Below are 46,922 nucleotides of genomic sequence, written 5' to 3' on the forward strand. Positions count from 1 at the left end.
ACAATAATACCGGCCACCGTGACCATGATAATGGGTTCATGATACGGAATCGCATCAAGAGTTAGTTTTCCGAACATCGTCTTATCCCTCGGCGCCTTGGTGCGAGGCGTGCTCGCTCATGTTCATGTTGTCACCGTGTTGCATGCCATCTTGTTCCGTTTCACTTCCCGCATGGTGATGCGCAGGCGCGCCGCCACTTTGCGTGAATTTGTGAATCAGGTTTTCAAACAGCTCAGGTTGCACGCTGGAGAAGTACTCTACCGGGTGGAATTCGCTGGGTTTTGCCAGAGCATTGAATTCTTCGGTGCTGTTTAGCGTTTTGCTGGACGCGCGCACGGTGGCAACCCACTGATCGAATTCCTGCTGGCTTGGCGTAGCGATGGCGGTAAACTTCATGCCAGAGAAGCCTTTCCCGCTATAACCACCGGAAATACCATCGTATTTACCCGGCTCATTGGCGATAAGATGCAGTTTGGTTTGCATACCGGCCATGGCGTAAATCTGCCCACCCAGACGCGGGATGAAGAAGGAGTTCATCACCGTATCGGAGGTGATCTTGAAGTTCACCGGTACATTGGCAGGGAACGCTAGCTCATTGACCGTGGCGATACCCAATTCCGGGTATACAAACAGCCACTTCCAGTCGAGGGAAATCACTTCGACGGTAATCGGCTTGGCCTCGGAGGCCAACGGCTTATACGGATCGAGCGAATGGGTGGTTTTCCAGGTAATAGTACCCAGAATAAGAATGATGATGATGGGAACTGTCCATACCACCGCTTCAATCTTGTTGGAGTGTGACCAGTTCGGGGTATATTTTGCCTTGGTGTTGGAAGCGCGGAACTTCCAGGCAAAAGCGATGGTCATCACGATTACCGGAATAACCACGATCAACATCAACCCGATTGCCGTCAGAATCAACGACCGTTGCTCCAACCCGACCTGTCCTTTGGGGTTAATCAATGCCATATCGCAACCGCCCAGTAGTGCTGCGGTTGCGAATAAAGACAACATCCCAAAAATTTTATTGTATTTCCTGAGTCTCATCTAGCGACCTCAATAACAAGGGCTCTATTGTCATTTCATGCGAGCGGGTATTTTACGGTAAGGTTACTGCACTGTAAACATGATTAAGGTTATGTCAGCGCTTTGTTGCTGATTTTTGCCCTGAATGTCACAATTATCTTGTCGTCAGGAAAAATTTATTAAAAACAGTGAATTAAATTTGTCCCGTAGAGAAGTATGGATGGATAAAAAAATTACAACCCGCTTGATGGGTAATTTTCCATCGAATGAACTTCGTTTGCTCTCGCACTTTTTCCTGACAATAAAATAGCCAGGAAAAAGTGAGCCAACGCGAAAAATAACGTAATAATACGATGGAGTGATAACTACGCTGGTTTAGCGCTATTTTCACGCATCAGTCGAGGGTGAATTTCGTAAGGATAAATAGTCGAGCAAACTACCAAAAAGCGCGCCGAAAATGACAAGAATACCCCATATCATCAGAAGGTTATCATTGATTTTATCAACTGCATTGGCACCCAGCGCGTGGGCTATCGTTAGGGTCAACCAGATGAATAACAGCGCACATCCTGCTGCTAACACCTGCAGTGCGAGGCGATAATAGCGGGGGTAGGTGGTGCGCGGCATAAAGGTGTCGGTGCGTTGGGTATATTCCAGGGGTTGTCGGCATACCAGCAGTAAAATCAATCCCGGAACAGAGATTGTGATGGTAAATAAATGGTAAATAAATAGAACCAGGCTCAATCGTAGGTTTCGACTAACCAGCCAGCGATGGGGCCAACGTAGACGCGCCCTACGGCAGAGAGGGCGGAAAGCAGCGCGAACTGTGTGGCGGAAAACGACTTGTTGCACAAGGTCATCAGTAACGCAACGAACGCAGCGGTACCCATCCCGCCACACAGGTTTTCCAGAAAGATGACGCCTGCCATGGTCACCAGATTTTTGGCGGTGATCGCCAGCAGCCAGTAGCCCGCATTGGAGATAGCCTGCAAGATACCGAATATCAGCAGGGCACGGAACAACGTGAGGCGCTGCATCAATAGCCCGCCATACAAGGCACCCACGATGGTGGCAAAGAGCCCCAGCGTTTTGTTGACCAGCCCAACGTCGCCCGCATTGAAACCCACGCCACGAATCAGGAAGGGTGTACTGAGGCTCATTGCGAACGCATCGCCTAATTTATACAGCACGATCAGCAATAAAATCAGCCAGGCGTTATTGCGTGAAAAAAAGTCGCGCAGCGGGGCAAACATCGCTTGCTCAAGGGTGCGCGGTGCCGGGGCATCTAACACTGGCTCTGGCGCCCGCAAGGTGGCGATAATGCCCGGCAGCAGTAACAGCGCCATCAGCACATAGGTGGCGTGCCAACCGAGATAGCGATCGGCCAGCCACAGCGCCAGTCCACCGGAAACCAGCATGGCTAGATGGTAGCCCAGCACCAGCACTGAAATGGCCGCACCCGTGCCGCGTTGATCTGCAGGTAATAGATCCGTTTTGTAGGCGTCAAAAACGATATCCTGCGAGGCGGAGCAAAATGCCACCAAAACGGCAATCACGGCTAACCACCACAGGTGTTTGCCGGGTTCAAGCAGTGCCATGGCGGCAATCAAACCCACCAGCAGCACCTGGCTTATCAGCAGCCAGCCGCGGCGTCGGCCGAGAAAGGGTGGGGTGTAGCGGTCCATCATCGGTGCCCACATAAACTTGAAAACATAGGCTTGTCCCACCAGGGAGAAGAAACCGATGGTTTTCAAATCGACGTTGGCAACGGTCATCCATGCCTTCAACGCGCCGGAGGTCAGCGCCAGCGGCAGCCCGGAAGCGAAGCCCAGCACCAGGAGTGACAGTGAATAAGGTTGACGAGCAAGGGTAAAAAAACGATGTAGCATGGCAGATCCTTTCCTCTATCCCACCGGACAGGATAGAGGAAAACAGCGTGGGAAATTATCGGGCGTTAGCCTTAATGAAGCTGCTGACAGTAGTGTCTTGCGCCATATCATTGATGACATCGCCCAATACTGTATTGACGGCGTTGGTGATTTTTTCGTTGGTCGCGGTCAGGGCGCCCTGGATATTATAGGTAGAACGGTAATTCTTGACCTGTTTGTTGCCGTTGGCTGCCTGAGAGATGATCGAAATATCCGCGCGTGCGGTGATGTTATGGCGCAGGTTGCCTTCCGCGACGTCAGCATACAGTTGGTTAACGACGATTTGCAGAGCAACCGGGCCACCAGTGCCGATCATGTAACCGCGTGCAGCCATCTGTTTTTCCAGCGCTTCTTGCAGCAGGAAACGCAGATCGCGCGAAGGTGTCAGAACAATCAGTTGCCCGTCACGGTTAACTTTGGCTAAGGCCTGATCGGCACGCTGATCGGCCCCATTGATGCTGGCGGTAATGCCCATCAGGGTCGGATCTTGCGCTGGCACGTTAATTTTAGGAGAGACATCAAGCGTATTGCTTTGATTGGCGCATCCGGCGAGCATCAGCACGGCCAATACGGGAAAAAACAGTTTTTTTAACATTGTGCATTTTCTCAGTAATGATTAGGGTGGTTCGCTGGTAAAAAATTCCCGTTATCATACCATCGCCGCCAGTGGGGGAAAGGGCGAATTCAGGGGAAATACTCTGGAAATGGCCATTTTTTCGACGCGATGCGAAGAGATATCACAACGCCAGGCCATCTGGCGGTGAGGTAAGTACATTCTCCTGCCAGTGGAATATACTGTTTGGCAAGGTTAACAAGCTCAAAGGTAATAATAATGATGCATGCCACCATTGAGGCGAAATTGCGAGCCGCCTTCGCGCCTACGCATCTGGATGTGATCAATGAAAGCCATCAACACCGCGTGCCTGCAGGCTCGCAAAGCCATTTCAAGGTGGTGCTGGTGAGCGATCAATTTATCGGACAACGCACCATTGGCCGCCATCGCGCTGTCTATGGCGTACTGGCGGCGGAATTAGAGAATGGCCTGCATGCGTTGGAGCTACATATGTTTACCCCGCAAGAGTGGGTTGATGCGCAAGGGCAAGCGCCCAAATCGCCAGCGTGCGGCGGTGCGGGCATCGATGCCTGAACCGTGTTGAATGCGTGCAAAAACGTATCAATTAGAGGTGACCGACATCAAAGCGCGCTTATCTTGTCATAATAGTCTGCGCGCTGTTCTCGACTCACTCCCTCTATGCCGCTATAATGCCGCGTCTTATTTTCCGGAAATGTCATCGGGACGCTTCTGACGACAAGGAACAGGGTTCAGATACCAGCTGTTGCTGTCCCGGTTCTGTGGGGTTATGTCCAAACCGACACCCATGCGTATATGGTTTTGGAGCTGATCGAGCACTGTGATTTTTTGAGGTAACAAGATGCAAGTTTCAGTTGAAACCACCCAAGGCCTTGGTCGCCGCGTAACAATTACCGTCACTGCAGATAGCATTGAAGAAGCGGTAAAAAAAGAGCTGGTTAATGTCGCTAAAAAAGCGCGCGTTGACGGTTTTCGTAAAGGCAAAGTGCCTATGAACATCATCGCTCAGCGTTATGGCGCCTCTGTGCGTCAAGACGTATTGGGCGATCTGATGCAGCGTCATTTCGTTGACGCCATCATTAAAGAAAAAATCAACCCCATTGGTGCGCCGAATTATGTGCCGGGCGAATACAAACTGGATGCAGATTTCACCTACGCAGTAGAGTTTGAAGTCTATCCGGAAGTAGAGCTGAAAGGCCTGGATACCATCGAAGTAGAAAAACCGCTGGTTGACGTGGTTGATGCTGATGTTGATGCCATGCTGGAAACGCTGCGCAAGCAACAAGCCACCTGGAAAGAAACCGATGCAGCAGCGGGTGCAGAAGATCGCGTAACCGTTGATTTTACTGGCACCATCGACGGCGAAGTGTTTGATGGCGGTAAAGCGTCTGATTTCGTTCTGGCCATGGGCCAGGGCCGCATGATCCCGGGTTTTGAAGAAGGTCTGGTTGGTCACAAAGCCGGTGAAGAATTCACCATCGACGTCACCTTCCCAGAAGACTATCACGCTGAAAACCTGAAAGGGAAAGCGGCTCAGTTCGCTATCGTCCTGAAGAAAGTTGAAGAGCGTGAACTGCCGGAACTGACCGCAGATTTCATCGCACGTTTCGGCGTGGCTGATGGTTCTGTTGAAGGCCTGCGCGCTGAAGTGCGTAAAAACATGGAGCGTGAGCTGAAAGGCGCTGTGCGTAACCGTATCAAGTCTCAGGTGATCGACGGTCTGGTGAAAGCCAACGACATCGATGTTCCTGCTGCACTGATCGATGGTGAAATTGACGTTCTGTGTCAGCAAGCGGCACAGCGTTTTGGTGGCAACGCCAAGCAAGCTGCCGAACTGCCGCGTGAGCTGTTCGAAGAACAAGCCAAACGTCGCGTTGTCGTCGGCTTGCTGCTGGGCGAAGTGATCAGCACCAATGAACTGAAGGCGGATGACGCCCGCGTTAACGCGCTGATCGAAGAGATGGCTTCTGCCTACGAAGAACCGCAAGAAGTGGTTGCTTACTACAGCAAAAACAAAGAGCTGATGAACAACATGCGTAACGTTGCTCTGGAAGAGCAAGCGGTTGAAGTGGTGTTGTCCAAAGCGAAAGTGGTAGAGAAAGCCGTCAGCTTCAACGATCTGATGAACCAACCTGCCACGGCGTAATTCGCTGTCTGGCTACTGTCGGTTATCTTTTTCCAAAAAAGCCCGCGCCTCTGGCGTGGGCTTTTTGTTATCTCTGATTCTCGTTCGACAAACCCTATCCGCCACGGTTACGTCAGATTGCACTATGATAAGTGTATCTGTGCGCGGCATTTAAACGTTTCGTGAGTGGTAAAATCCGTTTTGTCTCTCAATCGTGCAACATCTTATTTTTTTATGCAAAGCGCGGTTTGATATGCAAGGCATTGTAAACGGGGTGGGCACGATAACCCTTTAATCTAAAATAAGAGATAGTGTAAGCTTGAAATAGCGCGCAATGCCCCAACTAGAAGAAACAGAGGCGCGTGGTCATGGATTTTGGCGAGTCGGTGTCGTTCTCAAGAGGAATGCGGCGCAGGCCTGAGATGGTCAACCCGTGTTATCTCAAGTAGAATCTGATACATGGCACCAAAAGCATTTTATCGAGGAGAGGTGAATGTTATACAGTGGCGAACAAGAAAAATTAGCACCCCAGATGGCTCTGGTGCCGATGGTGGTGGAACAGACTTCGCGCGGGGAACGCTCTTACGATATTTTTTCCCGACTGCTCAAGGAACGTATTATCTTCCTGACGGGGCAGGTGGAAGATCACATGGCCAACCTGATCGTTGCCCAGATGCTTTTTCTGGAAGCGGAAAATCCGGAAAAAGATATTTATCTGTATATCAACTCTCCGGGTGGCGTGATTACAGCAGGGATGTCGATTTACGACACCATGAAATTTATCAAACCGGATGTCAGCACTATCTGCATGGGGCAGGCCTGTTCTATGGGCGCTTTCCTGCTCACCGCCGGTGCCAAGGGCAAACGCTTCTGCCTGCCGAATTCACGTGTGATGATTCACCAACCGCTGGGCGGCTTCCAGGGGCAGGCAACGGATATCGAAATCCATGCGCGTGAAATACTGAAAGTGAAGCAACGTATGAACGAGCTGATGGCTGAACATACTGGCAAACCTCTCGAAGTAATAGAGAGTGACACTGAGCGTGACCGTTTCCTCTCTGCGCATGAAGCAGTAGAGTATGGATTGGTTGACGCCGTGATAACACACCGCGAATAGCGCCGCCAGCCATAACGTGCCTGTGGTACACGAATGCGCCTTAGCGCGTAATTCGGGCTGTAGTGATATCACTGTTGGGCCTGCGGGCAAGAGACAAAAGAAGAGGTTTACTGATGACAGATAAGCGCAAAGACGGTTCAGGAAAGTTGCTGTACTGTTCTTTCTGCGGCAAAAGCCAGCATGAGGTCCGTAAGCTGATTGCCGGGCCGTCAGTGTATATCTGCGATGAATGTGTCGATCTGTGCAATGACATCATTCGCGAAGAGATCAAAGAAGTGGCTCCGCATCGTGAACGCAGTGCGTTACCGACGCCCCATGAAATTCGCCGTCACCTGGATGATTATGTTATCGGCCAGGAGCAGGCGAAAAAGGTTCTGGCAGTAGCGGTATACAATCACTACAAGCGTTTGCGTAATGGCGACAGCAGCAACGGCATTGAACTGGGCAAGAGTAACATTCTGCTGATTGGCCCGACTGGGAGCGGTAAAACCCTGTTGGCTGAAACGCTGGCCCGTTTCCTGGATGTGCCTTTCACGATGGCGGATGCCACCACGCTGACCGAAGCGGGTTACGTGGGTGAAGATGTGGAAAATATCATTCAGAAGCTGCTGCAAAAATGCGATTACGACGTACAGAAAGCACAGCGCGGTATCGTGTATATCGATGAAATCGACAAGATTTCGCGCAAGTCTGATAACCCCTCCATCACCCGTGATGTGTCAGGTGAAGGTGTGCAGCAGGCGTTGCTGAAATTGATTGAAGGCACCATTGCTGCGGTGCCGCCGCAAGGTGGGCGCAAGCATCCGCAGCAGGAGTTTTTGCAGGTTGATACTTCCAAGATCCTGTTTATCTGCGGCGGTGCGTTTGCTGGCCTGGATAAAGTGATCGAGTGGCGTGTTGATACCGGTCGTGGTATCGGCTTTGCGGCAACGGTGAAAGGCAGTGCGCAAAAGGCAACCGAAGGCGAGCTGCTGAGCCAGGTAGAACCGGGCGATTTGATCAAGTTTGGTCTGATTCCTGAGTTTATCGGCCGTTTACCCGTGGTTGCGACGTTGAGAGAGCTGAGCGAAGATGCGCTGATTCAGATCCTGCGTGAACCGAAAAATGCGCTGACCAAGCAGTATCAGGCGCTGTTCAATCTTGAAGGGGTTGAGCTGGAGTTCCGCGAAGAGGCATTGACAGCGATTGCCAAGAAAGCCATGGCGCGTAAAACCGGCGCACGCGGTTTGCGCTCTATCGTGGAAGCGGCGTTGCTGGACACCATGTACGATCTACCCTCCATGGAGAGCGTCGATAAAGTGGTGATTGATGAATCGGTGATTGCCGGTCAATCTGAGCCCTTGCTGATCTACGGCAAACCCGAAGCACAGCAGGCATCTGGCGAATAAATCGTCAATTCATTGCGCAACGGAAGTTAAAAATGGGAGATTTTATCTCCCATTTTTTTTGCACGTTCTGGTCGTTGAATGTCTGATGTCTATCCCCATATACTCCAATACTTGTTGGCGAAACCCGTGACATCCGCGTTTCACGAGATTCCTTTAACCTGGCGGAAACGAAACTAAGAGAGAGCTCTATGAACCCTGAGCGTTCCGAACGCATTGAAATCCCCGTATTGCCGTTGCGCGATGTGGTGGTTTATCCGCACATGGTCATTCCGTTGTTTGTTGGCCGGGAGAAATCGATTTGTTGCCTTGAAGCCGCGATGGATCACGATAAAAAGATCATGTTGGTGGCACAAAAAGAGGCTTCAACGGATGAACCCAGTATTAACGATCTTTTCTCGGTAGGGACGGTCGCCTCTATTCTGCAAATGCTGAAACTGCCGGACGGCACGGTCAAGGTGCTGGTGGAAGGGTTGCAACGCGCGCGTATCACCACGCTGTCTGATGGTGGCGAACATTTTGCTGCCCAGGCGGAATACCTGACCTCGCCAGCGATTGATGAGCGCGAGCAGGAAGTTCTGATGCGCACGGCGGTCAATCAATTCGAGGGATACATCAAGCTGAACAAGAAAATCCCGCCGGAAGTGTTGACCTCGCTGAACAGCATTGAAATTGAAGATGCAGCACGTCTGGCGGATACCATTGCCGCCCACATGCCGCTGAAACTGGCTGACAAACAGTCCGTGCTGGAAATGTCTGATATCACGGAGCGTCTCGAATATCTGATGGCGATGATGGAGTCGGAAATCGACCTGTTGCAGGTGGAAAAACGTATCCGTAGTCGCGTGAAAAAGCAGATGGAGAAAAGTCAGCGCGAGTACTATCTCAACGAGCAAATGAAAGCGATTCAAAAAGAGCTCGGTGAGATGGATGACGCGCCGGATGAACACGAAGCGCTGAAACGCAAGATTGAAGCGGCCAAGATGCCGAAAGAGGCGCGGGAAAAGGCGGAAGCCGAGCTGCAAAAGCTGAAGATGATGTCGCCGATGTCGGCTGAGGCCACCGTGGTGCGCAGCTACATCGACTGGATGGTTCAGGTGCCATGGAATGCGCGCAGCAAGGTGAAAAAAGACCTGGTTAAGGCGCAGGAAACCTTGGATACCGACCACTACGGTCTGGATCGCGTTAAAGAGCGTATTCTTGAATATCTTGCGGTACAAAGTCGTGTCAGCAAAATCAAGGGACCGATTCTGTGCCTGGTCGGGCCGCCGGGGGTGGGGAAAACCTCTCTGGGGCAGTCCATCGCCAAGGCAACAGGGCGTGAATACGTGCGTATGGCGCTCGGTGGCGTGCGTGATGAAGCGGAAATTCGCGGGCACCGTCGTACCTATATTGGCTCATTGCCGGGCAAATTGATCCAGAAAATGGCCAAGGTTGGGGTAAAAAACCCACTGTTCCTGTTGGATGAGATCGACAAGATGTCGTCTGATATGCGTGGCGATCCGGCCTCTGCGTTGCTCGAAGTGCTGGATCCGGAGCAGAACGTCACGTTTAATGACCACTATCTCGAAGTGGACTACGATCTGTCCGATGTGATGTTTGTTGCTACCTCTAACTCGATGAACATTCCTGCGCCGTTGCTGGACCGTATGGAAGTGATCCGCCTGTCCGGATACACCGAGGATGAGAAGCTTAATATTGCCAAACGCCATTTGCTGCCGAAGCAGATTGAACGCAACGCGTTGAAGAAAGGCGAGTTGACCGTTGATGACAGCGCCATCTCCGGTATTATCCGTTACTACACGCGTGAAGCGGGCGTGCGTAGTCTGGAGCGTGAAATCTCCAAACTGTGTCGTAAGGCAGTAAAAACGCTGTTGATGGATAAAACTGTTAAGCGTATTGAGATTACGGGCGATAACCTTAAAGATTTTCTTGGTGTTCAGCGCTTTGACTATGGTCGCGCGGATGAAGAGAACCGCGTTGGGCAGGTCACTGGGTTGGCCTGGACAGAAGTTGGCGGTGATTTGCTGACCATTGAAACCGCCTGCGTGCCGGGCAAGGGCAAATTGACGTATACCGGTTCGCTTGGGGAAGTCATGCAGGAATCCATCCAAGCGGCGCTCACCGTGGTGCGTGCGCGTGCTGAACGGCTGGGTATCAATGCGGATTTCCATGAAAAACGTGATATCCACGTGCATGTGCCGGAAGGGGCTACGCCCAAAGATGGCCCGAGCGCCGGGATTGCCATGTGTACCGCACAGGTTTCCTGTCTGACGGGCAATCCGGTGCGTGCCGATGTGGCGATGACCGGGGAAATCACGCTGCGAGGTTTGGTATTGCCAATCGGGGGCTTGAAAGAGAAGCTGTTGGCTGCTCATCGCGGTGGCATTAAGACGGTGTTGATTCCTGATGAGAACAAACGCGATCTGGAAGAAATCCCGCAAAATGTGATTGCCGATCTGGATATTCACCCGGTCAAACGTATCGAGGAAGTGCTTGCGTTAGCGTTACAAAATCCGCCGGACGGTATGCAGCCCGAGCCCGTAAAGGCCAAACGGGCATCTGCCAAGGCGAAAGCGGTGCCCGCAAAGGCCGCGAAAGAGTGACCTATCGCAAAAACCCTTGAGAAAAATCACTCTGGCAGCAGAAATGGCGCTTGCCAGCGTTTTTTTGTACCGCTAAGTTATGGCACTGTTAGTCTTAGCCAGTACGCTGTGCTAAGGTTTGGCAGGATTGAAAAAAGCTACGTGTCGCGTTTTGGGATATTCAGCGTGACAACAGGATTTCAGAGGGGATGAGAGAGTGAACAAGTCACAATTGATCGACAAAATTGCCGCAGATGCTGATATTTCCAAAGCGGCAGCAGGGCGTGTGTTAGATGCAATTATTGGTTCTGTTACTGATTCTCTGAAAGCAGGGGATGACGTTGCACTGGTAGGATTTGGTACGTTCTCCGTGCGTGAGCGTGCTGCACGCACTGGGCGCAATCCGCAAACGGGCAAGGAAATCAGTATTCCAGCAGCAAAAGTACCAGGCTTCCGTGCCGGTAAATCGCTGAAAGACGCCGTTAACTGATTATCTCGTCACAGGTTTGTGCTGTAATCCGAGTACGTTACCAAACATTACCTGACGCCACGGTGTCGGTAAGTAAGGGGCGCATCATTTTATGATGTGCCTTTTTTATGACGGGCGAACGCTGCCCATCACCCTGCGGGGCGTCGCGTTGCAGCGTAAAGTCTTTCCCGCTCCTCTCTCTGGCATTTCATGCCAGACACTGGCATTCTGGCATCATGCTTCGCCAGAAGCGCAGGGAAGCGTGGTTTTGGCCAGCGCAGGGCGTGTTATCCATACTACAGCGGAGAGTTGTCACATTATGATGGACAATTTACGCGCGGCCGCTAATAACGTCGTGCTGAAAATTATTCTGGGCTTGATCGTCGCCTCCTTCGTGTTGACGGGCGTGGGTGATTACCTTATCGGTGGTTCCAATGATTACGCCGCCAAAGTCAATGGGCAGGAAATTGGCCGTGCGCAGTTTGAGCAAGTAGTGCAAAACGAGCGTAGCCGCATGCAGGAACAGTTGGGAGAAAACTTTTCCGTGCTCGCGGGCAATGACGGCTACATGCAGCAGATGCTCTCGCAGCTGATCGATGAGGCGCTGATTGATCAATATGCCCGTAAACTTGGGCTGAATATCAGCGATGCGCAGATTAAACAGGCGATTTTTGCCGTTCCCGCTTTCCAAACCAATAACCAGTTCGATAACGAAAAGTACCTGGATCAGGTACGTCGTTTGGGCCTGACGCCGGATCGCTACGCAGAATTGCTGCGTAAGCAACTGGTCACGCAGCAACTGATTCAGGGGCTGGGTGCAACACAATTCTCTCTGCCAAAAGAGATCGACAGTCTGGTGGCGCAGGCTGCACAGGATCGTATAGTGAGAACGGCCACGATTGACGTGGCGGCGATTGCCAAAACGCTGAACGTGACGGATGAAGAGATCAAGGGCTATTACGACAGCAACAAGAGTCGTTTTATCGATCCGGAGGCCTTCAAGGCCAGTTACCTGCTGTTGGATGCGGCACGCGTTATGGACAGTGTGAAAATCACTGATGCCGATATCGCGGCGTTTTACCAGAAAAACCAGCAAGAGTTTACCCAGCCTGAGCGCAAGCGTTTTAGCGTTATTCAGCTCAAAACCGAAGCGGACGCTCGTGCTGTGCTGGATGAACTGAAGAACGGTGCTGATTTTGCTGCGCTGGCAAAAGAGAAATCTCAGGATGTCGTATCGCGTCGTAACGGCGGCGATCTAGGCTGGATGGATGCCAACGCGACGATTGATGAGTTGCAGCAGGCAAAACTGACAGAAAAAGGCCAGATCTCTGAGCCGGTGAAATCCTCTGTGGGCTACTTGATTGTACGTCTGGATGACATTCAGGCGGCTCAGGTTAAACCGTTGAGTGCGGTTCGCGATGACATTGCTGTCAGAGCAAAACGTGAAAAGGCGCTGGATGAGTTCTTTACCGTGCAACGCAAAGTCAGCGAGGCGGCAAGCAACGACAATGAGTCGCTGGCATCAGCGGAAGAGGCTGCAGGTCAGAAAGCCACTGAAACGGCGTGGTTTAGCCACGATCAGGTACCGGCTGAACTGAATTTCCCTCAGGTCACGCAGGCCATTTTTGGCGGCACCCTGTTAGGGGATAACAGCGCGCCGGGCAGTAACTCCGATGTTATCAGCGTCGATGGCGATCGCGCGATAGTGCTGCGTATCACCGACCACCGCGCTGAGACGCCACGTCCTCTGGATCAGGTGCGTGATGAGATTGTGCAGGTGCTGAAAGTGCAGAAAGCGCAGCAGCAGGCAAACCTACAGGCTGAAAAAATTCTGGTTGACCTGAAACAGGGCAAAGATGATTCGCTGAAAGCGGCAAACCTCAGCTTTGGCGAGCCAGAAACCCTGTCATCTGTTGCACAGGGCAATGTGTTGGCGGAAAGCGTTTTTGCCTTGCCTGTACCGCAGAAGGATAAGGTCAGTTACGGTATTGCACGCGATCAGGCCGGCAATGTGGTGATTGTTGCGCTGGACAGCGTGAAACCCCACGCCATTACTGATGAGCAGAAAGCGCAGTTTGCCAGCCAGGTTGAGCAGAGCGCAGTGACAACACTGTTTGATACCTTGGTTTCCAGCTTGCGCAGCGAAGCGACTATCAAATTAGGTGCTGCTGCTCAGGAGCAGCAACCGCAGTAAGCCATGCATTAATTTGCAATCCGCTGTAACAAGAAAAGGTCGCTTTCGCGGCCTTTTCTAAATTTGAACGCTGTGGTTTGTGCGATTTCCTTTGTTTCGGCACGCTGTATCTCCAGTTAATCAATAGGGAGATGCTGTATGAAAAAGAAGGGAATGTCAGCGCTGTGTTTGTGCCTTGCCATGAGCTTGTCCGCCTTTACCGGTGGCGTTCTGGCGCAAACGGGAGATGCGGCAGCAAACAGCAGTGCGTCGTCGGCACAGTCGCAGACAGCAGGTACGGAGCAGGGAACGGTCAATATCAATACAGACACCGCGCAGCAGTTGACCCAGCTACAAGGGATAGGAGCGCGCAGAGCGGAGGCAATTGTTCAATTCCGCGATGAAAACGGCCCTTTTACCGATATTGAGCAGTTGCAGGAAGTGCCTGGCATCGGACCGACTCTGGTTGAGAATAATCGCGCACGTCTGGTGCTGTAAGTGGTTGATTCGCATCTGTAGTGTCTCTGATGTCATGCCTACGCGGCAGTGGGGTTATTTGCTGCCGCTATTTTCTGCTAACCTTACTTACAGGTCCAACCAGTTGGTGGCGTTAATCTGTTTAGGAGTCATTACGTGGTACACACCTTTATTCCCGTTCTTGGCTTTCATATCGATGTTTATCAGCATGTTAATAACGCTCGCTATCTGGAGTTCATGGAAGAGGCTCGCTGGCAATGGCTGGAGAATTTGCCCGCTTTCCATTGGATGCAACAGCAAGGCATTGCGTTCGTGGTGGTCAATATCAATTATCGCACCCCGGCAGTATTGGGGGATGTGCTACGCATAGAAAGCGAGCTGCTACACCTGAATGCCAAAAGTGGGGTGATCAGCCAAAAGATGGTGCGCACGGCTGATGAGGTTCCAATTGTCGATGCAACCTTGACCTTTGTGTGTATTGATTTGTCGACGCAAAAGGCATTGCCGCTGGAAGGGGAACTGTTGGCGCATTTGGAAGCATTTATGCAGCCTCCATCGTCCCATGATGCCCAGGTGGCATAACGAAAAAGGGGCGGAAGATGAAGCCCCACTTTCGGGTTAAATTACTGCAACCCCGTCTTACGTTTCATCGCTGCCATGACCCCGGCCGGATCCTGCTGATACTGCGCTAAGCCATTTGCACGCAAATGACATGCCGCACAGTGACCGCAACCGTCGCCCTGAATCCCGTTGTAGCAGGTCAACGTTTCATTGCGTACCGTATCCAAATGTTGGTAATGGTCAGCCAATGCCCAGGTTTCCGCTTTGTTCAGCCACATAAGCGGCGTCACAAACTGAATGTCGCGAGCGATGCCGAGTACGATAGCCTGATTCAATGCTTTGACAAACTCATCGCGGCAGTCAGGATAGCCTGAAAAATCCGTTTCACATACGCCGGTGATCACCGCTTCAGCACCGACCTGATAGGCGTAAATGGCGGCCAGCGTAAGAAACAGGATATTACGTCCTGGCACAAACGTGCTCGGGATACCGGATGCAGAAGCGTCGTAATCAGGAACGGCGATATTGTCGCGCGTCAGACTGCTGACAGCCAGTTCGTTAAGCAACCCGACATCCAGCACTTTGTGTGCTTTGACACCCAGTTGGTTTGCCAGCGTGCGTGCAATATCGATTTCCGCCCGGTGGCGCTGACCGTAATCGAACGTCACGCAGTGCACTTCATCATAGAGGCTGAGTGCCTGAATCAGGCAGGTGGTGGAATCCTGACCGCCGCTGAAAACGACCACTGCATGTTTTGTCATCGCTGTACCTGTTCGCTCTAAAGGGCGATTTGCCCTGTGTTTCTTAAAAGTACATGCTATAGCAAAACGGCGTGGTTTTCAGCGTTAACGCAGTATCAGGCCAAAATCAGTTCTGGATGACTCTGCGGTAGTCCGGCGTTAAGCTGCGCCAGATATGGGTTGATATCGCCGATATTTTGCGCTATCCACTCGGCGTTGTAATAGGTATCCAGATAACGTTCCCCGCTGTCACACAGCAGGGTGACAATCGCCCCTTGTTTGCCCTGTGCACGCATGCGGTTAGCCAGTTGCAACATGTCCCAGACATTAGTGCCGGTAGATGCGCCCACCTTGAGTCCTAAAATGCGCTCCAGCCAATACAGGGTGGCGATGCTGGCCGCATCCGGCACCTGCATCATGCTGTCGATGACGTCAGGTATAAAGGACGGTTCTGCACGTGGGCGGCCAATCCCCTCGATTTTACTGCCACAGTGCCCCGTCAGGGCGCGATCGCGCTGGTGGTAGTAATCAAAAAATACCGAGTTCTCTGGATCAACCACCATGAGTTGTGAGTCGATGCCTTGATGACGGATGTAACGTCCCAACGTTGCGGAGGTGCCGCCGGTGCCAGCACTCATCACGATGTAATCGGGGATGGGATAGGGCTCGCGCGCCATCTGGCGGAAAATACTTTCAGCAATATTGTTATTGCCGCGCCAGTCAGTTGCACGCTCAGTATAGGTGAACTGATCCATATAGTGGCCGTTCAGTTCGCGGGCCAATTGCTCCGATGCAGCATAGATCTGGCTTGACTGATCAACGAAGTAGCATTGGCCGCCATAGAAGGTTATTTGCTGCACTTTGCGTTTTGCAGTACGGGTGGGCATAACGGCAATGAAGGGCAGGCCCAACAGACGGGCAAAATAGGCTTCCGAGATAGCGGTGCTGCCGGAGGAGGCTTCAATAATGGGCGTGCCTTCCTTTATCCAGCCGTTGCATAAGCCATAAAGAAAGGGAGCGTGCCAGCCGATGCTTTAGACTGCCGCTTGGGTGCGTGCTCTCACCTTTCAGATAGAAATAAATCCCGGGATAGTGCGGTAGTGTTAAGAGAATCAGATGGGTATCGGCTGAACGCTGAAAATCTGCTTCGATAGCGCTAATGGCCTGTTTCACCCACGCGTTGGTCATGATGTTGCTCTCTTTGCCTGCTTTGCATTTATAAGGCGTAGCCTATCCAGTTTTGCAGAAAAAAGGATTGTTTTTTTGAACTTTGATTGATTGTTTTGTGGTGTTTTTATTCTTCACTTTTTAGTTATTAGGGGAAATTTTTCTCCTTTATATGGTTTTTGTAAGAATCAATGTGTTATCACGGCTCTAGCGTACTGTGATAAGGGGAAAAAAGAGCGGGTTTTCCCGCGCCGCGGTTGCCTTTTCATGCTGTTGCGCGTGAAATAGGAGAAAAATGATTCTGGAATGCCGCTATGCTGGACAAAATCGATCGCACGCTGCTTAACCTGCTGCAACATGACTGCACCTTGTCGTTGCAAACGCTGGCTGATGCGGTGCATCTGACATCGACTCCCTGCTGGAAACGTTTGAAGCGTCTGGAAGAGGAGGGATATATCCGCGCGCGTTGCGCTGCTGGATAATGAACGTCTGGAACTGGGGTTGACCGCTTTTGTGTTATTGAAAACGCAACAGCACAATAGCGCCTGGTATGAAAAATTTTCTCAGGTAGTGTCGGATATGCCAGAGGTGTTGTCGTTTTATCGTATGGCCGGCGAATATGATTACCTGATGCAGGTTCAGGTCGCTGATATGAAAAGCTATGATAATTTTTACAAACGTTTGGTCAGCGGCATTCCTGGCCTGATCGATGTGACCTTCAGCTTTGCCATGGAACGGATAAAGCACACTACTGCACTCCCGATTGTGCCATGACAAATTGCGCCATGAATATATCCGTCATACTTCAAGCTGCAGATGCGTTGGCTGCGCGCGTTCACCCGAATCACTTACTTGAGTAAGCTCATCGGGATTCACTCACTTGCCACCTTCCTGCAACTCGAATTATTTAGGGTATAGATAATGGTGCGCATAAGCTTTCTGTATAATGGGCCGGTGATATTTCGCAGCCCTATCTGGAAAATGGAATAACAACAGCGTGCGACTTTTTGCTCAATTGGCCTGGTATTTTCGCCGAGAATGGCGGCGTTACCTTGGGGCCGTGGTTCTTCTTATCATTATCGCCATCTTGCAACTGCTGCCGCCTAAACTGGTCGGCGTGATTGTGGATGGCGTCACGCGTGATGCCATGCCTGCGGCGACGGTGATGAAATGGATCGGCGCGATGCCGCTGATCGCGGTCATGGTTTATCTGCTGCGTTACGTGTGGCGTATTTTTTTGTTTGGTGCCGTCTACCAGTTAGCCGTGGAACTGCGGGAAGATTTTTACCGCCAACTGAGCCGCCAGCATCCTGCATTTTATCAGCGTCATCGCACCGGCGATCTGATCGCCCGCGCGACCAACGATGTTGATCGCGTCGTGTTTGCCGCCGGAGAAGGGGTGTTGACGCTGGTGGATTCCATGGTGATGGGGTGTGCAGTGTTGGTAGTAATGAGCACCCAAATCAGCTGGCAGCTTACTCTGCTGGTGCTGCTGCCAATGCCCATCATGGCACTGGTGATTAAACATTATGGCACGCAGTTGCATCAACGCTTCAAGGGCGCGCAGGCGGCGTTTTCTTCGCTTAACGATCAGGCGCAGGAAAGCCTGACCAGTATTCGCATGATCAAGGCATTTGGGTTGGAGGATTACCAGTCGCGCCGGTTTGCCGCGGTTGCTGACGACGCAAGACGCAAAAACATGCATGTGGCGCGGGTGGATGCGCGCTTCGATCCGACGATTTACATTGCTGTCGGTTTCTCGCATCTGCTGGCCGTCGGGGGCGGCAGTTGGATAATTCTCCAGGGGACGTTGACGTTAGGGCAACTGACCAGTTTTGTGATGTATTTAGGCCTGATGATTTGGCCGATGCTGGCGCTGGCGTGGATGTTCAATATTGTGGAGCGCGGAAGCGCGGCTTACGGTCGCATTCGTCAACTGCTGAATGAAGTGCCGGTGGTGGCAGACGGTGATGCGCTGCTGCCGCAAGGACGCGGTGCGTTGGACGTCGATATTCGTGCCTTTCATTATCCGCAGCAGTCGCGCCCGGTACTTGAACAGGTGGCCTTTAGATTACCGCCGGGCAATATGCTGGGGCTGTGCGGCCCTACCGGTTCAGGTAAAAGCACGCTGTTGGCCTTGATCCTGCGCCATTTCGATCTGGATGACGGTAAGATTCACTTTCACGATCGGCCTCTTGCGACATTGAATCTGGATAGCCTGCGCCAGCGTCCATGATGACATTGCCCGCTTACCACAAGGCTATAAAACGCAAGTGGGTGAACGTGGCGTGATGCTTTCCGGTGGACAAAAACAGCGTATTGCCATCGCGCGCGCGCTGTTGCTGGATGCCGAGATACTGGTCCTTGATGATGCACTCTCGGCCGTTGATGGGCGTACCGAACACCAAATTCTGCACAATCTGAAACGCTGGGGGGAGAAACGTACCCTGATCATCGGCGCCCACCGCCTTTCCGCCCTCACCGAGGCCGACGAGATCTTGGTTTTACATCAGGGCAGCGTTGCGCAGCGGGGAAGCCATGGCGCGTTAGCATCACAAGTCGGATGGTATCGCGATATGTTCCGCTATCAACAGTTAGAGGCGGCGCTGGATGAAGATTCGGTCAAGGGAGAAATGACAATTGACTAACGCAAAACAGTTATGGCCGACGTTGAAGCGACTGTTGGCGTACGGTTCTCCTTGGCGGAAATCCCTGATTTTGGGTGTTGTGATGCTCTGGGTAGCAGCGGCGGCTGAAGTTGCTGGGCCTGCGCTGGTGAGCTATTTCATCGATCACCTGGTTGCAAAAGGCAATATTCCTTTGGCCTTGGCAGGCGGATTGGCAGCGGTTTATATCTTGCTGCAACTGTTTGCTGCGCTACTTCACATCTTTACCCTTTCCTTTTACTTCTCCAGGCGGGTTTCACGTTATTTCCCTGCGCAATTACTGCTTCGTTTCATTTGTGGCACAGCCTTTGCTTTATACCTGTCGTGAAGGTTATTCGAAATGGTGGCGGGCGTAAGTCTGAACTTAATTGGTAAGGGGAAGATAATGAAACTGGTTACTGTGGTGATAAAACCATTCAAGCTGGAAGATGTGCGTGAAGCCTTATCTTCTGTCGGCATCCAGGGGCTCACCGTCACTGAGGTGAAAGGATTTGGACGCCAGAAAGGCCATGCTGAGTTGTATCGCGGTGCTGAATATAGCGTCAACTTTTTGCCGAAAGTGAAAATTGATATTGCCATTGCTGACGATCAGGTTGATGAAGTCGTTGATGTGATCAGTAAAGCGGCTTACACCGGGAAAATTGGCGACGGTAAAATTTTTGTTGCTGAACTGCAACGCGTTATCCGTATTCGTACGGGCGAAACTGACGACGCCGCACTGTAATGCCTGGCTGACGAAAAATTGGGATGGATGAAAATGAAAATACGAGTCTCTTCATTATTAGGCCTTGCCGCCGCAGCGTTACTTCCGTCGCTGGCAATGGCTGCTGATACACCAGCAATCGATAAAGCGGATAACGCTTTTATGATGATTTGTACTGCGCTGGTCCTGTTTATGACACTGCCTGGCATTGCTCTGTTCTACGGCGGCCTGATTCGTTCCAAAAACGTGCTGTCCATGTTGACGCAGGTTACCGTGACCTTTGCCATGGTGTGCGTGCTGTGGGTCATTTACGATTACAGCATGGCCTTTGCGACCGGTAATGCTTTCTTTGGCGGTCTGGACATGTTCATGCTCAAAGGCATTGAGCTGACATCACAGTCCGGTACCATTTACCAACTGATCCACGTTGCGTTCCGGGCCTCCTTTGCCTGCATCACCGTTGCGCTGGTGGTCGGGGCGATTGCTGAACGTATTCGTTTTTCTGCGGTACTGATTTTCGTCGCTATCTGGCTGACATTCTCCTACCTGCCGCTGACGCACATGGTATGGGGCAGCGGTTTCCTGGCGGCTGATGGCGCGCTGGACTTCTCTGGCGGTACTGTGGTGCATATTAACGCCGCTGTTGCTGGTTTGACGGGGGCTTACCTGCTGGGTAAACGTGCAGGTTTCGGCAAAGAAGCGTTTAAACCGTATAACCTGCCGATGGTGTTTACCGGTACGGCTATCCCGTATATCGGCTGGTTCGGTTTTAACGCCGGTTCCGCTGCTGCTAACGAAATTGCCGGTCTGGCTTTCCTGAACACCGTAGTGGCTACTGCGGGTGCGATTCTGGCGTGGGTTATTGGCGAGTGGATGGCGCGTGGTAAGCCTTCTCTGCTGGGTGCCTGTTCCGGTTGTATCGCAGGCCTGGTTGCAATCACGCCTGCTGCGGGTACTGTCGGTGTGGGTGGCGCGCTGATTATTGGTCTGGTAGGAGGTTTTGCAGGCCTGTGGGGCGTGACCGTGCTGAAAAGATGGCTGCGCGTTGATGACCCGTGTGCTGTGTTCGGTGTGCGCGGGATCGTCGGTTGTATCCTGACTGGGGTATTCACCTCTGCTTCTCTGGGCGGCACGGGCTACGCAGAAGGCGTTACCATGGCGCATCAAGTCTGGGTACAGCTGTTTAGCGTGATTATCGCTTTCATCTGGTCTGGCGTTGCGGCATTCATCGCGTTCAAAGTTGCAGACCTGGCCGTTGGCCTGCGTATGCTGGAAGAACAAGAGCGTGAAGGCCTGGATGTTAACAGCCACGGCGAAAACGCTTACAACCAGTAATATCTACGCGCTGTGAAAAACGCGGGCCTTGGCCCGCGTTTTTTTCATTATGTTTTTAATCTCTGTGCAAGTCGTCTTGTTTCAAGACGCATCACGACGTCGCATAACGTCTTCCTGCACCGTGGAAGCAACGAGCACACCTTCTCTGGTATAAAACTGCCCACGAACAAATCCATGGGCGCCGGAAGCCGATGTGCTTTCCACAGTGTAGAGTAGCCAATCATCAAGACGGAAGGGGCGGTGGAACCACATGGAGTGGTCGATAGTGGCGACTTGCATACCCGGTTCAAGAAACCCTACGCCGTGCGGTTGCAGCGCCGTAAGCAGGAAATTGCAATCCGACGTATAACCCAGCAGGTATTTATGAATGCGCTCATCATCGGGTATGGTGCCGTTCGCACGGCACCATACGTGACGCACCGGTTCATCCACCTGGCCTTTAAGCGGGTTGTGAAATTTTACCGGGCGCATTTCTATGGCACGCTGTTGCAGAAATTTGTCGCGAAACTGTTCAGGCAGCAAATGCACCATGCTTTGCGCAATTTCCTGCTCAGAAGGTAACGACTCAGGCTCAGGAACCACTGGCATGGTGTTTTGATGTTCAAAACCGCTCTCGTGACGTTGAAAGGAGGCGGTCATGAAAAATATGGGTTTACCATTCTGGATGGCGCTTACGCGCCGCGCGCTAAAACTGTTGCCATCCCGCAGGTTCTGCACATCATAGATAATGGGTTTGCTGCTGTCTCCCGGCAACAAAAAGTAGCTGTGGAATGAGTGCAACCCTCGACCGGCCTCGACGGTCTGCTTGGCCGCAAACAGCGCCTGGCCGACGACTTGTCCGCCGAAGACCTGGCGTAACCCTAAATCTTCACTTTGCCCACGGAAGAGCCCTTCCTCAATTTTTTCCAGTTTCAGAAGTTCGAGAAGGTGCTGTAGTGCCTGACTCATAGATGCTCTCCCTTGGTGGCAATTTATTTTAGCTAATACAGAAAGATAAATGATAACGCTTGTCGTTGTAACCGACATGGCCCAGCACATGTGTTTGCGAAAAATGATAAATTCAGAATATTGAACACTGCCAAATGGCCGATGTAGGCCATACTTTCATTATCACGTTGGTGTGAGCTTGTCGCACCGCAACCTGTGTTGCACGTTGTTGCCCACACTGACGTCGTTACAGACAATAACGAAAGGAGACTGGCCAATGAAATTATGGCATATCTTAGGTGGTATCACGTTATCTGTCGTGTTGAGTGGCGCGGCGGTAGCAGCGACGGCGGTCACCGATTCACCGACCGTTTCGCAAAATCAGCTTGCCATGCCTGCTGTCAGCGGCACCATCAACCTGCATCAGCGTATTGCTCTGCCGCCTAATGCAGCCCTGACGGTCACCGTTTCTGATGCCACCGTGCCCGATGTACCGTCTTGCGTGCTGGCACAAAAAGTAGCGTGGACGGATGGGAAACAGGCACCTTTTACTTTCACCCTGCCGTATAACCCGGCAGACGTTCAACCGAATGCGCGTATATTGCTCAGCGCAGCGGTAACCATTGATAACCGTGTTGTGATGGCTACGCAGGTATTCCCGCCGTGATCACCAACGGAGTAACCCGTGCTGACTTGCTGTTGATTCCGGTAGAATCGGTTGCATTGCCAACCCATGCGCAGGGCGGGTTGCTGTCACCCAGCGCGCCAGCCCCATAGTTGAACTCTGCGGGATAACGCTTCATGGCTTTCAGGGCGTTTCGCCCTGCCAGCCATAGCGGACAAGATCGATTTTTCCCTGACGTGTAAAAGTTATCCCCTCGGCCCTGAGCGCTTCGCGCTGGCGAATGTAATCCGGGCCTGAAAGTGAAATTTCACCATGACGATTTATCACCTGATGCCAGGGAAGCGAGCTGCCTTCGGGCAGCTTTTTTAATACTCCGCCTACCTGCCGGGCAGCGCGTGCAGAACCCGCAAGGCGGGCCACCTCGCCGTAGGTGGTGACTTTGCCCCAGGGGATTGCCGCCACAATATGAAAAACACGTTGGCGAAAATTATCCTGTTCCATGCCTTCCTCGGTTACCTGCTACGACGAATCAACATAGTGGCACAGGTGGGTGCGCTTGCAAACGTACCCTTCGGTCACTTAGAGGGAAAATCGAATAAGAAAACAACGGTCGGCCGCCGCCAACTTGCAATTGACGGGCGCATACCCGATAATGTCCACGCTCTGTACCACGCAGAGCAAACGAATCAATGGAGGCCCTGTCGGTTCTCCCGCAACATTACCCTGTGGACTCGGTCAGGTCCGGAAGGAAGCAGCCGCAGCAGGAGACGTGTGTGCCGGGATGTAGCTGGCAGGGCCTCCACCCTTTATGTTCCCTTCATTATTTTTAATTTTCGCGCTTTTTACTGCCATTCTTTTCATTCTGTTTTCTGTATTCAATGTGTTTATTAATTGCACCGTGTTGCTAATGACTTCCTCGGTTTGACATTAAAGAGAAAGTAGATAAGTGTGCACTACCATTGATTATCTAAAAAAACAGCATGATGAGGAGAATGGCAAGATTTTGTTGTTTTTAGGATAAGCAGAAAAATTCTACTGTGATGGAATCGGATTGCACCAAAAAAAGGCAATGAGACATGCCTAATATTGAGATCAATGTATGTGATTTACAATTGTGATATTTACGTAAGCGAATGGCTTAGAGAGAGTGAAACGCCAGCAATCAAGCTGGCGTAAGATATTCACCTTATGTCATTCCGGTATAAACGTATGGGTTAGCGTACGTATTTCCAGACTGCAGTGGGAACCTTGTCGTAAAGCTTGTTCATCGTGAGCTCAGCTAAACGATGATCGGCAGCTGAATAAAACATTTCCAACTCATCGCTAGAAAGCTCATACTTGTTCTTCTCGATAACACGTTCAAGCGTGTCGATCGTCGTACACTTGCGTAAACGCATCAAATAATCAATTTTTTTCATGAAGACCTTTATCAAAACAATACCAGCACCTGGTGGTTAATTAATATAAAAGCATCTATTGCTTAAGATTTAGCAGATGAACAGACGTTCTCCTGTGAGAGCATTCCTAATAATGTGGCTTTGGATCGTTGCCAGCGTCGCAGTTCGGCACCATTAATCCCATAGTTACTGAACAAATCGTAGGTGTCATCTAAATACTGCTCAACCCGTTTTAAAAGCTCGTCTTCATCGGGGTATTTTATTTTAAAAGTCAGAATAAATGTAGCTATATGCTCAATCAATTCATTTAATTGGAGATTGATCGCAGATGTTGGGTCATTGACCCAGCCATGACTGCTATCCCCCAATGTGGCGATGCTTTCGTCACAGAGATTTTCACACAAGAATCGGAGTTGGGCAATATCATAATGTTTCGGTGAGTACTCATCCATATCGTTCACTCCGTCATGCTGTTATTCCACATTACCTCAGGGGAGCTTACAAACCTGCGCCCTGATGGAACTTCATAGAAAACCCTGACAACAGTTGGTGACTCCTTGGCTTAAGTGATGAAATAAGCTCACATTTATCCTAATGAATGGTACGCGATGCTTGGCATATCGCACCATCCATACGCTAACTATAGCAAAAGAATCATGGGTTATCGCAAAAAATAAGTAAGGTTTTTGACCCTATTTAATCAGATAGATCTTCTGTATAGCCGATATATATAATAGGTGATACGGTGTTTCATAATATTACTTTATTAAATTATTTTACAAATTAGAGCGAGAATTATCTGAGAAAGGTTACTTTTGTGACTATATCATCACTAGGGAAAAGGATATTAATTGTGCAGGTAATTGGAGAAGGATTTTTATTAACACATTGATATGTAATAAAAATCCCTAGTAAGGTATAAGGCTTGTTCGCTGTGCTGTTGTCATTATCAGCGCTTTTTCTTTCTGCCTTGCACTGCCTTAAAACGTGGATTTGTCTTACAAATAACGTAAACCCGGCCATGTCGACGGACCACTTTACAATCTTTATGGCGAGTTTTCGCCGAGCGTAATGAACTGAGAACCTGCATACTTTCTCCTGCTAAGAATTACATATATCGCTATTTTATAAAATGGCCAAAACGCTTGTGGAAACGCGCTGTACTCCCTTCTTTGGCATACTCTTTTTGTTTCCCGGTGTAATAGGGATGGGATGCTGAAGATACATCAATCGTGACATAGGGATAGGTTACTCCGTCCCGTTCGATGGTGCGGTCTGTCTGGATGGTTGAGCCGACCATGAAATACTCATCAGCACTGGTATCGTGAAACGCTACGGTACGATAGTGCGGGTGGATATTTGCCTTCATAAAAAACCTCGTTATTATATTATAACATAACTAATTGTGCGCTTCTTCAGGCACCAGATCAACCTTCTTCTGGTTAGGGATTTAACGTGGCGGATCGCACTTGTGCAGGGGCAAAACAGGCAGGTATAAAAAAGCCGCTTGCGCGGCCTTTAAGGAATGACTCAGTTAGGGTTTCTCAACGATATGACTATGCTCAATATCTTCATTTTTTTTGCTAAAGCGGCGGCGTACCACCACAAAGAAGACAGGAACAAAGAAAATCGCCAGCACCGTTGCGGTAATCATCCCGCCCATTACGACGGTACCTACGGCGTTCTGCGCACCGGAACCCGCACCGGAGCTGATTACCAACGGCACTACGCCGAGGATAAAGGCCAACGAGGTCATCAGAATGGGGCGTAAACGCATTCGTACTGCATCAAGCGTTGCTTCCACTAATCCTTTGCCCTCTTTTTCCATCAGATCTTTAGCGAATTCGACAATCAGAATGGCGTTCTTCGCCGATAGACCAATGGTGGTTAATAGCCCTACCTTAAAGTAAACGTCGTTCTCCAGACCGCGCATGGTGGCTGCAGCAACGCACCGATAATACCAAGCGGGACTACCAGCATAACGGAGAAGGGGATAGACCAACTTTCGTACAACGCGGCCAGACACAAGAACACCACAATCAGCGAAATGGCATACAGGGCCGGTGCCTGGTTACCGGACAGACGTTCTTGATAAGACATTCCGGTCCAGTCGTAGCCAATGCCTTCCGGCAACTGTCTGGCAAATTCCTCCATCAAGGCCATCGCTTCACCGGTACTCTTACCCGGCGTGGCTTCACCCTGAATCTGCATTGACGGCTGGCCGTTATAACGTTCCAGACGCGGTGAACCGTGTGTCCAGTGGCTCTGCGAGAAGGAGGAGAACGGCACCATCTGATTGTTGCTGCCGCGTACATACCAGCGCTCAATATCGCTTGGCAGCATACGGAACGGCGCATCAGCCTGCACATATACCTTCTTCACACGGCCGCGGTCAATAAAGTCATTGACGTAGCTGCCGCCCAGCGCGGTTGCCAACGTGGCGTTGATATCAGACAGGGAGACCCCCAATGCCTGGGCTTTCTCTTGATCGATATCGATACGGAACTGTGGGGTGTCTTCCATGCTGTTTGGACGCACGCCGACTACGGTATCAGGACGCTGTGCCGCCATTCCGAGCAGTTGGTTACGTGCTGCTGTCAGCTTTTCATGCCCCAGGTTAGCCTGGTCCAGCAACTGGAAGTCAAGGCCGGTTGCCGTACCCAGCTCAACAATAGCCGGAACGTTAAAGGCGATAACGATCGCTTCCTTGATCTGCGAGAATGCGCCGTTAGCACGACCGGCAATGGCACCGACCTTGTTTTCGGCACTCGGACGTTCGCCCCAATCTTTCAAGCTGGCAAACACCAGACCTGCGTTCTGCCCACGATCGGAGAAGCCGAAACCGTTAACGGTAAACACGGAGTTAACGTTGTCTTTCTCATTCTTCAGATAGTGTTGGTAACACGTTCCAGCACGCGCTCCGTGCTCTCTTGCGTTGCACCTGCGGGCAGTTGCACCATGGTCAAGAGTATGCCCTGATCTTCTTCCGGCAGGAAGGAGCTTAGCAGGCGCATAAACAGGAAGGCGAGGCCAACCACAATCAGCAGATACACCACCAGATAACGTCCGGTACTGCGCAAAATGTTAGCGACGCTATCGGTATAGTGATGCGTGCTCTTTTCGAACAGTTTGTTGAACCAGCCGAAGAAACCGGTCTTCTCGTGATGATCACCCTTGGCGATCGGTTTAAGCAGGGTGGCACAGAGCGCCGGAGTCAGAATCAACGCGACCGGTACGGACAGCACCATCGCGGACACAATGGTGATGGAGAGCTGACGGTAAATGGCACCGGTAGAACCGCCTGTAAACGCCATAGGAATAAATACCGCAGACAGCACCAGTGCAATACCAATACCGACCAGAGCGCCCTGGATTTGCGACATCGATTTCTTGGTGGCTTCCTTGGGTGGTACCCTTCTTCCATCATCACACGCTCGACGTTCTCCACTACCACGATGGCGTCATCCACCAACAGGCCGATGGCAAGCACCATGGCGAACATGGTCAAGGTGTTAATCGAGTAGCCGAAAGCAGACAGAATAGCGAACGTGCCCAACAACACTACCGGCACGGCGATCGTCGGGATCAGCGTGGCGCGGAAGTTTTGCAGGAACAGATACATCACTAGGAACACCAGCACGATGGCTTCTGCCAGCGTTTTTACCACTTCATTAATAGAGATTTTAACGAACGGTGTAGTGTCGTAGGGATAAACCACTTTCAGTCCGATCGGGAAAAATTGTTGTAACTTACCCAACTCGGCTTTTACCTCTGAGGCGGTATCCAGAGCGTTAGCACCGGTTGCCAGTTGATACCGACCCCTGCTGCTGCCTGGCCGTTGTGGCGTGCAATAACGCTGTAATCTTCACCACCCAACTCTACGCGGGCCACATCCCGCAGGCGCACCTGTGAACCGTCCGCATTAACTCGCAACAGAATGTTGGAGAACTCATCGGCAGATTTCAGTCGCGTCTGGGCAATGATGGAGGCATTCAGCTTTTGTCCCGGCAACGGCGGTGTACCGCCCAATTGTCCGGAGGCAATCTGGTTGTTCTGCACTTTGATGGCAGCAACCACATCGCCAGTGGTCATCTGGAAACTATTGAGTTTATTCGGATCCAGCCAGATACGCATCGCGTACTGAGCACCAAACAGCTGCACGTCACCGACACCGTTGGTACGGCTGAGCGGATCTTTGATGTTGGCCGCCACATAGTCAGCAATGTCCTGCTGCGTCAGTGAGCCGTCTTCGGAAATAAAGCCTGCCACCATCAGGAAGCTGCTGCTTGATTTCTGTACGCTCACGCCTTGTTGCTGCACTTCCTGCGGCAACGGCGGCATCGCCAGTTGCAGTTTGTTCTGCACCTGAACCTGAGCAATATCCGGATCGGCTTTCGAGTCAAACGTCAGCGTGATCTGAACCGTACCCGATGAGTCACTGCTGGATGCCATGTATAACAGGTTATCGATACCATTCATGTTTTGTTCGATAACCTGCGTCACGGAGTCTCGCAGTGTAGAAGCATCTGCGCCCGGATAGTTCGCCGTTATTTCAATTGCCGGGGTGCAATTGTCGGATACTGGGCAATCGGCAACTTGATGATTGCCAATGCCCCCGCCAGCATCACCATAATGGCGAGCACCCATACAAAGATGGGACGATCAATAAAAAACTTAGCCATGAATTACAGGCTCCTGTTAAGACTTCGCGGGTTCAGACTGCGTAGGTTTTTCTTCACCATTTCCAGGTGCCGTCTCTTTTGCTTTGACGGGCACGCCCGGTCTGATTTTCTGCAACCCAGTCACGATAAGACGATCGCCTGCGCCGTGGTCAGGGTGCGCGCTTCAACCTTATCGCCTTCACCAACGACCATCGCGGTGGCTTCGCCACGCGGATTACGCGTTACGCCTTGTTGCGGCACCAGCAGAGCGTCATTGTTCACGCCTGAATCGAGACGCGCACGCACAAACATCCCCGGCAGCAAATCGTGTTGCAGGTTCGGGAAGATGGCGCGCAGGGTGATAGAGCCTGTGGTTTCATCCACCGTCACGTCAGAAAACTCCAGCGTACCGTTCTGCGCATATTCGGTGCTGTTATCCAGCAGCAGACGCACTGTAGCTTTGCCACCGGCCTGCTTCAGCGTGCCCTGTTCCAGCTCACGCTTCAGTCGCAAATAGTCATTACTGGATTGCGTCATATCCACGTAGATCGGATCGAGTTGCTGAACGCTGGTCAACGCCGTCGCCTGACCGGAAGCCACCAATGCCCCTTCGGTTACCGTCGATTTACCGACGAGACCCGAAATAGGGGAGAGCACCTTGGTGTAGTTCAGGTTGATCAGCGCAAAATCCACAGACGCTTGTGCGGCTTGCACGCTGGCCTCTGCCTGACGCTGTGTTGCCAGTGCCTGATCGTAATCCTGTTTGCTGACGTAATTGGTGCCAACCAGCGGTTTGTAGCGGTTCACGGTCAAACGGGCAATTTCAGCCTGAGCCTGGGCTTGGGCCAGTGAACCTTTCGCACTGTTGTAAGCTGCCTGATAGGTAGCCGGATCAATCTGATACAGAGAAGTGCCCGCTTTCACATCGCTCCCTTCGATGAAGTGACGCTTCTGAATAATGCCTCTCGCCTGAGGACGAGCCTCGGCAATGCGGAATGCGTTAGTGCGCCCTGGAAGTTCGGTAATCACATTCAGCGGTTGTGTTTTGAGGGTCACAATGCCGACTTCAGGCGCTTGCTGCCCGCCACCTTGATGCTGACCTTCATTTTTATTATCACACCCGGTGAGCGCTAAGCCGCCAGAAAGCATCAGGACTGCCACCAGAGGCATAAGCCTTCTGTTTTTGTTCATAAATAAACCTCAAGTGTCCGATTTGAATTTGACCAATGGATCACAAGCCCTAAAACCCATTGCTGCGATAATCCTGCAAGCGTGATGTTACATACATTCGCGAATGTATGTAACATCACGCTTCCTTTAAAAAACAGCGCTATGGCACGAAAAACCAAACAGCAGGCGCGCCATTTCAGCCTGACTTTCCAGTGGGATGACTGGCGTCAGGGGGCGCTAAGCGCGCTGATCTTTATTGTACCGATGCTGCTTGTCAGTGGGCTTATCTATTGGCGGCGGCGTCTTATTACGGGTTATATCGAGCGCTTGTCAAACGATGCAGGGCAACTGAAACGGGATTCGCAACGCCATACGCCACAGGCATTGCTGTTGGAAACCGTGATGGTGCTGCCGGGTATCATGCTGATCCTCGCTTTCAGTCTCTGCTTTCATTATGCCGGAAACGCGGTAGGGGATGCGGTATGGCGCATGAGCCAGCAGTTTGCCCTGCTGTGGCTGGTGTTCGGTTTGCTCTATCGAGCGATGAAACCGGGTGGCATCGGTGAGAGGCACTTCAATTTTAGCGCCTCGCTGGCTGCCCACTACCGCCGTCAGGAGCTGCGGTTGGGCGGCGCGCTGCTGCCGCTGATCTTCTGGTCGGTTATCGGCGAGAAAGCGCCGCTCTATCTGGTGGATGATGTGATCGGGCAGATTGTGATTTTCTGCAATCTGATCCTGTTGGGCATTCTGGTGTTTTCGCTTTGTCGTGACAGTTGGCGGGAAAAAGAGACGCACACTATCCGGCTGATTGTCATTACCGTGATGTCTATCCTGCCGCTGGTGCTGCTGGGATTGATGGTGTGTGGCTACTTCTACACGACGCTACGGCTGCTTGGTCGTTGGGTGGAAAGCCTGTACCTGCTGTTGGTATGGAACCTGGTCTATCTCACGACCATTCGCGGTTTGAGCGTTGCGGCGCGTCGATTGGCGTATCGTCGCGCAGTAGCGCGGCGTCAGAACCTGAATAAAGAGGGGGCTGAGGGCAGCGAGCCTGCGCCAGAGCCACCGTTGGCGTTGGATCAGATTGGACAACAATCGTTGCGGTTGACCACCATGGTGCTGCTATTGATCTTTTCGGGCGTGCTTTATTGGATTTGGTCTGATTTGGTGGCGGTGATGTCCTATCTGGACAGCATCACGTTGTGGCATTACAACGCCACTGTTGCAGGCCGTGACGCTGGGCAATTTGATGCTGTCGATGGTGGCATATGTGCTAATGCGCAACTTGCCGGGCTTGCTGGAAGTGCTGGTGTTGTCGCGTTTGCAACTGCGTCAGGGCACCTCCTATGCCATCACCACCATGTTGAGCTACCTGATTATGGCGGTGGGCACCACCACCTCGCTCAGTTCCATCGGGGTGTCGTGGGATAAGTTACAATGGTTGGTCACCGCGTTGTTGGTCGGTTTGGGGTTCGGTTTGCAGGAGATTTTCGCCAACTTCATTTCCGGCCTGATTATCCTGTTTGAACGCCCGGTGCGTATTGGCGATACCATCACCATCGGTACCTTCTCTGGTTCGGTCAGCAAGATCCGTATTCGCGCCACGACAATTACGGATTTCGATCGCAAAGAGGTCATTATTCCCAACAAGGCTTTTGTCACGGAAAGGCTGATCAACTGGTCGCTGTCGGACACCATCACGCGCGTGCTGATTAAGATTGGCGTGGCCTATGGCTCCGATCTGGACAAGGTAAAATCCGTACTGTTGCAGGCGGCGCATGAGAACAGCCGTGTGATGACCGATCCTGAACCGCAGGTGTTTTTCCTGGCGTTTGGTGCCAGCTCGCTGGATCACGAACTGCGGCTTTACGTGCGGGAACTGCGCGATCGCAGCTACACCGCGGATGAGTTAAACCGCAGTATCGATCGGCTGTGTCGGGAAAATAATATTGATATTGCGTTTAACCAGCTTGAAGTTTATCTGCACAACAAGCAGGGCGATGAAGTGCAGGAGATAAACCGCGCTTTAGGCGGTAACGCCGCAGATGAACCCGCGTAAGCGGGATCACTCGTTGCCGGGCACATGCGGATTTGCAGCATGCGCCTTGGATTCATAGTCACGCCGCACAATCTCTAATGCGGCCAGCACCACATCGGGTGCAATGTCGTTATCTTCTAGCAGCATAATCAGGTCTACAGCCAGTTTGACTTCCAGCGGGGCATCTTTCAGCGACATGGGTTTGCTCCTCTCGTGACGGCTATAGCCCTTGTTCACGCTTTTCTACCTGACGTTCCAGACGCGCCAGAGCCTGACGACAGCGCGCCAGTCGGCCTTCCAGTACGGCGATCTCACGCTGCAATTGCTGCTGCTCACTTAGCGTTGCCGCTCTGTCGAGTTGGCTTTCCCGGTCTTGAATCATTAGGTTCAGGCGTCGTTCATAGTCCTGATGCTCTGCTAATTTTTGATACAGATCGCTTTCGATCGTGACCGACGTCTTCTCCTGACGGCGTAACGCCTGCGTGGAAAGCTCTCGCTGTAATGCACCAATCTGTGCCACTAACTTTTCTGTCATGAACGCCACGCGCTCGGTGCTGCCTTCTTCAACCAGATGGCACAATGATTGAAAATTTTGCTCAACTTCGCTCAGATAATCACGCAAGCGCGTGCCATGTGATTGAAACAGTTGGCGATCGAAACGGGAATAGGCCAACGGCCTGTCTGTCAGCGGGGCGACCGCCTGGGCCAACAGGGCAAGTTGATGTTCCAACGCCTGAAGAAAGTGGTGGCGGTTCACGGAGTGACCCACATAATAAAGAAGATGTAGCCAAGCTTGCACGGGATTGTCAGCAGGCACAAGCCTTTTGCATGCGCGGTGAGAAAGATGAGTGCATCTTAACTAACGTCAGGAAAGAGCGAAATGCTAGAATACCAAGGCGTAACGTGAAGAGGATGAGCAGTGATGTATCGTATTGGGTTGGTGGTGTTGGGCTGGATAGCCGTTGTGCTGGCGACGTTGGGCGTTGTGTTGCCGTTGTTGCCGACCACCCCTTTCTTGCTGCTGGCGGCCTGGTGTTTTGCTCGCTCTTCGCCGCGTTTTCATGCCTGGTTGCTCTACCGCTCCTGGTTCGGCCCTTATTTGCGTGACTGGCAGGATCACCGGGCGTTGCCGCCTGGGGCGAAAGGCAAAGCCGTGGTGATGATCGTGCTGACCTTTGCCGTGTCGCTGTGGCTGGTGGATATGGTGTGGGTCAGAGTGCTGTTGTTAACGATAATGGCGGTCTTGCTAACCTTTATGTTGCGCCTTTCGGTTGTTGATCCGCGACAATAAAACCCACCGCAGGCTGTTGCATTTGATCGTCAGTTTGACTAGATTTGAGCGTTTTCGTGTGCCGTTTGCCTCCGGTTATCCCTCAACCTCGATAACGGGGAAAGGAGTCGCAGCGGTCATGGTAAGATTTTTAAAGCGTACTATCAGGCAAAAAAAGATGATGAGCGTAACCGCACTGCAGTCAGAATTAATCAAAAACAGCATTAAAAGCATTCCCGATTATCCCAAACCGGGGATCCTGTTCCGTGATGTCACGAGTCTGCTGGAAGCGCCCGTTGCGTATGCGACCAGCATTGAGATGCTGGCAAACCGTTTTCGTGACACCGGCGTGACGAAAGTGGTGGGCACGGAAGCGCGTGGTTTTCTGTTCGGTGCGCCTGTCGCACTGGCATTAGGCGTGGGGTTTGTGCCGGTGCGTAAACCGGGCAAGCTGCCGCGTCCGACGATTTCAGAAAGCTATGAATTGGAGTACGGCACCGACAGCCTGGAAATCCACACCGACGCCATCAGCGCCGGGGATAAGGTGTTGGTGATCGACGATCTGCTGGCGACCGGTGGCACCATTGAAGCAACCGTGAAGCTGATTCGCCGTTTGGGCGGAGAGGTTAGCGATGCGGCATTTATTATCAATCTGTTCGATCTGGGCGGTGAGCAGCGTTTGAATAACCTCGGTATCAACTGCTACAGCCTGGTTAATTTTCCAGGTCATTGATCCTGCCTTTTTTCCGCCGTAAATCTGTTGGCTATCCTGATAAACAGCCTCGCCGTGTCCGGCGAGGCTGTGTTAGCATGGCCTCCTCAATTACACAACCGTTGCGGTATTGATGAGCTATCAGGCACTGGCCCGTAAGTGGCGTCCTCAATCTTTCGCTGATGTTGTCGGACAGGAACATGTGCTGACTGCATTAGCCAATGGTCTCTCTATGGGGCGGGTTCATCACGCCTATCTGTTTTCCGGCACGCGCGGCGTAGGTAAAACCACGATTGCCCGTTTGTTGGCGAAAGGACTGAACTGCGAGAGCGGTGTCACCGCGACGCCTTGTGGGCAGTGTGCGAATTGTTGTGAGATTGAGCAAGGGCGCTTTGTTGATCTGATCGAGATCGACGCAGCTTCTCGCACCAAAGTAGAAGATACCCGCGAACTGCTGGATAACGTGCAATATGCCCCTGCGCGCGGTCGTTTCAAAGTCTACCTGATCGATGAAGTGCACATGCTCTCCCGGCACAGTTTCAATGCGTTGTTAAAAACGCTGGAAGAGCCGCCTGAGCACGTTAAATTCCTGCTGGCGACCACCGATCCGCAGAAGTTGCCGATCACCATTCTTTCTCGCTGCCTGCAATTTCATCTCAAAGCGCTGGATGTGGAACAAATTCGCAGCCACCTTGGGCATGTGCTGCAAGTCGAAGCCATTGCCACTGAGCCACGCGCCTTGCAACTGCTGGCGCGTGCGGCTGATGGCGGCCTGCGCGATGCGTTGAGCCTCACCGATCAGGCCATTGCCATGGGGCAAGGTGCGGTGTTGACCGACGCGGTTGCCAGCATGCTGGGCACGCTGGATGACGAACAGCCGCTGGCGTTGATTGAAGCTATCGTCAATGCCAACGGCGAACAGACCATGGCGTTGCTCCAGCAGGCGTCTTCACGCGGCGTTGAGTGGGAAGCGTTGCTGGTAGAGATGCTTGCGTTGTTGCATCGCATCGCCATGGTGCAACTGCTGCCGACGGCGCTCGGGCCGGAAGACTCCGCCATTGCGCCGCGTTTGCGCGATCTGGCGCGAAGCGTGCCGCCCGCCGATGTGCAACTCTATTACCAGACGTTGCTGGTCGGGCGTAAAGAATTACCCTACGCGCCGGATCGTCGCATGGGCGTTGAGATGACGCTGCTCAGAGCCTTGGCGTTTCATCCGCAAAGCGTGATTGTGCCTGCGGTGGCAACGCCAGTCGCGGCGAGTGCGCCCGGTGCGTCGCAGACGCTGACGCCGCCCCAGCGCCAGGCTGAAATGCCCATTGCACTGCCTCCGCCCGTTGCTGCACCTGGGGAGCCTGCTGCTCCTGCCGCGCCGCTGCCAGATGCCACATCTCAGCTGTTACAGGCGCGCCGTCAGTTATTGCAGCGACAGGGTACGCCGCCGCCAAAAAAGTCTGAACCGGCGGCGCAGGAACGCGCTCGGCCGGGCACGGCGGTATCGGCGCTGGAACGCCTGGCTTCGGTGACAGAACGCAGTCAGCAGCGTCAGGCATCGGATAAAAACAGTGATGCGCAGAAAAAGCCTGAGGCATACCGCTGGCGAGCGCAGCAACAGCAGGCCACCGTGACGGAAGCGGCAGCGACGCCAAAAGCGTTGCGCACGGTGCTGGAGTATGAAAAAACGCCAGAGTTGGCGGCTAAACTGACGGAAGAGGCGCAAACGCGTGATGCCTGGGCGGCAGAGGTGCAGCGTTTGTCGTTGCCGAAACTGGTTCAGCAACTTGCGCTCAATGCGTTCAAAGTGGCAACCGATGAGGATACCGTGACGTTACACCTGCGCTCATCACAGCGTCACCTGAACTCACCTTCTGCGCAGAAAACGCTGATGGATGCATTGGCAGCGCATTATGGAAAACCGATTACCCTTGTGGTGATCGAAGATGACGACCCCGGCACGTTAACACCGCTGGAGTGGCGTCAGACGATTTATGAAGAGAAACTGGCGCAAGCGCGCGAGTCTCTGATGACCGATAAAACGATTCAAACGCTGCGGCGTTTCTTTGATGCGGAACTGGACGAAGAGAGTATCCGCCCCGTTTAACCGCTGCAATTGTTGCAGCCATGCAATAGAGAGAAGCATATGTTTGGTAAAGGTGGTTTGGGCAATCTGATGAAACAGGCCCAACAGATGCAAGACAAAATGCAGGAAGAGATTGCCAATCTGGAAGTGACCGGTGAATCAGGCGCAGGTCTGGTCAAAGTCACCATCAACGGTGCACATAACTGCCGCCGCGTCGAGATCGATCCCAGCCTGCTGGAAGATGACAAAGAGATGCTGGAAGATCTGATCGCTGCTGCATTCAACGATGCCGCGCGCCGCATCGTTGAAACGCAGAAAGAGAAAATGGCTTCAGTATCCAGCGGCATGCAGTTGCCGCCGGGTTTCAAGATGCCGTTCTGATGCAAACCAGCCCGCTCCTTGAGTCGTTAATGGAGGCACTGCGCTGCTTGCCGGGTGTTGGCCCGAAATCGGCGCAGCGTATGGCGTTTCAACTACTGCAACGCGATCGCAGCGGTGGCATGCGTCTTGCACAGGCCTTGACGCGCGCCATGTCTGAAATCGGTCATTGTGTGGATTGCCGCACCTTTACCGAACAGGAGCGCTGCGCGATCTGCGCGAATCCTCGTCGTCAGCAAAATGGCCAAATCTGTGTGGTTGAAAGCCCCGCAGACATCCATGCTATTGAACAGACTGGGCAGTTTGCTGGACGTTACTTCGTGCTGATGGGGCATTTGTCGCCGCTGGACGGTATCGGGCCGGACGATATCGGGCTCGATCTGTTGGAGCAGCGATTGGCGCAGGAAACGCTGTCAGAAGTGATTCTTGCCACCAACCCTACGGTGGAAGGGGATGCTACCGCCAACTACATTGCTGAGCTGTGTGCCCAGCATGGCGTGCTGGCGAGCCGTATTGCGCATGGCGTACCGGTAGGTGGGGAGCTGGAAATGGTCGATGGTACCACGCTTTCCCATTCGCTGGCGGGGCGTCACCCCATCCGCTTTTAGCGACGCTGTTTGCATTCACCTCGGCGTGGTTTCCTCATCGTAAGGGGTCACGCGAGGTGATAAATTGTTTTTTGCTCTTGAAATTCCTCCGCGCTATCCCCACGTTTTGCCTACTGGCCGGAAACACCGGCACCATTCCCATACCCGCTACAGGGATTGAACATCATCAGCCTGACTAACTATTAGGATTGAGGTAAGTGACAATGAGTATGAAGGGCCAAGAAACGCGTGGTTTCCAATCTGAAGTGAAGCAGTTGCTGCACTTGATGATCCATTCACTTTATTCCAATAAAGAAATTTTCCTGCGTGAATTGATCTCCAACGCCTCCGATGCGGCAGACAAATTACGTTTTCTTGCCTTATCTTTGCCAGAGCTTTATGAAGGGGACGGAGAACTGCGCGTGCGCGTCTCTACCAACAAAGATCAGCGAACGCTGACCATCTCTGACAACGGCATCGGTATGTGCCGCGAAGAGGTTATCGATAATCTGGGGACCATCGCCAAATCTGGCACCAAAGCGTTTCTGGAATCTATCGGCTCCGATCAGGCAAAAGACAGCCAGCTCATCGGCCAGTTTGGCGTGGGCTTCTACTCGGCATTTATCGTTGCGGATAAAGTGACGGTGCGTACCCGCGCAGCGGGTGCTGCCGCGGAAGAGGGCGTATTCTGGGAATCAGTGGGTGAAGGTGAGTACACCGTGGCGGATGTCGCCAAGGCCGATCGCGGCACTGAGATCACCCTGCACCTGCGTGAAGGCGAAGATGAATTCCTCGACGCGTGGCGCGTGCGTTCCATAATCGGTAAATACTCTGACCACATTGCATTGCCGGTTGAAATTGAAACCGAGACGCCGAGTGAAGAAGAGGGCGGCGAGCCGACGGTGACCTGGGAAAAAGTGAACAAAGCGCAGACGCTGTGGACGCGCAACAAAGCGGATGTCACCGAAGATGAATACAAAGAATTCTACAAGCACATTGCCCACGATTTCACCGATCCGCTGAGCTGGAGTCACAACCGTGTTGAAGGGAAACAGGAGTACACCAGCCTGCTCTATATCCCTTCTCAGGCACCGTGGGACATGTGGAATCGCGATCATAAGCACGGCCTGAAACTCTATGTACAGCGCGTGTTTATCATGGATGATGCCGAGCAGTTCATGCCAAACTACCTGCGCTTTGTGCGTGGTTTGATTGATTCCAACGATCTGCCGCTGAACGTCTCTCGTGAAATTCTGCAAGATAGCCGTGTTACCCAGAATCTACGCAATGCGCTGACCAAACGCGTGTTGCAGATGCTGGAAAAACTGGCAAAAGACGATGCTGAAAAATACCAAACTTTCTGGCAGCAGTTTGGTTTGGTGCTGAAAGAAGGGCCGGCAGAAGATGGTGGCAACCGCGAAGCGATTGCCAAACTGCTGCGTTTCGCCTCTACCCATGATGACAGCTCTGCCCAGACGGTTTCGCTGGAAGAGTATGTCAGCCGCATGGTCGAAGGGCAGGAGAAGATTTACTACATCACTGCCGACAGCTATGCCGCCGCGAAGAGCAGCCCGCATCTGGAACTGTTCCGTAAGAAAGGCATCGAAGTGCTGCTGCTTTCTGACCGCATCGATGAATGGATGATGAGCTACCTGACCGAGTTTGACGGTAAATCCTTCCAGTCCGTCAGTAAAGCGGATGAAGCACTGGATAAGCTGGCTGATGACGCCGGTGATGAAGAAGCGCGAAAAGAAGCGGAGAAATCGCTGGAGCCGTTTGTTGAGCATGTGAAAACGCTGCTGGGTGAGCGTGTGAAAGAGGTGCGTTTAACGCATCGTCTGACCGATACCCCAGCCATCGTGACCACTGATGCCAATGACATAAGCACGCAGATGGCGAAGCTGTTTGCCGCTGCCGGGCAGAATGCGCCGGAAGTGAAATACATTTTCGAACTTAATCCGGAACATGCGCTGGTGAAACGTACTGCGGACACGAGTGATGAGGCCCAGTTCAGTGAGTGGGTCGAACTGCTGCTGGAGCAAGCATTGTTGGCTGAACGCGGTACGCTGGAAGATCCTAACCAGTTTATCCATCGTATGAACCAACTGCTGAGTACATAACCGTTCACACTTTTCCGAAAACCCGGTTTTTAACCGGGTTTTTTCTCTCTTTGCGACACGCTGAAGCGAGCCCGTTCCTTGAGGATAAGCCTCTGGAATGGTATGGTTGAGCGTTTTCAAATTTATTTTAAAAAATCTACATAGCAAGGGGATTTACGCAATGCGTATTATTCTGCTGGGCGCTCCGTGCGCAGGCAAAGGCACTCAAGCACAATTCATTATGGAAAAGTATGGCATTCCGCAAATTTCCACTGGTGATATGTTGCGTGCGGCGGTGAAAGCCGGAACCGAACTGGGCAAACAGGCCAAAGAAATCATGGACGCGGGCAAACTGGTCACGGATGAATTGGTTATTGCCCTGGTGAAAGAGCGTATCGCCCAGGATGATTGCCGTAACGGTTTCCTGTTGGATGGTTTTCCACGTACTATTCCGCAGGCGGATGCCATGAAAGAGGCTGGCATTCAGGTTGACAACGTTATCGAGTTCGCCGTGCCGGACGAACTGATTGTCGATCGCATTATTGGCCGTCGCGTGCATGCGGCGTCTGGTCGTGTTTACCATGTGAAGTACAACCCGCCAAAGGTTGAAGGTAAAGACGACGTAACGGGTGAAGAGCTGACCATCCGTAAAGACGATCATGAAGATACCGTGCGTAAACGTCTGGTGGAATATCATCAGCAAACTGCGCCGCTGGTAGACTACTATCAGAAAGAAGCCGAGGCCGGAAATACCCGTTACCACAAAGTAGACGGCACTCGCCAGGTCACGCAAGTACGCGCTGAGCTGGAATCCATTCTGGGTTAAAACGCAGTGGCGCTGTCTGAAAATGCTGGTACATTGTGTGCCGGTTTTTTTTTACCTACGATAGACTTTATCGCCTGTTATCCGCAACTTCGATGGCAAGTATCGGTAATAACATCGCTTTTCCTATCCCGTACAGGCAACATTTTCGCTACACTCTGCGCTGAGTAACGATAACCGCTGCCCAGTGTCGAATGTACATGGCGGGCAGACTCTTTGCGAGGGCAGATGATGAGTCAACCGAAGTTGGGCGTACTGATGGTGAATCTGGGGACGCCCGAAGCCCCTACGCCGCAGGCGGTAAAGCGCTATTTGGCACAGTTTCTTAGCGATAAACGCGTGGTGGATACACCGCGCTGGCTCTGGTGGCCGTTGTTGAATGGCGTGATTCTGCCTTTCCGTTCCCCGTGTGTAGCAAAACTGTATCAGTCTATCTGGACGGCCGATGGTTCTCCGTTGCTGGAGTTCAGTCGCCGTCAGGAATGCGCGCTCTCCGCGCGTTTAGGCGACGATATTCCTGTGGCGCTTGGCATGAGTTATGGCTCACCGAGTTTGCCATCTGCATTGGATAGCCTGCTGTCCCAGGGCGTTACCCAATTGGTGGTGCTGCCGCTTTATCCGCAATATTCTTGTTCCACCACCGGGGCGGTGTGGGATGGGCTGGCCGACGCGCTGCGCACACGCCGTCAGGTGCCCGGTATCCGTTTTATCCGCGACTATGCGACGCATCCCGCCTATATCGCCGCGCTAAAGCAGCGTGTGGAGGAGGCGTTTGCCGTGCACGGTGTGCCCGACCGTTTAGTGATTTCGTTCCATGGCATTCCAGTGCGCTACGCCGCGGAGGGGGATGACTATCCCCAGCGTTGTCAGGCAACAGCCCAGGCACTGACTGCGGCATTGGGGCTGGCGCCGGAACAGGTACAAATGACCTTCCAATCACGTTTTGGCCGTGAACCTTGGCTAACACCCTATACAGATGAAACATTAAAGGGATTCCCCGCGCAGGGGATCAAGCACATTCAGGTTATTTGCCCAGGCTTTGCGGCGGATTGTTTGGAAACGCTAGAGGAAATACAGGAGCAGAACCGGGAGCTGTTTTTGCATGCCGGGGGAGAGCTGTTTAGTTATATTCCGGCGCTGAATGACGATGCCCGGCATATTGATTTGCTTGAGGCGTTGGTACACGACGAATAGCTAAAAAAAGCACAACCTAAAATAGCGCAGCGGGGTTCCCCGCTGCGCACCGGTATCAAATCGGGCACTCTTTTAACGCTTCAGCCTTTACCGACTCGAGTTGCAGCAGGGTAATCATGCTATTGGCGATTTCACGTTCACCCATAACCACCTGATTGGCACCGTGTTCGGTGATGTAGCTGACTTCATCGTCATAATGCACGCGGGCAATGATCTCCAGGTCCGGGCGTTTTTCACGCGCTGCCGCCATGATTTCTCCTGCCTCATAGCCGTTAGGAATGGTCAACAGCAGCCAGCGGGCGCAATCCAACCGAGCCAAATCCATGATTTCTGCCTTGGTGGCATTCCCTAACACCGCTTTGATGCCTTGTTCACGCAGGGCGTCTACGCGTGCGCGGGAATTTTCGATCACCACGATGGGGATACCTTCCTGGTGTAGCTTGGCACCGATCAGGCTACCGACGCGGCCATAGCCTACCAGTAGCGCATGGTTGCACATATCCACCGGGATCTGTTTCTCTTCTTCAATGGCTTCTTCCACGATCTGCTCTTCAATCGTCTCGGTTTTGGCCAGATAGCGCTCCAGCAGTGAGAACAGCAGCGGGTTGATCATAATGGAGAGAATGGCCCCTGCTAGCACCAGATTGCGCCCTTGTTCGGAAAGCAACCCCAGCGCGATCCCAAGCCCGGCGAGTATAAAGGCAAATTCACCGATTTGCGCCAGGCTGGCGGAGATCGTCAGTGCAGTACGTTTAGAGTGACCGAACAAACGAACCAGTAAAAATGCAGCGGCTGATTTACCGAACACGATGATGGCCAGTGTAATGATGACCGCCACGGGTTCGTTGACCAGAATCATCGGGTCGAACAACATGCCAACGGGGAGACAAAAAACAGTACGGCGAAAGCGTCACGTAGCGGTAACGTATCGTGGGCCGCACGCTGGCTGAGTTCCGACTCATTCAGCACCACACCAGCAAAGAAAGCACCGAGTGCAAACGAGACATCAAACAGCTTCACGGCGCCGAAAGCGATACCCAACGCCATCGCCAGCACCGCCAGGGTAAACAGTTCACGAGAGCTGGTTGCCGCGCTTTTTGCCAGTACCCAGGGCACTAGGCGACGGCCTACCACAATTATCAGCGTGATAAATGCCACCACTTTGCCGATAGTCCAGGCCAGATCGCGAATCAGCTTACTGGTATCAGCATGCTCTGCGCCAATCATGTCGCGGAACGCAGGCAGCAGTACCAGCGTTAACACCATCGCCAAATCTTCCACGATCAGCCAGCCAATGGCGATTTGCCCGCGCTGGCTGTCAATCAACTGACGTTCTTCCAGTGCACGCAGGAGTACCACCGTACTCGCGGTAGATAAGCACAGACCAAATACCAGCCCGCTCGCCCGGCTCCAGCCCAACATGGCAGACCGCCCCATGCCCAGAAGCGTTGTGACGGCGATTTGCGCAATAGCACCGGGAATGGAGATGGATTTCACCGCCATCAGATCTTTAAGGGAGAAATGCAGGCCGACACAAAACATCAGCAGAATAACCCCAAGTTCGGCCAATTCAGGCGCTAACGCGGTATCCGCGACAAAACCTGGGGTAAACGGCCCCACCAGAACCCCGGCAAGCAAATAAGCCGACCAGAGGTGAAATACGTAGTCGATTGGCCAGAATCCCCAGTAAAAACGCGAGGACCAGCCCTCCGGCAATGGTGGATATTAGTGGTGTGGTTGCATGCATCCCGACTCCTTTTGCCATGTAGTAAAACGTGAATGAGCGGACTTCCTGAGTAAATTCTATTTCATTTGAAGAAATCCTGTTTGGGAAAATGAAGGCATTCTAGTAAAAATCTTCGTTTATGCATTTATTCCCACTCTAACACGGATTTCATGATGCTTTTATCATATAAGCATTGATAAACCGACGTTATTACGCTCATGAAGATACTTTCTCATGCTCTTTACGCTGCATTTTTATCCTGTGTGCTGGGGGAAACAGGTTTCCATGAGTAAAAAGCCCTAGAATAGCGGGGGTAAATGACATAAATACAACAGAATCAAATGAACGGACCATTTTTGTCAGCTTTCTCTTGTTATTCATGGGCGTAATGCCGGTTTTCCTTGTGATGCAAGTTACAGAGTGCAAATGAAATCGAGCGTTGAGGAAAAGTGCGCTATTCTGGAGGGAGATCTCAATCTGAATGTACCTGACTAAGACCAGGACGGACAGTGGGCTGCCATCCAATTCTTTTAACAGGGGGTTGTTTACTTAACGGGGAGTTTCCATGCGTTTTGCAACGAAAGCGTTAGGACGTGCTATTGCGATGTCGCTGGTATTTACCTCGGCAGGGGCGTTGGCATGGGAAAAAGATAAAACCTATGACATCACCATCCTCCACACCAACGATCACCATGGCCATTTCTGGCATAACGAATACGGCGAATATGGTCTGGCCGCGCAAAAAACACTGGTGGATCAAATTCGTCAGGAAGTCGCCGCCAAAGGCGGTAGTATATTGCTGTTATCCGGCGGGGATATCAACACCGGTGTGCCGGAGTCAGACTTGCAGGATGCCGAGCCCGATTTTCGCGGCATGAATTTGGTGGGCTATGATGCCATGGCGTTAGGTAATCACGAGTTTGATAACCCGCTTTCCGTACTGCGCCAGCAGGAGAAATGGGCGACGTTTCCGCTGCTGTCTGCCAACATCTACCAAAAGAGCACGCAACAACGCTTATTTAAACCCTATGCCCTGTTTGATAAGCAAGGCATCAAGATTGCGGTTATCGGTCTGACCACGGATGACACGGCAAAATTGGGCAACCCGGAGTTTTTCACTGATATAGAATTCCGTAAACCGTCGACGGAAGTGAAATCGGTGGTGGAACAATTACGCAGCATGGAAAAACCGGATGTGATTATCGCTGCGACCCACATGGACACTATGACGATGGTCAGCATGGTTCTAATGCGCCGGGGGATGTAGAAATGGCGCGCAGCCTGCCCGCAGGCTACCTGGATATGATTGTGGGTGGTCACTCACAAGATCCGGTCTGTATGGCGAGTGAAAACAAAAAACAGGTGGATTACGTGCCGGGTACCCCCTGTGCCCCGGACAGACAAAATGGTACCCGGGTCGTACAGGCTCATGAATGGGGCAAATATGTGGGGCGTGCCGATTTCACGTTTAAAAATGGCACTCTGACGTTGGCCCACTATCAGCTTATTCCTGTCAACCTGAAGAAAAAAGTGGAGAAGGCCGGTGGTGGCACCGAGCGTGTTTACTACACTCAGGAGATCAAACAGGATGATGGAGTGGTGAAAATGCTGACGCCGTTCCAGGAAAAAGGCCAGGCGCAGTTGGAAGTGAGGGTGGGTAGCGTTAATGGCACTCTGGATGGCGATCGCAAACAAGTGCGGTTCTATCAAACCAATTTGGGGCATCTACTGTTATCGGCACAGCGCGAGCGCGCTAATGCCGATTTTGCCGTGATGAGCGGTGGTGGGATTCGCGACTCTATCCAGCCCGGAGATATCACCTATAAGACGGTGCTGAAAGTTCAGCCTTTTGCCAATACCTTGGTTTATGTCGATATGAAAGGCAGCGAGGTCGAGCAATATCTGGCGGTCGTTGCGAATAAAAAGGTAGATTCCGGTGCCTATGCCCAATTCCTGAATGTCAGCCTGGTGGCCGATGGACAAGGCGTGCACGATGTGAAAATCAAGGGCCAACCGTTGCAGGCGGATAAAACCTACCGTATGGCCACACTGAACTTCAATGCCATGGGCGGCGATGGTTACCCGCGTCTGGATGGATTGCCGACTTACGTCAACACCGGTTTTGTCGATGCAGAGGTGCTGAAACAGTATATCGAGCAGCATTCACCGATCGATGCAGCGGCGTATGCGCCTAAAGGCGAAATTCAATATCGCTGATGAAATGGTCGGGCTAACATTTAATGGGTCTTGCTGTTGCGCAAGACCCATTTTTTTATGTTTATCGTTTGATTAAGTGGTCTGTGTTTTTGTGATGGATCTATCACTTAAATGTTATCGATAACATTTTTATCGCGCTCAGCGTCACAAACGTGATCTGTCGTCGTTTTTTATTGAAAATCCTTTAATATTTTATTAAAGCGTATTTTCAATAATAGGGTGTTGGAATGAAGAAGGGGGTTTGTTTTGTCGTTGCTTGGCGCATGTATTGCGGTCAGTTCTCAGGCGGGTGCCGCAGCTTTACCTGCCGTTGTCACTTTTACCGATAATGGCAAAGTGTGTGATGTCACGCAATATGGCGCGGAAGGCCATCGCCTGCAGATTGCATTAAATACGGATTCATTCCAACGCGCTATTGATGACTGTGCGGCAGCGGGCGGCGGTACGGTGTATGTCCCGGAAGGAAACTACCTGGTAAACCCACTGTTCCTGAAAAGTAATGTGCGGCTAAACCTGGCGAAGAATGCCACCATTGTGGCTTCCACAGAAGAAGCTGCCTATCGTGCTACGGAACAGACCAAATATGCCGAAGCGGAGAATGGCTGGTTGCCGTTTATCAGCGTTGCTGATGCCAAGAACGTGGCCATCACCGGTGAAGGCACCATTGATGGTCAGGGCGCTGTGTGGTGGGAACGCTGGCGTGCCAATATCCGTGCCACGGGTAAGAAAGGCGGCACCGATCGTCCGCGCCTGATCTATATTACTCGTTCCAGTAACGTGTTGGTGGATGGCGTTACCCTGACGCACTCGCCGAGTTTCCACGTGGTGATGCGCTATGCCCACGATGTTAACGTCAATAACACCAAGATCCTGTCACCTTGGCATGCACCGAACACCGATGCCATCGATCTAATTGACAGTCAGAACATTCGTATCACCAATAACTTTATTGATTGCAACGACGACCACATTGCTATCAAAGCTGAGAAGCCAGACGAGCGCTTCCCTGAAGGCGTCGTCGACAATATCTACATCGCTAACAACGTCTTGCACCAAGGGCGTGGTATTCCCATCGGCAGCGAAACCTCTGGCGGTGTGAACAACGTGCTGGTAGAAAACAATCAGTTCGAAGGCTCGATGTACGGCATTCGTATCAAGACGCTGCGCGGTAAAGGCGGTGAAGTGAAAAATATCACTTACCGTAATACCAAAATGGTCGATGTCGATATTCCGCTGGTATTCGCTGGCTACTATAATAAGGCCGCTCCTATCGTGCAGGCCGAAGTGGAAAAACTGCTAGCAGAAGGCGGCTTCACCATGGGCGAACAAATTTATCCGCCCGATACCGACGCCAAACAGCCGTTTGATAAATACAAGACGCCGCATTTCAGCAATGTGACGATCGAGAACCTGGAATCAACCGGCAAAAGCAAAGCTGCTGCGTACATCATTGGCGTGCCAGAAGCTCCCTTGAGCGGTTTCCATTTTGACAACGTACGTATCGATGCCGATCAGGGGATCCGCGTGCGTAACGCAGAGCTGCAAACCAAGGGCTTAACCGTCAACGTGAAGCAAGGTCCGGTCATATTGGTAGAAAAAGGCGCTAAGGTCGATTAATCACCCGTTCTGAAGCGGTGGCAGGGGACACACTGGCCGTGGAGTCCTCTGCCATCAGCTTCTTTTACGCTTCATACTTCACGCTGTAGCGGCGTTGGCCGCGCTCGGTGACCCGCATTAATCCCGTTTGGCAATATCACTGAATGACGCTTTCAGCAGTCGCGCCAAATCGGTGGGAGCGAGTCCGATATCCAGTCCGCGTTTGCCGCCGGAATGTAGCGCGGCGGATTTTTTCGCATAGAATAACGAATCATTTTGCACGCCAATAAAAGCTATTAAATTGGGATTTAGCATTGTGCAAAATGATTCGCGTTGTTTACTCTGGTTTGGGGTATGGTTGAACTTTGAACAGGTT

33 protein-coding genes, 1 other RNA gene and 12 pseudogenes (1 of these 46 only partly in view) are annotated in these 46,922 nt (G+C 52.1%); 27 read left to right on the plus strand and 19 right to left on the minus strand.

The features are described 5' to 3' along the window. The 4 genes and pseudogenes from cyoB to ACMZI0_RS09140 all read right to left on the minus strand — a co-directional run. Nucleotides 1-77, minus strand: the 5' end (the start) of a protein-coding gene (gene cyoB, locus ACMZI0_RS09125; RefSeq protein ID WP_415672713.1) for a cytochrome o ubiquinol oxidase subunit I. Its footprint begins 1,915 nt before the window's first position; only the first 77 of its 1,992 coding nucleotides appear in the window; the start codon lies at nucleotides 75-77; the stop codon falls past the left edge of the window. Between the two features lie 4 nt (nucleotides 78-81). Next, nucleotides 82-1,047 (minus strand): cytochrome o ubiquinol oxidase subunit II, encoded by a 966-nt coding sequence (gene cyoA, locus ACMZI0_RS09130; protein WP_415672714.1) that lies wholly within the window; start codon nucleotides 1,045-1,047, stop codon nucleotides 82-84. A 366-nt stretch (nucleotides 1,048-1,413) separates the two neighbouring features. Further along, nucleotides 1,414-2,915 (minus strand): annotated as a pseudogene (ampG, locus tag ACMZI0_RS09135) (muropeptide MFS transporter AmpG). A 55-nt stretch (nucleotides 2,916-2,970) separates the two neighbouring features. Then, nucleotides 2,971-3,549, minus strand: a complete 579-nt coding sequence (locus ACMZI0_RS09140; protein ID WP_415672715.1) for a lipoprotein — start codon at nucleotides 3,547-3,549, stop codon at nucleotides 2,971-2,973. A 237-nt stretch (nucleotides 3,550-3,786) separates the two neighbouring features. Here ACMZI0_RS09140 and bolA point away from each other — a divergent pair, with 237 nt between their 5' ends. The 9 genes from bolA to ACMZI0_RS09185 all read left to right on the plus strand — a co-directional run bounded on the left by bolA (nucleotide 3,787) and on the right by ACMZI0_RS09185 (nucleotide 14,459). Next, nucleotides 3,787-4,101, plus strand: coding sequence for a transcriptional regulator BolA (gene bolA / locus ACMZI0_RS09145; RefSeq protein ID WP_415672716.1), 315 nt, complete (start codon nucleotides 3,787-3,789; stop codon nucleotides 4,099-4,101). A 286-nt stretch (nucleotides 4,102-4,387) separates the two neighbouring features. Further along, nucleotides 4,388-5,692, plus strand: a complete 1,305-nt coding sequence (gene tig, locus ACMZI0_RS09150) for a trigger factor (protein WP_415672717.1) — start codon at nucleotides 4,388-4,390, stop codon at nucleotides 5,690-5,692. Between the two features lie 472 nt (nucleotides 5,693-6,164). Continuing rightward, the gene (gene clpP, locus ACMZI0_RS09155; RefSeq protein WP_415672718.1) at nucleotides 6,165-6,788 is read left to right on the plus strand and encodes an ATP-dependent Clp endopeptidase proteolytic subunit ClpP; all 624 of its coding nucleotides are present in this window, start codon (nucleotides 6,165-6,167) and stop codon (nucleotides 6,786-6,788) included. A gap of 113 nt (nucleotides 6,789-6,901) precedes the next feature. Further along, on the plus strand, nucleotides 6,902-8,176 hold the full coding sequence (clpX, locus tag ACMZI0_RS09160; protein WP_415672719.1) for an ATP-dependent protease ATP-binding subunit ClpX: 1,275 nt from the start codon (nucleotides 6,902-6,904) through the stop codon (nucleotides 8,174-8,176). Between the two features lie 188 nt (nucleotides 8,177-8,364). Continuing rightward, on the plus strand, nucleotides 8,365-10,779 hold the full coding sequence (gene lon / locus ACMZI0_RS09165; protein WP_415672720.1) for an endopeptidase La: 2,415 nt from the start codon (nucleotides 8,365-8,367) through the stop codon (nucleotides 10,777-10,779). Nucleotides 10,780-10,975: 196 nt separating this feature from the next. Next, the gene (gene hupB, locus ACMZI0_RS09170) at nucleotides 10,976-11,248 is read left to right on the plus strand and encodes a nucleoid-associated protein HU-beta (RefSeq protein ID WP_195315237.1); all 273 of its coding nucleotides are present in this window, start codon (nucleotides 10,976-10,978) and stop codon (nucleotides 11,246-11,248) included. A 298-nt stretch (nucleotides 11,249-11,546) separates the two neighbouring features. Then, the gene (gene ppiD / locus ACMZI0_RS09175; RefSeq protein ID WP_415672737.1) at nucleotides 11,547-13,421 is read left to right on the plus strand and encodes a peptidylprolyl isomerase; all 1,875 of its coding nucleotides are present in this window, start codon (nucleotides 11,547-11,549) and stop codon (nucleotides 13,419-13,421) included. A 138-nt stretch (nucleotides 13,422-13,559) separates the two neighbouring features. Continuing rightward, entirely contained in the window at nucleotides 13,560-13,898 is a 339-nt protein-coding gene (locus ACMZI0_RS09180; protein ID WP_415672721.1) for a ComEA family DNA-binding protein, read from the plus strand. Between the two features lie 135 nt (nucleotides 13,899-14,033). After that, nucleotides 14,034-14,459 carry an acyl-CoA thioesterase gene (locus ACMZI0_RS09185; protein WP_415672722.1) on the plus strand — a complete coding sequence of 142 codons (426 nt, stop codon included), beginning with the start codon at nucleotides 14,034-14,036 and terminating at the stop codon, nucleotides 14,457-14,459. A 41-nt stretch (nucleotides 14,460-14,500) separates the two neighbouring features. Here ACMZI0_RS09185 and queC read toward each other — a convergent pair whose 3' ends face one another. Beyond that, nucleotides 14,501-15,199: a 7-cyano-7-deazaguanine synthase QueC gene (queC, locus tag ACMZI0_RS09190; RefSeq protein WP_415672723.1), complete on the minus strand. Its 699-nt coding sequence runs from the start codon at nucleotides 15,197-15,199 to the stop codon at nucleotides 14,501-14,503. Nucleotides 15,200-15,294: 95 nt separating this feature from the next. Next, nucleotides 15,295-16,366: pseudogene (locus tag ACMZI0_RS09195) on the minus strand (PLP-dependent cysteine synthase family protein). Nucleotides 16,367-16,659: 293 nt separating this feature from the next. On the opposite strand from ACMZI0_RS09195, the pseudogene ACMZI0_RS09200 reads away from it, so the two are divergent. The 5 genes and pseudogenes from ACMZI0_RS09200 (at nucleotide 16,660) to amtB (ending at nucleotide 21,049) form a co-directional block, all read left to right on the plus strand. Beyond that, nucleotides 16,660-17,119, plus strand: a pseudogene (locus tag ACMZI0_RS09200) (Lrp/AsnC family transcriptional regulator). Nucleotides 17,120-17,342: 223 nt separating this feature from the next. Next, nucleotides 17,343-18,993 (plus strand): annotated as a pseudogene (locus tag ACMZI0_RS09205) (ABC transporter transmembrane domain-containing protein). After that, nucleotides 18,986-19,237: pseudogene (locus tag ACMZI0_RS09210) on the plus strand (multidrug ABC transporter permease/ATP-binding protein); the annotation flags it as partial. The pseudogenes ACMZI0_RS09205 and ACMZI0_RS09210, both read left to right, overlap by 8 nt. Nucleotides 19,238-19,396: 159 nt before the next feature. After that, nucleotides 19,397-19,735, plus strand: a complete 339-nt coding sequence (gene glnK / locus ACMZI0_RS09215) for a P-II family nitrogen regulator (RefSeq protein ID WP_195315229.1) — start codon at nucleotides 19,397-19,399, stop codon at nucleotides 19,733-19,735. 33 nt (nucleotides 19,736-19,768) lie between these two features. After that, nucleotides 19,769-21,049: an ammonium transporter AmtB gene (amtB, locus tag ACMZI0_RS09220; protein WP_415672724.1), complete on the plus strand. Its 1,281-nt coding sequence runs from the start codon at nucleotides 19,769-19,771 to the stop codon at nucleotides 21,047-21,049. Between the two features lie 81 nt (nucleotides 21,050-21,130). Here amtB and tesB read toward each other — a convergent pair whose 3' ends face one another. Beyond that, complete coding sequence (tesB, locus tag ACMZI0_RS09225) at nucleotides 21,131-21,997, minus strand: acyl-CoA thioesterase II (RefSeq protein ID WP_415672725.1); 867 nt, start codon at nucleotides 21,995-21,997, stop codon at nucleotides 21,131-21,133. A gap of 256 nt (nucleotides 21,998-22,253) precedes the next feature. On the opposite strand from tesB, the gene ACMZI0_RS09230 reads away from it, so the two are divergent. Next, on the plus strand, nucleotides 22,254-22,643 hold the full coding sequence (locus ACMZI0_RS09230) for a YbaY family lipoprotein (protein ID WP_415672726.1): 390 nt from the start codon (nucleotides 22,254-22,256) through the stop codon (nucleotides 22,641-22,643). Nucleotides 22,644-22,784: 141 nt separating this feature from the next. Here the strand turns inward: ACMZI0_RS09230 and ACMZI0_RS09235 are convergent, their stop codons facing one another. Then, a complete protein-coding gene (locus tag ACMZI0_RS09235; RefSeq protein ID WP_415672727.1) occupies nucleotides 22,785-23,102 on the minus strand; it encodes an MGMT family protein in 318 nt (105 codons plus the stop codon). Between the two features lie 198 nt (nucleotides 23,103-23,300). On the opposite strand from ACMZI0_RS09235, the gene ffs reads away from it, so the two are divergent. Further along, nucleotides 23,301-23,397: signal recognition particle sRNA small type (gene ffs, locus ACMZI0_RS09240), an RNA gene on the plus strand. Nucleotides 23,398-23,815: 418 nt separating this feature from the next. Here ffs and ACMZI0_RS09245 read toward each other — a convergent pair. The 7 genes and pseudogenes from ACMZI0_RS09245 to ACMZI0_RS09275 form a co-directional block, all read right to left on the minus strand. After that, a complete protein-coding gene (locus tag ACMZI0_RS09245; RefSeq protein WP_195315224.1) occupies nucleotides 23,816-24,019 on the minus strand; it encodes an HHA domain-containing protein in 204 nt (67 codons plus the stop codon). A 62-nt stretch (nucleotides 24,020-24,081) separates the two neighbouring features. Beyond that, the gene (gene tomB / locus ACMZI0_RS09250; protein ID WP_415672728.1) at nucleotides 24,082-24,450 is read right to left on the minus strand and encodes an Hha toxicity modulator TomB; all 369 of its coding nucleotides are present in this window, start codon (nucleotides 24,448-24,450) and stop codon (nucleotides 24,082-24,084) included. A 497-nt stretch (nucleotides 24,451-24,947) separates the two neighbouring features. Further along, entirely contained in the window at nucleotides 24,948-25,088 is a 141-nt protein-coding gene (gene ykgO, locus ACMZI0_RS09255) for a type B 50S ribosomal protein L36 (protein WP_195315222.1), read from the minus strand. Nucleotides 25,089-25,118: 30 nt separating this feature from the next. Beyond that, nucleotides 25,119-25,367 (minus strand): type B 50S ribosomal protein L31, encoded by a 249-nt coding sequence (locus ACMZI0_RS09260; protein ID WP_415672729.1) that lies wholly within the window; start codon nucleotides 25,365-25,367, stop codon nucleotides 25,119-25,121. 165 nt (nucleotides 25,368-25,532) lie between these two features. Beyond that, nucleotides 25,533-26,857 (minus strand): annotated as a pseudogene (locus tag ACMZI0_RS09265) (efflux RND transporter permease subunit). A gap of 26 nt (nucleotides 26,858-26,883) precedes the next feature. After that, nucleotides 26,884-28,680, minus strand: a pseudogene (locus ACMZI0_RS09270) (efflux RND transporter permease subunit). 16 nt (nucleotides 28,681-28,696) lie between these two features. After that, nucleotides 28,697-29,850, minus strand: a pseudogene (locus ACMZI0_RS09275) (efflux RND transporter periplasmic adaptor subunit). Between the two features lie 156 nt (nucleotides 29,851-30,006). On the opposite strand from ACMZI0_RS09275, the pseudogene mscK reads away from it, so the two are divergent. Further along, a pseudogene (gene mscK / locus ACMZI0_RS09280) lies at nucleotides 30,007-31,888 on the plus strand (mechanosensitive channel MscK); the annotation flags it as partial. 6 nt (nucleotides 31,889-31,894) lie between these two features. Here mscK and rsmS read toward each other — a convergent pair. Next, nucleotides 31,895-32,065: a pleiotropic regulatory protein RsmS gene (gene rsmS / locus ACMZI0_RS09285; RefSeq protein WP_415672730.1), complete on the minus strand. Its 171-nt coding sequence runs from the start codon at nucleotides 32,063-32,065 to the stop codon at nucleotides 31,895-31,897. Nucleotides 32,066-32,087: 22 nt separating this feature from the next. Further along, entirely contained in the window at nucleotides 32,088-32,624 is a 537-nt protein-coding gene (gene priC / locus ACMZI0_RS09290; RefSeq protein ID WP_415672738.1) for a primosomal replication protein PriC, read from the minus strand. Between the two features lie 165 nt (nucleotides 32,625-32,789). Between priC and ACMZI0_RS09295 the strand changes: the two genes are divergently transcribed. The 8 genes from ACMZI0_RS09295 (at nucleotide 32,790) to hemH (ending at nucleotide 41,007) form a co-directional block, all read left to right on the plus strand. Next, nucleotides 32,790-33,158, plus strand: a complete 369-nt coding sequence (locus ACMZI0_RS09295) for a DUF454 family protein (RefSeq protein WP_415672739.1) — start codon at nucleotides 32,790-32,792, stop codon at nucleotides 33,156-33,158. A 160-nt stretch (nucleotides 33,159-33,318) separates the two neighbouring features. Next, nucleotides 33,319-33,870 carry an adenine phosphoribosyltransferase gene (apt, locus tag ACMZI0_RS09300; protein WP_415672740.1) on the plus strand — a complete coding sequence of 184 codons (552 nt, stop codon included), beginning with the start codon at nucleotides 33,319-33,321 and terminating at the stop codon, nucleotides 33,868-33,870. A 112-nt stretch (nucleotides 33,871-33,982) separates the two neighbouring features. Beyond that, the gene (gene dnaX / locus ACMZI0_RS09305) at nucleotides 33,983-35,947 is read left to right on the plus strand and encodes a DNA polymerase III subunit gamma/tau (protein WP_415672731.1); all 1,965 of its coding nucleotides are present in this window, start codon (nucleotides 33,983-33,985) and stop codon (nucleotides 35,945-35,947) included. A 39-nt stretch (nucleotides 35,948-35,986) separates the two neighbouring features. After that, nucleotides 35,987-36,307, plus strand: coding sequence for a YbaB/EbfC family nucleoid-associated protein (locus tag ACMZI0_RS09310; protein ID WP_415672732.1), 321 nt, complete (start codon nucleotides 35,987-35,989; stop codon nucleotides 36,305-36,307). Beyond that, nucleotides 36,307-36,912, plus strand: a complete 606-nt coding sequence (recR, locus tag ACMZI0_RS09315) for a recombination mediator RecR (RefSeq protein WP_415672733.1) — start codon at nucleotides 36,307-36,309, stop codon at nucleotides 36,910-36,912. The genes ACMZI0_RS09310 and recR overlap by 1 nt, the downstream gene beginning before the upstream one ends. A gap of 203 nt (nucleotides 36,913-37,115) precedes the next feature. Next, a complete protein-coding gene (gene htpG / locus ACMZI0_RS09320; RefSeq protein ID WP_415672734.1) occupies nucleotides 37,116-39,011 on the plus strand; it encodes a molecular chaperone HtpG in 1,896 nt (631 codons plus the stop codon). Between the two features lie 160 nt (nucleotides 39,012-39,171). Continuing rightward, nucleotides 39,172-39,816 carry an adenylate kinase gene (adk, locus tag ACMZI0_RS09325; RefSeq protein WP_415672735.1) on the plus strand — a complete coding sequence of 215 codons (645 nt, stop codon included), beginning with the start codon at nucleotides 39,172-39,174 and terminating at the stop codon, nucleotides 39,814-39,816. A 228-nt stretch (nucleotides 39,817-40,044) separates the two neighbouring features. Then, complete coding sequence (hemH, locus tag ACMZI0_RS09330) at nucleotides 40,045-41,007, plus strand: ferrochelatase (protein ID WP_415672741.1); 963 nt, start codon at nucleotides 40,045-40,047, stop codon at nucleotides 41,005-41,007. A 55-nt stretch (nucleotides 41,008-41,062) separates the two neighbouring features. Here hemH and ybaL read toward each other — a convergent pair. Further along, nucleotides 41,063-42,754, minus strand: a pseudogene (ybaL, locus tag ACMZI0_RS09335) (YbaL family putative K(+) efflux transporter). A gap of 544 nt (nucleotides 42,755-43,298) precedes the next feature. Between ybaL and ushA the strand changes: the two are divergent. Together ushA and ACMZI0_RS09345 are read left to right on the plus strand one after the other, a co-directional pair. Further along, a pseudogene (ushA, locus tag ACMZI0_RS09340) lies at nucleotides 43,299-44,950 on the plus strand (bifunctional UDP-sugar hydrolase/5'-nucleotidase UshA). A gap of 252 nt (nucleotides 44,951-45,202) precedes the next feature. Then, nucleotides 45,203-46,567, plus strand: a complete 1,365-nt coding sequence (locus tag ACMZI0_RS09345; RefSeq protein ID WP_415672742.1) for a glycoside hydrolase family 28 protein — start codon at nucleotides 45,203-45,205, stop codon at nucleotides 46,565-46,567. Nucleotides 46,568-46,684: 117 nt separating this feature from the next. On the opposite strand, the pseudogene ACMZI0_RS09350 reads toward ACMZI0_RS09345, so the two are convergent. Then, nucleotides 46,685-46,922 (minus strand): annotated as a pseudogene (locus ACMZI0_RS09350) (hypothetical protein); the annotation flags it as partial.

This window comes from Symbiopectobacterium sp., from assembly GCF_047692315.1.
In the GTDB taxonomy this organism is placed as follows: domain Bacteria; phylum Pseudomonadota; class Gammaproteobacteria; order Enterobacterales; family Enterobacteriaceae; genus Symbiopectobacterium.

What these genes read in the sequence shown, in the direction of transcription:
- ACMZI0_RS09235 (WP_415672727.1), bottom strand. Translation starts at nt 23,102, where the DNA reads ATGGAACAGGATAATTTTCGCCAACGTGTTTTTCATATTGTGGCGGCA.
- adk (WP_415672735.1), top strand. Translation starts at nt 39,172, where the DNA reads ATGCGTATTATTCTGCTGGGCGCTCCGTGCGCAGGCAAAGGCACTCAA.
- ACMZI0_RS09245 (WP_195315224.1), bottom strand. Translation starts at nt 24,019, where the DNA reads ATGAAAAAAATTGATTATTTGATGCGTTTACGCAAGTGTACGACGATC.
- ACMZI0_RS09230 (WP_415672726.1), top strand. Translation starts at nt 22,254, where the DNA reads ATGAAATTATGGCATATCTTAGGTGGTATCACGTTATCTGTCGTGTTG.
- tomB (WP_415672728.1), bottom strand. Translation starts at nt 24,450, where the DNA reads ATGGATGAGTACTCACCGAAACATTATGATATTGCCCAACTCCGATTC.
- hemH (WP_415672741.1), top strand. Translation starts at nt 40,045, where the DNA reads ATGAGTCAACCGAAGTTGGGCGTACTGATGGTGAATCTGGGGACGCCC.
- queC (WP_415672723.1), bottom strand. Translation starts at nt 15,199, where the DNA reads ATGACAAAACATGCAGTGGTCGTTTTCAGCGGCGGTCAGGATTCCACC.
- lon (WP_415672720.1), top strand. Translation starts at nt 8,365, where the DNA reads ATGAACCCTGAGCGTTCCGAACGCATTGAAATCCCCGTATTGCCGTTG.
- rsmS (WP_415672730.1), bottom strand. Translation starts at nt 32,065, where the DNA reads ATGTCGCTGAAAGATGCCCCGCTGGAAGTCAAACTGGCTGTAGACCTG.
- ACMZI0_RS09260 (WP_415672729.1), bottom strand. Translation starts at nt 25,367, where the DNA reads ATGAAGGCAAATATCCACCCGCACTATCGTACCGTAGCGTTTCACGAT.
- tesB (WP_415672725.1), bottom strand. Translation starts at nt 21,997, where the DNA reads ATGAGTCAGGCACTACAGCACCTTCTCGAACTTCTGAAACTGGAAAAA.
- htpG (WP_415672734.1), top strand. Translation starts at nt 37,116, where the DNA reads ATGAGTATGAAGGGCCAAGAAACGCGTGGTTTCCAATCTGAAGTGAAG.
- ACMZI0_RS09180 (WP_415672721.1), top strand. Translation starts at nt 13,560, where the DNA reads ATGAAAAAGAAGGGAATGTCAGCGCTGTGTTTGTGCCTTGCCATGAGC.
- clpP (WP_415672718.1), top strand. Translation starts at nt 6,165, where the DNA reads ATGTTATACAGTGGCGAACAAGAAAAATTAGCACCCCAGATGGCTCTG.
- clpX (WP_415672719.1), top strand. Translation starts at nt 6,902, where the DNA reads ATGACAGATAAGCGCAAAGACGGTTCAGGAAAGTTGCTGTACTGTTCT.
- amtB (WP_415672724.1), top strand. Translation starts at nt 19,769, where the DNA reads ATGAAAATACGAGTCTCTTCATTATTAGGCCTTGCCGCCGCAGCGTTA.
- ACMZI0_RS09140 (WP_415672715.1), bottom strand. Translation starts at nt 3,549, where the DNA reads ATGTTAAAAAAACTGTTTTTTCCCGTATTGGCCGTGCTGATGCTCGCC.
- ACMZI0_RS09295 (WP_415672739.1), top strand. Translation starts at nt 32,790, where the DNA reads ATGTATCGTATTGGGTTGGTGGTGTTGGGCTGGATAGCCGTTGTGCTG.
- dnaX (WP_415672731.1), top strand. Translation starts at nt 33,983, where the DNA reads ATGAGCTATCAGGCACTGGCCCGTAAGTGGCGTCCTCAATCTTTCGCT.
- glnK (WP_195315229.1), top strand. Translation starts at nt 19,397, where the DNA reads ATGAAACTGGTTACTGTGGTGATAAAACCATTCAAGCTGGAAGATGTG.
- recR (WP_415672733.1), top strand. Translation starts at nt 36,307, where the DNA reads ATGCAAACCAGCCCGCTCCTTGAGTCGTTAATGGAGGCACTGCGCTGC.
- ppiD (WP_415672737.1), top strand. Translation starts at nt 11,547, where the DNA reads ATGATGGACAATTTACGCGCGGCCGCTAATAACGTCGTGCTGAAAATT.
- apt (WP_415672740.1), top strand. Translation starts at nt 33,319, where the DNA reads ATGAGCGTAACCGCACTGCAGTCAGAATTAATCAAAAACAGCATTAAA.
- bolA (WP_415672716.1), top strand. Translation starts at nt 3,787, where the DNA reads ATGATGCATGCCACCATTGAGGCGAAATTGCGAGCCGCCTTCGCGCCT.
- tig (WP_415672717.1), top strand. Translation starts at nt 4,388, where the DNA reads ATGCAAGTTTCAGTTGAAACCACCCAAGGCCTTGGTCGCCGCGTAACA.
- ykgO (WP_195315222.1), bottom strand. Translation starts at nt 25,088, where the DNA reads ATGCAGGTTCTCAGTTCATTACGCTCGGCGAAAACTCGCCATAAAGAT.
- cyoA (WP_415672714.1), bottom strand. Translation starts at nt 1,047, where the DNA reads ATGAGACTCAGGAAATACAATAAAATTTTTGGGATGTTGTCTTTATTC.
- ACMZI0_RS09310 (WP_415672732.1), top strand. Translation starts at nt 35,987, where the DNA reads ATGTTTGGTAAAGGTGGTTTGGGCAATCTGATGAAACAGGCCCAACAG.